This window comes from Mucilaginibacter sp. P4_C11, assembly GCF_056402115.1.
Window position 1 is genome coordinate 1 of record NZ_JBFUIA010000023.1, and the last position, 57671, is coordinate 57671.

Consider the following 57671-nt stretch of genomic DNA (forward strand, 5'->3'; position numbering starts at 1 on the left):
AATAGGTAGGTTTTCTTAGCCATATTTGAACTCTACCATGAATAAAAAAAGCCGGACTTTCGTCCGGCCATGGTATCGTTCGCAAATATTATTGCTGGCAGGTTGCACCTCTGCAGAGCCTGGGTACTCTTATATCTGCATTTGCTATATACTGCTTTTTTTAACTAATTCCACCAACTATTTTTGGCATCATTACCGATATTACTATCCCTGCGTTTTATTTTACCTAACCGAATAGCATTTTAGATAGACTACTACCCCCTCAGCTTATCCAGCAAGTCGCTTAACTGCGCGGCTTCGTCTGGCGTAAGGTTATCTTCAAGAATTTTGCGCGTTTTAAACTCTTCATCCATTTTGGCAAGGGTTTGAAGGCCAAGGTCGCTTATGCGGATGTCAACAGCCCGGCGGTCTTTATTGTTGGTGCAACGCGAAACCAATTCTTTTTGGATAAGGCGATCAACAATACGGCTGGCGTCAGACATTTTATCAATCATCCTTTCTTTCAATAAATTAATAGTGGCGGGCTTAGGGTACTGCCCCCTTAGTATCCGCAGGATATTAAATTGCTGCTGGGTAAGGTTATACTTATCAAAATGGCAACGGAAAGCATTGTTTAACCAGCCAGAAGTGTAGGCAATGTTGATGACTACCTTGTGGTAATTGTCCTCGAATTTGTTGCTTTGTATCTCGTCGTCTATCCGCATAATAGTTTATAATAACCAAAGTACAAATATGTTTATTTATTTTTAAATTGAGGTAAACTAATCGGGTATTGCCTTTTGCCCCGGCTCGTCCTCAGGGTTAACGTCGTTGCTATTTGTTTGGGTTTTACCATAATCCCATGGGCAGTGCAGGCATTTATTTTTGCAGCAATAACCGCGCGTTAAATGATACTGCTTCGTGAAAACAAAGTTGCCGTCCTGGTTAATGTAATAATCTGTCCCTTCCTGCAACATCAGTTGAGTATTTTTACAAATATCTCATCTTTAAAATAATTCTTCAAATGCCGGCCATCGCCGTGCAGTGTCCATACCTGTTTGGGCTGGGTACGGGTAATGGTTTCCAGGATATCCTTCCAATCCACATGGTCGGATATAAAAAGGGTATCCTGGGTATTTACCTGCAGGTTTTTCCATCCCGATGCAAATAATCGCTTTACGCCTGTGGCCCTTATGTAGCTATCAAACGTAAACGGCGGTACAATGTATACAAATTCATCCTGTACTTTCATTAGCTTGCGGCCATAAACCTGGTATTTGCCAGGGCGGTAACCCATGTTTTCGTAAATAGCATTAATGGGCATGATTTTATGATGCACCAAAATTTTTTTGCGCGGGGCGTGCTCGGTTATCAGGTTAATAAGCCGCTGGCTTTTGCCCAGGCCGTAAGCGCCCAATAAAATATTGATTTTGATATCGTTAATCTTTTTAATCTCCTCAACCGGATCGGGATGTATAACGGCAGGGTCGGCAAAGGTACTTTCAGTTATAAGAACATCGGTTTTAACCCATTCTATGGGTTCGCAGGTGGCATCTGGTTGTAGTTTATAGTCGCCGGTATACAGGTAACAGGTACCCTCGTGCTCCATAAGTATTTGTGCCGAACCGAGCATATGACCTGCTGGTATAAAAGTAATTTGCACCTTGCCTATAGTAAAAGGCTGGTTAAATGGTACAATATGAAAAACTTTGGCGGCAGTGCGTTCATACCTTAACTGCATTACGGTTGCCGTGGCGCGGGTACAATACACATCAGTATTGCCGCTGATGGCATGATCGGCGTGGGCGTGTGTGATAACGGCGTTTTTAGCAGGTAGTTTAGGGTCGAGGTAAAAATCGCCATACTTGCAGTAAAGGCCTTTATCATCTATAAGTACAAAATCGTCGAGTATCATTTTCAGGAGCTAAAAGCTTAAGGCGCAAAGCTAAAAGCTAATGTTTAATTCATTATAAGTTATGGGCCAGGGCCAAATATTTTTGGTGCAGGGCAAGCACCTGCGGAATTACCAGTTGGCTGTCATCGTTTATGATCACGTCATCGGCCAGTTTTTTCTTTTCATCTTCTGGCATTTGGCGGCCTTCGCGTTTTTTAACTTCATCAATGTTAATGCAATCGCGTAGTACAACGCGGGCTATGCGTTTATCCAATGGGGCGGTTACAATGATGGAACGGTCGCAGGTTTTGTATGAGCCGCTTTCGAATAATATAGCCGCCTCGCGAATGATGTAGGGGGCGTCCTTTGCTTTTGCCTCAAGTGCTTCAAAAGCCCTGAAAACGGCGGGATGTACCAATGCGTTAAGTTTCGCCAACTCCGCCGGATTATTAAAAACAATAGCGGCAATATACTTGCGGTTTAATGAACCATCCGCGAAATAAGACTCGGCGCCAAAGGTTTGCTTAATGGCATCAATCAGTATAACGTCGGTAACCATAACTTTTTTGGCTTCGTCATCTGCATAAAAAACCGGTACACCCAATAGCTCAAATACTTTAGCTACAGTGGTTTTACCGCTGCCTATATTGCCTGTTAAACCAATTTTAAGCATGGTGTTTTCACGTTGTTATGGCTCTTAAAACAATCAGGTCGAAATACATTAACCGCGTTTTCAACTGTTGATCTTGCGCTATTTTCAAATATTCTTTTTCCTGATCTTCTGTACTGAAGATTGTTTCGAATCCGTTTTTTGTGTAATAATGTAATGGGATAGGCTCGTTATATGAATCGACAACAATGTATCTGCATCCTGTTTTATTTTCCGGATCTATAAACCAGGATTTAATAAACTGCATCAACTCACGACTTACCGTTGTTCCCTTGTAATTAACATTAACGCCAAGTCGACCTATTAAAACAGCCGGATAATTTCTAAGCGCTTTTTCTCGTGGTACTAATTTCGTTACTTTTTTTCTCCTTGAGCCGGGCAAGTCACTTGCTTTTACACTATCATTGGAGATAGTAAAGGCACATACTATTATTGTGGGATCGCTATCTAAAGTGAAACAATGGGTTTTTCCCAATAGTTCTTCATGGAATTTAAAAGCGTCATCTTTAAAAAACGAATTTAAATCTTTATGCCCGCAATTAAACGGGCTACAGCCTTCTAAAAGAGATGGAGTATATTCTTTAAAAGAACACTTTTCAAAAAGGAAGTTTTCTTCGAAGTTGAGCAATTTATTTCTTCGCTTTACTTAGAATTTTATGCGCGATCAAAACCTCCTTAGAGAAATCGACAGTTGATTTTTTATCTAAGTTAGCATCCGCTTTGTTTATAAAAGCTTTAGCAACATCCCCTTTGAGGACAGGAACCGATTTGATTGCTATTGCCATATTTTTATTGTTTTGTAATATACAAAGATAACACTTTTATAAAAAGATCGGGGTTGAAATTTATCAACCAGTCTGTCAATCTTATTTTTTGATAATAAAATCAATATTTGCGGGGCTTACCTTCACTATTTTACAAAAAGGAGGGAAGCGTGTTAGCTGGACTGGCAGGGTAGAGTAGCCATGATCACGCCACAGGTCAAGATCGGCGGTGGCCTCAAAAAGGTCATCGCTCATATCCTTATAACGGCTTAACGACGTGGTGAATGTCACCTTTACCTTTTGCGGAAACACCTTAACGTTATCGTAATTATGGTTGTTGATGAGCTTAACCGGGATATCCAGCGTTTTCTCGGTAAACTCATCCACAGGGATATTCACCAGTACGCTTTTTGGGTAAACGGTTAAATTACCTTCGGTTACCGGTTGCAAATTTATCCGCGTGGCAATGCTTTCATTTACACTGGTTGCTTTTATCGAATCGGTTTTCCATTCGTCTATCTTTTGCAACCTGTCGGCAGGACCGCTTACGGTTACATAGGCGGGCTTGATTGATACGTTGCCCGATATGGCAAACTGTTTTTGATAATCAATACCCAATAAGGCCCTTACAGGTACTTTTTTGGTAAGCCGGTTGGTGAAATCAAAATATAGGGTATCGGGGTCAATAGCAGTGATTTGCTGGTTGGCATCTCGTTTGGCATTAATAAGCTTAAGCTGCGAGCTAAGCACTACGTAATTGCGGCTTTCCAGGGGGGTTAAATCAACCGTGATGGGCTTACTATCGGGCTTCATTTTCGAAAAAAGCATTTGCCAGCCAGTACCTTGTATAGTAATTTTTATGGTATCTGCCTGCAGCGGGTGGAAAGCCTTTTTTTGCGGTGAGTTTTTGTATACCAGCGCCTCGTTAATAATAAAGGGCAGTGGGCTCGATAGCGTAGTAAAAATCCAGGCAACAACGGCAAGGCCAAGACAGGTAAAAAATACCGATAGCCGCCGCCGTTCTGTTGTGGATAGTTTTACTATTGCCATATTATTGAGGTTGTTATTGAGGTTAAAGGGTAAAGGCGAAAGGTTAAAGGTAAATGTTCACAGGTTGAACTGCTAACTACCGATCTCCTCTCGCCTTATTATTTAGATTAAGGACAAGACACCTTTATCCTTTCGCCTTTTACCTTTATCCTTTTACCTTTATCCTTTTACCTTTATCCTTTCACCTACTTAACTACAGCCGGTGTATTCAATGCTTTTGATGCATCTAATGATATAGCCGATTTATCGAAACGGATTTTTCCGTTTTCAACTTCAACTAAAAAAGTAGCGTCGTTAAGGTCGATAATGCGGCCATGTATGCCTGCGGTAGTTACCACTTTGTCGCCTTTTTTAAGTTCATCTACGTATTTCTTTTGGTCTTTTTGTTTTTTAACCTGTGGGCGTATCATAAAAAAGTAAAACACTACAATAATTAATACCATGGGTATTAACGTACCGTAGCCACCAAAAGCACCGCCTGCAGCGGCCTGTAAAAAAATTGTTGCTATCATTGTTTAAATTAATTGAAATTATTTGGTTAAAACCTCGCCAATAAGGTGTACCATAGTTTGGGCCGGTACAGTATTGGCGGTTACGGTAATTTGTTTATCCTGTAAACCGTTTTTGCCCGCGCTGTTAAAGGTAACTTTTATAACGCCGCTTTCGCCCGGTTTAACAGGAGCCTTAGGCCACTCCGGAATAGTACAGCCGCAGGTAGCATGTGCCTCGCTGATGATGAGGGGCGATTTGCCGGTATTGGTGAATTTAAAATCGTAGTTAACTTTATCGCCGGTTTTTATCTTGCCAAAATCATGGCTTTCTTTTTCAAACTTCATTACCGGCGCGTTAGCCGCGTTGGCAGTTGTTGTAGCCGTACTATCGGTTGTAGCCGCAGTACTGCCGGTTTTTGATTGGTTACAGGCCGATAATAGTAAGCCTGCTGCTACAAAGCTTAAAAACAGTTTCTTCATTTTATATAGTCGGTTTTTATTTTAAATCTATTTTAAATGGATTGTTAAATTTTGCAACTTAAAACTCAATATTTATAACTCAAAACTATTCAATCAATCCTCTGCCAATTTTTTTGATCTTGCTTTCGGCCTTAAGGTCTATCAAAATCTTGTCTAAGATACCGTTTATAAATGAATTACTCTTAGGTGTGCTAAACTCCTTTGAAATTTCAAGGTACTCGTTAATAGTAACTTTTACCGGGATCGAGGTAAAGTTTACAAACTCCGTAATGGCCATTTTCATCAGCAGGGTATCCATCATCGCAATGCGGTCGGGCTCCCAGTTGGTGGTTTTGGCGGCTATCAATTCCTGGTAAGGTTTATCAAAACGGATGCTTTTTGCAAAAAGGTCAACTACAAATTCACGGTCTTCGGCCCAGTTACCGGTTATCTCGGCAAGCTGATTTTGTTTAAAATCTTCGCTGCTGAAGTTTTTGAATGTTTTGGCAATCAAAGCTTGCAAAACATCCCTGTCTACCGGCCAAAAAATGAATTTATCCTCAAAAACCTGCTCGGCCAATGATGATTTTAAAATCACTTTTTTGAAAATAAATTTAATGATGTCTTTATCCGTTTGGATGGTGTCGTCGGTTTTGGCCAGGTATTCGGCATACTCGGGCGATTTTTTTAGGGTTGTAAACAGGGTTTTAGCCAGTTCGGGTTCAAAACCCCAGTCAACCTTGTATTTTTTTGAGGCGATAAGATAATCACGGTTATCATTCAGGGAGAGGATAAACCTGTTGGTGACTATTTTAATATTAGCATTAAGGTCTTCGGCGGTGGGTAAATGCTTGTTGGCGCGCTCCTCTTTATCATTAGCGGCATAGTTTGCCACCTCTGAAATGAGTGATAACATCCAAATATACATTTCAAAAACTTCATCTATACTTCCCAGCATGTTTTTTTCATACTGTTTAATGTCGGTGGTGTCCGATTGGTGGAACGCATATAATGCCTGTAGTACTTTTACCCGTAGGTGCCTTCTGTTTAACATGTGTAAGAACGATTTGGCCGGCCAGCTGGCCAGCGGTTTAAACTATAATTAATATGACGATTTTACTTTTTTAATATCCGTAATTCTTTTCTCTGCTATTTTATTTGCCGCTACAACGGTAGAAATGTTTTCCAGTTTCGATAGCTTTAAAATATTGCGTGTTACCTCGTAAATATTCTCGGTAAGCTGCAAAGTGCGTTTTTTACTGAATCCCATTAACTCCGAATAGCAATTAATAATGCCGCCGGCATTAATAACGTAGTCGGGCGCAAATAGTATATTTTTGTTCAACAACATTTCGCCATGAACAGCCTCATCCAACAACTGGTTATTGGCCGATCCGGCTATGATGCTGCATTTTAACTTGTTTATGGTTTGGGTGTTTACTGTACCACCCAGCGCGCAAGGTGCATAAATATCGGCGTCGATATCAAAAATGCTGTTGTTTGATACAGCTTCGGCACCATATTTTTTGGCAATTTGCCCAACCCGCTCTTCCTGGATATCGCTGATGTATACTTTTACTTTTTCATCGCGCAGCAGGCGTACCAGGTGCTCRCCAACGTGGCCCACACCCTGTACAATTACAGCTTTGCCGGCCAGGGTATCGGTGCCAAACTGTTCTTTAACACAAGCTTTTATCCCCATAAAAACACCTTGTGCCGCCACAGGCGAAGGATCGCCGCTGCCGCCAAGCGTTTCGGGAATACCGGTAACATGCTGGGTTTCCATGCGGATGTATTCCATATCGCGTGGATTGGTGCCTACATCTTCGGAGGTGATGAACTCGCCATTAAGATTTTTAATAAAGCGGCCAAATTTGCGCATCATCGCCTCGGTTTTATCCCGGCGCGAATCGCCAATGATTACCGAATAACCGCCGCCCATATTAAGCCCCGCGATGGCGCATTTATAGGTCATGCTTTTGGCCAGGCGTAACACATCATTTAACGCATCGCCTTCGGTTTTATAACTCCACATGCGGGTGCTGCCAAAAGCAGGCCCAAGGGTGGTGTCATGAATAGCGATGATAGCTTTCAGATTGGTATCCGGATCGCTGCAAAACACCACTTTTTTATGCCCGAAAATTTCGAGTTGGCTGAAAATGGATTGTTGTGATTGTTGATCGGGCATTAGTTATACTACGGTAAATGTTTTAAGGCGGCACAAAAGTAGATGTTTTTTTGGTTACAGCAAAGTTTATTAAAGGCTAATGTAGTTAGTTCATAGGCATAAGTTAAATAAAGGCAGGTAGTTTGCTTGAGACGAAATATTATTTTGCCAAAATTAGGCATGTAGGTACAGGGGTGAGCTGAATTTCTTAGGCCAATGGCAAGAGATTCCCTGTTGCCGCGCATTACCAGCATGTCGCAAAGCATGTCGCAATTGCACCCCGAAATTGTCTGCAACAACCCATCTTAAAAAGGATATTTAGTTATAGGTTTGTATAACGATGATAATTGCTTTACGTTATCGCTGTGGGCCATTGGGTGATTGGGATGTCTTAAAAACCTGGATTGATATGTTACTTCAAAACAAAAATGCCATTATATACGGCGCGGGCGGTTCGCTGGGCGGCGCGGTTGCAAAAGCACTGGCTGCGGCTGGGGCAAAAGTATTTTTAACAGGCCGCACGCTGCCCCCCTTGCAAGTAGTTGCCGGGGAAATTATTGCCCTTGGCGGACTTGCTGAAGTTGCCCAGGTTGATGCATTTGACACTAACGCCATCAACAAACAAATAGCTACAGTTTTGCAAAGCGCGGGCTCGCTGGATATTTCTTTTAACGCCGTTGGTGTTGATGTTAAACAGGGCGTTCCGCTGGTTGATTTATCAGCAGATGATTTTGTGGAGCCGGTATCGGCCACGCTGCGAACCCGGTTTTTAACCGCTACAGCGGCGGGTAGGGTGATGGCCGAACAGGGTTCGGGCGTTATCCTGTTCCTTACTGCAACGCCCGGTGGTATCGGTTATCCCTATACCGGTGGCTTTGCCGCCGCCTGCTGCGCGGTTGAAAGTTTTAGCAGTAACCTGGCATCCGAAATTGGTCTATATGGCGTGCGCGTGATAAATATCCGTTCGGGCGGTTCGCCAGACTCCAGGGTATTTGCGGATGCCATTAAAGATCGCCCCGAAGTAATGGCCACGGTATTGAAACAGATGACGGCTGATACGATGCTGAAAAAACTACCCCTCATAGCTGATATTGCCAATACCGCCGTGTTCCTGGCGTCAGATTTGGCAGCCAACATAACAGGCGTAACAATTGATGTAACGGGTGGCACTACCGCAGCCCTAAACTACCGGTCAAATCCTGAAGTCCGAAAGGTAGCACGTCCTAAATTCGACAAAGACTGATAATCCAAAAGTTCGCCAATTGATTATATAAAAAGTATTCAAAAAATGAAAGTAGTACGCGTACAATACACCACCCGGCCAGAGTTTGCAGCCATAAACCAGGCCAATATAGCAGGCGTTGTTGCCGAACTGAAGCAGTTAAACCATCCGGGAATCAAATACACCTGCTGGCTGCTGCCTGATGGCAAAACCTTTATGCATTTTGATCAGCTGGAAAACGAAGAAGCTCACCAGGTACTGCAATCATTGGCCTCATTCAAGAAATTTGCCGATGAACTTTGGGCAAGTGGGCTTGAGGCAGAGCCGCTATTGGAGTTGTTGAACCTGGTGGCATCAACGGAGACTTATTTTGAGTGATCGATGCTAATTGCCTTCAGTCTCCCGGTAATATCTTTGGGCTACAACGTGCCAGGTATCTTTTGATTTCTTTAAAAAGTAATCATTGGTATACATGCAATGGCCGCAATAAGTTGTCACACATATAAACGCTGTTTTGCCATCTTTTGAATATAAGGGCATGGTAAATTTATATTCCATATTAATGTCGTCTTCAAAGCCCGTTGCAGGTGTTGTTTAGGGAGGTTCAATTGCTTTTGAAATGTATTTGATATAGAGACGGACTTTTGCCCATTATTTTGATTGAATAAATAAGCGCTGTCTGACTTTTTGAAGTATTTATCCTCCGTTAGATGCGAAAAAAATACAAAGCTTGGATATCTGTCATTTGGATTATGATTGCTGACATATATTCTATTTAACGAGCCAATGATAATAGTACCAGGGGCGTGTTTTTCGTCGCCTTTTTTTACAGGAAGCCCTCTATCTGTAATAACAGCATTAACTATTTTATCAATCTCGGTAAAGCCTGCATACTTATCTACGGGCTTATGCGCATGATTACATGCTGATGAAAACACAAATAAGGTGAATACGACAACAGTTGTAATAGGTTTAGTTAAGTTCATTGGCGAAGCTTATCAAATAATGCAGATGTTTATTTTTATTAATGCGCCGAAAAAACCTGTGTCCAATACTTCCCGCTGGTGGCTACACCCATTTGGGTAAAATCGCCATTCATAATGTTTTGGCAGTGGCCGGGGCTTTTAATCCAGCCAACCATTACATCAGTTTCGTTGGCATAACCTTCGGCAATATTTTCGCCGTAGGTAACGTAAATATAATTTAGGCTCATCAGCCTGTCGCCGGTGTTGGTGCCATCGCTGCCGGTATGGCTAAAGAATTGTTTCTCGTCCATATCATTACTGTGCCTTTGAGCGGCTACCTGTAGGGTATCGTTCCAAACAACGGGATTAACCGGTGGATAATAAACAGTACCACAAGTACAGCCCGTTGACCGGTAATTGTTCACCAAATCCAATAATTTACCTTTCGACGGACTATCGGGTGCCAGCACAGCCTTTCGGCAGGCGGTTCCCTGTATAATCACGCATACAAGGGGGAGTATCAGTTTCTTAACAATATTCAGCATGCCTGGTTTTACCGGTAATAAGCCCCCAATTTAATTTAAAATATGTTAATAACAACGGTTCCGGGAGTTATTGCGTCAGTATCTCCCGGCCCTTTCTCCTTTTAAAATAAACGAAGCGGGTACGACCCAAAACCATTGGCATGAAATTTAGACTATTATTAAATATAACCAATGCCATGAGCAAGAATATACTAATTGTCGACGATGACTCCGAAATGGTTGAACTCATTTGCCTTATACTGATAGAAGAAGGCTACAATGTTTGGACGCTTACCAGCGGCGAAATGATTGAAAAAACGATGGATACCTTTAAACCCGACCTGATCCTGATGGATGTAATGCTGGCCGGCCTGGATGGGCGCGAACTGTGCAAAAGCCTAAAGGAAAGTGCCGAAACCAATCATATCCCGATAATCCTGATCTCAGGCTCGCACGAATTGCGTTTGGATGGCTATGATAATGGTGCCCCTGATGATTTTATCCCGAAACCTTTTGATATCGATTCGTTGCTGCAAAAAGTAAGTAATCAATTGGCCGCCTAAGGCGTTTAGTTTTTACCCTACTGGCAAATATACCCGGCCTGAATGTTAAATTTGTGGACTAAAAAATGGTCAGCAAAATTGGTTTTGGCGGAAGTTGCCACTGGTGCACCGAAGCTATTTTTTTATCCTTGAAAGGAGTGGCAGCTGTTCAGCAAGGATGGATAGCTTCTGATGGCCAAAATTCCACTTTTAGCGAAGCCGTTATTGTTGAATTTGACGCGAAAGCGATATCATTGCATACGCTTATTGCCGTGCATTTATATACCCACAGCTGTACAGTAAGCCATAGCATGCGGGATAAATACCGGTCGGCTATTTATACTTTTAATGACAGGCAGGCAACTGCTGCTCAAAACGCCATTGACGCCCTGCAACCGGAGTTTGAAAGTGTTATCATCACCAAAGTTATCCCATTTAAACTATTCCGGCTCAATAGCGATAATTACCTGAATTACTACTACAGTAACCCCGAGAAGCCTTTTTGCCAAAATATAGTGAACCCTAAATTGAGGGTATTACTGGCACGTTTTGCGAATGTGGTAGATGCCGGCAAACTAATTCACCTTTAAAGCTAATCTGACAACTAAGTATATTCAGATTTCAGTCTTGATACCTGATACTCGCCACTTGATACTCCTCCCCAAAATTGGCACATTTGTTAAAATTGAATTGTCATGAGTTTTAGTCTCGAATCGCCGCGCCTTATCATCCGGCCTTTTATTGCTGCCGACGAAGCACCTTACATTAACATACATATGGATCCGGTGGTGAACGTGTATTTACCCGTGCGCACGGCCGAACAATATAGCGAGCTGTTACAGCAAAGCATGGCACAGCCCAATGCCGCCCTTAACCGCTGGGCCATCGTTGAGCGGGAGACCGGTAATTTTATGGGTAGCTGCCTGCTGCGCGAATTTAACGCAGGCGATAATACCGTGATTGAACTGGGCTACACCCTGGCTACGCAGTATTGGGGCAAAGGCTATGCTACCGAAATGGCAAAACTGGTTGTTGATTATGCTTTTACTATCCCCCAAACCCAAAAAGTAGTGGCCGTTACCGACCAGGAAAATAAAGGTTCGCAAATGGTGCTGCTCAAAAGCGGCTTTAGCGACCAGGGGCTGGTTGACAGGTATGAAGGATTGATCCTGTCGTACTTCGAATATCCGAAGAGGTAGCTTTTTGCCGAAAGTCTTAAGTGCCAAGTCAAAGAGGGGAAATTTAAACTTTTGACTTAAGGCTTAGTACTATCGACTTAACTCAACTGTTCCAGCGGTAACTCGGTTACCGTTGTAGCCCGGTCATAAAATCCTTTAAGCAACTTTGTTACCTGTCTTTTCAGCTGGACGGCCTGTTTTTTCAGCGATGCCACTGTGGTTTCACCATGCGTGGCTTCGGCGGCAAAAAGTTCGACAGTAACGTTGTTATCGTGCCAGTTGCCAACCGCGTTTTGTACCTGTTCCAGGTAATCCTCATTAAACGGCCTGTCAAGATTAGGTTTTACAAGGTTATAGTTATAGATCAGCATTTTAATTTGCTTGCGGCAGGTATGTAAGTCTTCGGCGAAACCATGTGTTAGCAAACCGGCAGCAATGTTTTCCAGTTGTTGCTGATAATATAAACCGATGTGCAGGTTTTTTAATTTAGGGATACGCTTTTTTACCCTACGCCGTACCTTGCGCAAAGTAGCCAGGTAATGTGGTCCTTGTGCTTTAAACTGCACTGTTAAAGTGTCCATCAACTGTTCCTGGGCATGTATAAAATCCATCTGCATGGTTTGTTGGCTATTGCCTAACTGAATATTAATGTAAGCGTTGCGTAACTCACCGGCCTGTTTAAAAATTTGGCGTACGGGTTTAATTAATTTGGTTGTGGTGTGGCCCTGTTTAATACTTTCGGTCAACGTAAAAAACGCCCTTAGTTTTTTTACACCAGTGCGAAAATGATGCAGGTTTTCCTGGTTGCCGGTTTTTATAAAGTCTTTTAAATGATGAGTCATGGAGCGCCATTCCCGCTCCATATATTTCTTTTCGTCCTTTTTCTTCATGTGGTAAAACCAGTTTAAAACAATGTTCAATAACAGGATAACCTTATATAACGCAGGGATGTTTCAACAACCCGGATTTGATTGCAATATGAAAAGCTTTTTTTCAAACCTTTTAAGCCCCAAACTGTCTTTTAAATACAACTACTATTAAAATGAAAGCTTTTGAAATACGCGTTGGACAGGGTCAGCGGCTACTGAAATTCGAACCACAGGATAAAGTTAATCAATTTAATATTTACGCGGCCGATAAGGCCGAAGATTGGATAGATTATGAGCAATCGCGATCGGTAGATGTGCCGCAGGATGGACAGCTCGGTACTATTACGGTATATAACGATCATCATTTTGATTTTGATGGCCCCGGCGCTTTTACTGGCCAGGATTTGTTAAGCATTGCTGCGCAAATTGTAAAGCATCCGCAGTTTAAAACAACATAACCGAGTTAAAATACACAGAATGATCAATTGTCCTTTAATTAAATAACCAACCATGAGCAAGAAAAGAACAATGCCCAACGAGCCAGACGAAATGCCGGTTACACCCGAAAGGCCCGAGATAAGGCAGCCAACTGATCCCGGTGAACCTGATGTGCCCGAAGAAGGCCCTGAAAACATCCCAAATGAACTGCCGCCGGATGAAACTGAACAGCCGGAGTTAAACCCGGATGAGTTTGAGAAATAGTTGGTCTTAAGTTGAAAGTCTTAAGTTCTGAGTCTTAACTCAAAACTCAGAACTTAAGACTACTTCTGCCGTCATTTGCCGTACCCAATGGCTCTGCTTGCTCCAATCAAAAACACAAAATAACATAACTTAAAACCCGAATTCTATAAAAAAGTACCGGGGCATATAGGTTAAATTTGTATCGGAATAAAATTAAAGCAATTTCTTATTATTCAAGCTGCTGCCGGCCATTGGCTTGGGTGGCCTTTATATTAAACTATCAAAATCATGAAAAAAACATTGTTATTGATCGCTTTTATCGCGACTGCCCTTACCCAACAACTTTTTGCCCAGGACGGCAAGGCTACGGCACTTACTCCATTGCTATCATCTTATTACGGCGTTAAAGATGCCTTAGTAAAATCAAACAGTGCAGATGCTGCTGCCAGCGCCGGCGAATTTTTAAAAACTATTAACGGGGTTGATGTAAGGTCGCTGCCCGCTACGGATGCTGCCGCGTTTAAGCCTTTGCAGGAAAAGCTGGCTTTTGATGCCCGGCACATATCCGAAAGTAAGGACATAGCTCATCAAAGGGAGCATTTTGCTAATTTTTCGGCAAATTTCTTTAAGCTGGCCAAGGCGGTAAAACTAACCGATAAGCCGGTTTACTATGCCTATTGCCCCATGAAAAAAAGCTACTGGTTATCGGCCGATGCCGCCATTAAAAACCCTTATTATGGCAATATGATGCTTACCTGCGGCAAGGTTAGCGAAACCATTAGTCCTGCAACCAAATAATACATAAAATGCTTCCGGGTAACTCCGGAAGCTTATTTTATCATGAAAATATCCACCGTTCTTTTATTGAGTTTCTTTTTGTCTTTTTCGGCCTATGCACAGCATATGGCTATGAAAATGGACGAAAAGGAACCGCGCAAACCCTTTTACACCAAAGTGGGCAATCGTGAAATTTATCATTTATACATTGCCGATACTACAGTAAACTACACTGGCAAAACAAGGCCGGCTATGGTCATTAACGGAAGCATACCTGCCCCTGCATTGGAGTTCATCGAAGGCGATACCGCCGAAATATATGTGCATAACCAAATGATGATGGAGACATCGATCCACTGGCATGGGTTGATATTACCCAACCGCTACGATGGTGTTTCTTACCTTACCACCGCCCCAATTGAGGCAGGGCAAACGCATTTTTACAAGTTCCCGCTGGTACAGCACGGCACTTACTGGTACCACTCGCATACCATGACACAGCAGCAAAGCGGTATGTATGGCGCCTTTATTATCCACCCCAAACAGCCAGCCGGGCAAAAGGAGTACACCTTACTGCTGAGCGATTGGACCAATGAAAACCCCGAACAGGTAGAACGATCATTACATAACCAAACCGATTGGTACGGTATCCGTAAAGGCAGTACTCAAAACTATGCAGAAGCTGTAGCCGAAGGCCATTTTAAAACCAAGCTAACCAACGAATGGAAGAGAATGGTAGCCATGGACGTGAGCGATGTGTATTACGACCGTTTTTTTAGCAATGGGAAAGCAATAAACAACGCCCCGCAGTTTAAAAAGGGCGACCAGGTGAAACTGCACATTATTAACGGCAGTTCATCAACCTATTTTTGGCTAAAGTATGCCGGAGGCAAAATTACCGTTGCAGCTAATGATGGCGAGGATGTGCAACCGGTAGCTGTTGACCGGCTGATTATAGCCGTAGCCGAAACATACGATGTGATAGTTACCATCCCTAACGACGGCAGTTTTGAATTTTTGGCAACATCCGAAGACCGCACCCGGTCAACCTCATTATGGCTGGGTAGTGGCGCGCAGCTTAAAGCCAAGCCATTGCCCAGGCTCAAATATTTTGAAGGCATGAAGATGATGAACGACATGATGGGGGTGGATGGCAACATGAAAAAAATGGATGGCATGGTGATGACCAACCAGGTGATGGACATGAATACCGTAATGTATCCTGAAATTACCGGGGATGGGACAGCCGCAAAAGATACGGGTGCGACCGCTAAAAAAATGAATGATATGCCCGGTATGGATATGGCGGGCAGCACCGATATGGTTACCCTTAATTATGGGATGTTAAAGGCCATTAAACCCACTAATTTACCCGCCGGCCCGCTAAAGGTTTTACATTTTAACCTTACCGGTAACATGAACCGCTATGTTTGGACGATAAATAATAAAACGGTTTCCGAATCAGATAAGATACTGATCAAAAAAGGCGAAAATGTGCGTATCATCCTGTACAATAATACCATGATGCGCCACCCTATGCATTTGCACGGGCATTACTTTAGGGTACTAAACGGGCAGGGCGATTATTCGCCGCTAAAAAATACGCTGGATATTATGCCGATGGAAACTGATACCATTGAGTTTGCGGCTACGGCAAGCGGCGATTGGTTTTTTCATTGCCATATCCTTTACCATATGATGAGCGGGATGGGCCGCATATTCAGCTATGAAAATTCGCCGCCAAACCCCGAACTGCCCAACCCGGCCAGTGCCCTGAAAAAAATATACGCCGATGACAGCCGCTTTTTCCCGGCTGCAAAAATTGGCCTGGAAAGCAATGGCAGCGACGGTACAGTTAGCATAGCCAATACCCGGTGGAAATTATCAACCCTATGGCACCTGGGTGTAAACAGCAAAAAAGGGTATGAAAGCGAAACTATGGCAGGCCGTTATTTTGGGCAAATGCAATGGCTGTACGCGTATGGAGGGTTTGATTACCATTACAAAAAATCAACCGACCAGGAAAAAAACCTGTTTGGCCAGCAAAGCAATAAAAACAACCGCCATACCGTAGTTGCAGGGGTATCGTATATATTACCCATGCTGTTTGTGGCCGACGCCCGTGTGGATGGGAATGGCAAATTCAGGTTTCAATTGGGGAGGGAAGATATACCTTTAACCAGCCGGTTAAGGTTTACGCTGATGGGGAATACTGATAAAGAATACGCTGTTGGTATGCGGTTTATTTTTACCAAATATTTCTCTTTATCATCACATTACGATAGCGATATGGGCCTGGGTGGCGGCTTAACCTTAACTTATTAGGTGATGGTTGTTAGTTGTTTATGTGACGGCGGTCATTCCCTGGTTGGTTTGTAATTAGCAGCTTTGTTTGTTGTTCAGTTGAACGGTAAAACTTTAAAGCTAAAGATGATGTATTACGGAGTTTTTGGAGAACTGCACCTGTTATGAAGATGAACAAAATGCATGAAGGTATGGACCATCAACAAATGCATCATAGTCATGATCAGCACATGGGAATGTCAGAACATGACCACCATGCTATGATGATTGCCGATTTTAAAAAACGGTTTTACGTGGTATTGGCGCTTACGATCCCTATCATGTTGTTATCAACCATGATCCAGCATTTTATGGGGGTTAGTTGGCAGTTCAAGGGTTCGTCGTACATTTTGTTTGCTTTATCATCGGTGGTGTTTGTATATGGGGGCTGGCCTTTTTTAACCGGTTTGGTAAGCGAGGCAAAAGCCAGAAATCCGGGGATGATGTTCCTGATAGGTTTTGCTATTACAGTGGCTTATAGTTATAGCGTGGCCATTGTTTTCGGTCTCAACGGGATGGATTTCTTTTGGGAGTTGGCTACCCTTATCCTCATTATGCTTTTAGGGCATTGGATAGAAATGCGATCGGTAATGGGCGCATCAAATGAGCTGGAGTTGCTGGTTAAGCTCATGCCGGCAGATGCGCACATGGTAATGCCCGGCATGGTGCACGATGTAAAAACAGGTACGTTAAAAGCCAATGATATTATCCTGGTAAAACCCGGAGAGAAAGTTGCGGCAGATGGTATTATACTGGAGGGCGATAGCTACCTCAATGAATCGATGCTCACAGGCGAATCGCGGCCGGTGCAAAAAGTAAAAGGCGATAAGGTAATAGCCGGCTCCATCAATGGCAACGGTTCGTTTAAAGTAACAGTTTCACACGCCGCCAAAGATTCCTATTTATCGCAGGTAGTTAAGCTGGTTGACGATGCACAAAAGTCAAAATCGCAAACGCAGTTACTGGCCGATACCGCTGCAAAATGGTTGACAATTATAGCCTTGGTTACAGGTATCGGTACGTTTATGTATTGGTTTTTAACCGGGCAAACCATCGCTTTTGCCATGGAACGGATGGTAACCGTTATTGTTATTTGTTGCCCGCACGCTTTGGGGCTGGCTGTTCCGCTGGTGGTAGCCAAATCAACGGCATTATCGGCCAAACATGGGCTGCTCATTAAAAATCGCACCGCTTTTGAAAATGCCCGTAAAATTACCACCGTGGTATTTGACAAAACAGGCACGCTTACGGTGGGCAAATTTGAAGTATCCAAAGTTGTTTCGTTTAATAAGGAAATCAAACAGGACGACCTTATTCGCCTGGCCTCTGCCTTGGAACAAAACTCAGAGCACCCCATAGCCACCGGCGTCCTGCAAAAAGTGAAAGACTTAAAAATTACCATTCCGCAGGCGCAAAACTTTAAGGCCATAACCGGCCAGGGTGTCGGGGCAACAGTAGATGGTAAAAAGATATTGGTGGTTAGCCCGGGTCATCTAAAAGAAAATAAGCTGGCCGTTCCCGGTGGATATAATGCCAACGATACCGAAACGGTAGTATTTGTAATAATTGACGAGCAATTGGCCGGGTACATCGCCCTTTCGGACGAGATCCGCCCCGAATCGGCAGATGCAATTAAAACGTTGAGGCAGGAAAACATCAGGTCTATTTTGCTAACCGGCGATAACAATAAAGTGGCGGCAAGTGTAAGCAAAACTTTAGGGATGGATAGTTTTATTGCCGAAGTATTGCCTCATCAAAAATTGGGTAAGATTAAAGACCTGCAAAGCAAGGGCGAATTTGTGGCCATGACCGGCGACGGTGTTAATGATGCCCCCGCGCTGGCCCAGGCAGATATTGGCATTGCAGTAGGCTCGGGTAGCGACATAGCGGCCGAAACTGCCGGTATTGTACTGGTGAACAGCAACCCGAAAGATATTGTAAGCCTGATACTGTTTGGCAAGGCAACCTATCGTAAAATGATCCAGAATTTGATTTGGGCAACCGGGTATAACATTGTGGCGTTGCCCCTGGCTGCGGGCGTGTTATATAACCAGGGCATTCTTTTAAGCCCGGCATTAGGTGCGGTTTTAATGACTGTAAGTACCGTGGTTGTGGCTATAAATGCAGGTATGCTGAAAGTAAAAGAATAACGCACCCTGAACCGGGCTCCATCAAAAAGCAAAATATTAACCAATATAAACCACCAGGAAAATGAAAAGAATGATGATTGCCCTTATGGCTGTTACCTTAAGTTGTAGCGCTATGGCACAAACCAAAACAACCGACACTACCATGCACAAGGTGTCGCATAAAATGTCGCACAAATCAATGCATAAGATGTCGCATATGTCGATGGATAAAATGCACGATTGTGTAATGATGAAAGACGGTAAAATGATGGCTATGATGAATGGCAAAACCATGCCCATGACCCAAGCTAAAACCATGACAAACGGTACCGTTGTTGAGGCCGACGGAACCTGTAAAATGAAAGGCGGCAAAACAATGAAATTAAAAGAAGGCCAATGTGTAATGATGAACGGCGAGATGCCAAAAATGTCGATGAAAAAAGATACTGCAGGGCACAAAATGTAGGTGAATTTTTTTAAAAAAAAGGCTTATCGTCATTGGTAAGCCGTTTTTTTTTGTGCGATGTGTATTGCCTCAAACTTGATCCGGGCGTTCCCCACGCTGGTGTAAATAGCCGTAAGGCTTTTGTTCCCTTTGGTCATCACTAACCGTTACGTAACAGCAAGTTGGCGGCCTGATAAACAGATGCTATCTGTACCAAAAGCACCGCCGCCCTAAAATATTAATCGGTGTGGTTACTACCGACTTAAAAACGGATAGAGGCGGATATAAGTTGGATAACTATATAGTCGAAATGTTTTTATAGCTATGCCACACGTTTATTTAATTTATCAATTGCTGCCCTAAAAAATTTCGCCCTATATTTATGCCAAATAAATCATGAGAAATATTATGAACAGACCTTTTCAATTTAAAGCAGCATTTGTTTTTGCATTTGCCTTATTTTTAAGCAGCCTGGCCTTTGCACAGGAAAAACCGGCCAGTCCGCACGATAGTACAAGCGCTACAGTTGCAGGCTCATTGATTAAAATCAAATACGGAAGTCCGTATGTAAAAGGCCGCAAAATATTAGGCGAATTGGTGCCGTTTGATAAAGTATGGCGTGCAGGTGCCGATTCGGCAACCAGTTTTACAACCAGCAAAGCAATAAAGGTTGAAGGTAAAGCACTTCCGGCCGGTAGGTACGCCTTTTTTGTAATTCCATCTGCAAGTGGCACATGGACTATTATTTTTGATAAAAACCCTAAGCAATGGGGAGCTTACACTTATAAACCAGAAAACGACCAGCTGCGTGTAACAGTTAAAGGCAAAACCGCGCCAAAAGTCGAAAGCCTTACCTATACCATTACACCAAAAGGTTTCAACCTGAAATGGGATACCTTTGTTGTGCCGGTGGCCATTAAATAAGTATTTATTTAATCCGTATAAAAGAAGAGCTCCTGTAAAGGAGCTTTTTTTATATACGGCAATCAGAAAAAAAGCTTCTTAAAGGTAAAGCTTTGTTATATTGCCTTGGTTAACATCTATAGTATACAATGCGTACCTACCTCAGCAAAAATCCATTCCTTAAAAGAATAATAGCCATATTGTTGTTAGCCATGGCCATTTTTTTGTTGATGCTGTTTGCCGGTTATCCCGCACTGGTCGAGCGTTATTATTCGCAAGGGTTTTATAAACTTATTTGCTGGGTTTTTCACCCGGTTTTTAATTTATTCCCCTTTAGCGCAGGTGATTTGCTTTACGCAGCAATTATTTTGGCTATAGTTTTAGCTATCATCAGAATGGTAAAGCTGCTGGTTAAAAAGCAGTTCAAAAAAATTGGAATGCAATTGTTGAGCTGGGTAATAAGCATCCAGATAGTGGTTGTAGCTTTTTATTTGTTTTGGGGGATGAATTATTTCAGGCCATCTGCCGCTCTACGCCTTAATTTAAGAGATACTACATTCACTACTGCCGATTTAAAGGCCGTAACCAAATTACTGATAGATAGCGCCAACGCCTGCCGAGCCAGGGTAACCGCTGCCGACCTGGCCCAAAGCAACAGTGCTATTTACCAAACGGCTGCAAACGCGGTAAAAGCGCTCTCGGCCGACTCAGCCAATTTTCGCGCTTTTCAGCCTGGCGTAAAGCCCTCTATGATTACATTCTTATTGAATTATATAGGAACGTCGGGTTACTATAATCCATTTACGTCCGAAGCGCAGATTAATTATGCCATGCCCGTGTTTAACAGGCCATTTGTAGCTTGCCATGAAATGTCGCACCAGATAGGTTACGGGGCCGAGGACGAGGCTGATTTTGCCGGGTTTATTATCGCCATAAAATCAAAGGACCGCTTGCTGCGTTACTCGGGCTATCACCTGGCGGTTGACGAGTTTATGCATACCCTGCGCCGGCGCGATACCGTGGCCCATAAGGAATTAAAGGCGATGATATCGAAACAAGTACACCACGATTTTGTAGCCGAACGCGCCTATTGGATGGCCTATGAAAACCAGCTTAGCTGGATAAGCAGTATCTTTTATGATAATTTCCTGAAAGCCAACAACCAACCCCGTGGCCTGGCAACATACAACCGCATGGTGTTACTGGTAATGGACAAGTATAATGTTCATTAGCGATTGGTCATTTACGCTGCGCTTGTCATTGGTCATTTCGCTTCGCTGTCATTGGTAGATTTATCAAAAAAATTAAAACAGTTGTTAGCCAATCAAACTAATGACTAAAATAAAAAATGCGTTCCGTATCTCACCCCGGAACGCACGGCAATATCATTTCTCACGTGATATTGTATCAACTAAACCTCAGATCTCATGCAAGATGATTATCTAAGCTCTTATATATTTACCGATGTAATAACCGATAAACAATTTTTTTATTATATTGTGTCAGCAGCTTTTAAACAGCTTTATATTTAACCTTGCGCCAATAAATTGCGAATAATTTAAAGCAAACGAAGATACAATATAAATATTGCGTTTAAACGTTCAAATTTACCGCATATTATTAATAAATGTCTATCTAACGTTAGTTTATTTACTTAGATGCCCAGGTAAAATATTTGTTACCATGAAATTGAATTTAATCTTTATTTTATTATTTTCTTCGTTGTTTGTATCTGCTCAAAAAATTAACCTGAGAGAAATTAAACGGGCTGAAAATTTGGCTAAAACCGTAACTATCATCCGCGATAATTACGGGGTACCACATATTTACGGAAAAACCGATGCCAGCGTAGTTTTTGGGTTGATGTACGCGCAGTGCGAAGATAATTTTAAGGGGATTGAACGCAATTACCTTTACCAGTTTGGCAAACAAACCGAAGTGGATGGTGAAAATAGCCTGGCTACCGATATTCAGTTACAATTAATTGCCGATAGCGCAGATGCTATCAATGATTATAAAACAAGCGCCCCGGCTTTCAGGAAACTATTGGATGCTTTTGCCGATGGTATAAATTATTACCTGTACAAACATCCCGAAGTAAAACCCAAAGTATTTAAGCATTTTGAGCCCTGGTACGCGCTGATGTTTACCGATGGAAGCGTAGCCGCCACCGAAACAGGGGGCATTAAGCTGGATGAAACAAAAGAGTTTTATATAAATGGCGGCGACAAACTGGGTTACGTTCCAAATAGCCCGGCCAAAGTTTATGAATTTGTGAATGAACGCGAAACCGGGTCGAACGGGTTTGCTATCTCTCCTTCGCGGTCGGCTTCGGGGCATGCTTTGTTGTATATTAATCCGCATGTGCCCTTTTATTTCCGCAGCGAGGTGGAACTGGTTAGCGAAGAAGGTTTGCACGCATACGGCGCGGTAACCTGGGGCCAGTTTTTTATATACCAGGGTTTTAACAAACACTGCGGCTGGATGCACACCAGCAGCTACGCCGACGTAGCCGACCTGTATGCCGAAAAAATGGAAAAAAAAAATGGCAGGTGGTTTTACGAATACCACGGTGCCCTTAAACCCGTTGCCGAACGTAAATTGGTTATCAATATCAAAAAAGGCGATAAGCTTGAGCAAAAAACAATAACCGGCTACTATACCCATCATGGCCCGGTAGTAGGCAGTCGCGACGGCAAATGGCTGGCGCTAAGGGCCAATAATCGCTCATATAACGCGCTGGTTGAATCATGGCAGATAACGAAGGCCAACAACCTGGCCGAGTACAAGAAAGCCATGGACCTGGTATCCAACGCCACCAACGCCACTGTTTATGCCGATGATAAGGGTAACACCATTTTTTGGTATGGCAATTATATCCCCAAACGCGACCCCAAATATGACTGGAGTTTACCCGTTGATGGCAGCACGCCGGCTACCGAATGGCAAGGTGTCCATCGCTTGAACGAAATTGTAACCACCACAAACCCCGCTACCGGCTGGATTCAAAATTGCAATTCCACCCCTTATACTGATGCGGGCGCAAGCAGTCCGGATAAAAGTAAATACCCGGCTTATATGGCGCCCGACGGCGAAAACTACCGCGCGGTTACCGCCATCAACATATTAAAGAACGCCAAGAGCCTTACACTGGATGGCCTTATAGCAAAAGGATATGACCACTACCTGGCTGCCTTTGACGATTTACTGCCCGCGCTATTCAAGGCTTATGATGAAGCTCCTGATTCATTAAAGCATTCAATATCAGATGCTATGTTAATATTGAAGCAGTGGGATAGGCGCACGGCGGCCAATTCGGTAGCAAGCTCACTGGCTATTGAATGGGGTACGGCCATGCTTAAATTACTCCCTCCGCCTAAAACCGACCAGGAAAGTACTTTTATAACCCGGCGCATTAAAACACTGGCCGATGCCACCCCGGGCAAGCAGCAACTGGAGCTTTTAAGCGCTGTTATGAAAAACCTGCAAAGCCGTTTTGGCACCTGGCAGGTGCAATGGGGCGATATGAACCGCTACCAGCGGCCCGCAGATGGCATAACCTTTGATGATAAGCTGCCGAGTATCCCGGTTGGTTTAACCGGCTCGGGGTTTGGGCAATTGCCGTCGTTCCAGAGCCGTACGGTAAATACTTTGAAAAGGTATGGTTACTCGGGCAATAGTTTTGTAGCCGCAGTTGAATTTGGGCCGAAGATAAAGGCTAAAAGTATCATGACCGGCGGGCAGTCATTTGATGCCGCATCAAAAAACTTTACCGACCAGGCGCGGGGTATTATTGAGGGTAAGTTTAAAGATGTGTTATTTTACCGCGAAGATGTGCTGAAACACGTAAATAAAAGCTATCATCCGGGCAGTTAATTTAGTTGCAGAAAAAAGTATATTTGGATACAATAACAAAAATGAAAAAGTTCCTGTTTGTGGCTTTATTATGTTTTTGCGGTGCCAACGTGTTTGGACAAAGCATAACAGTTAATGACCTTACCAATTTAACCAACCTAACAAACGCCGATGCGCACAAATACCTGGTTTTAGCAAAAGGTTTTAAAAAGGCCTATACCCAGGAACTTGATGGCAATACCATTGAGCATTTGAGTAAAACAGATGCCGAAAAAAAACAAGAATCGGTAGATATTGGGGTAGCTTTGAAATTAAGCAGCGGAGCCATATTACGTACCGTAACCTATAAAACATCTCGCACTGAACAAATCTTCCATTTGATTTCACAGGCAAAAAGCCAGGGCCTGCCCATGAAATTCCAGGGGGCCGATACGATAAACAACATTTACCAGTTTGATAACGATTTTTTTCATATCGTGATGTATGTCAGCCGCGATAATACCGCCGGCTACGTAGAGGTTAAACAAAAAGAGTATGTAGGCTTTGATTGATAAAGGCATTTCGATTTAAGCTATCTGAAAATTCCATCCGGCTTTTGGTATATTGCAATACCAATTTATAAAGCTTATGGAAAATATCAGCCGCAAAAAGTTTATAGCTGCAGCTACAATGGCAACCGCCGGTATGGCATTAGGTTTAAACGCCAAAGGACTATCGCTACCCGGAAGCTTAAATAGTGGCGATCTCGCTCAATCTTCCCCCGGAAAAATTAAAGTAAGCATTTTCTCCAAGCATTTGCATTGGCTCAAATACACGGATATGGCCTCATTGGCGGCTGATATGGGCTTTGATGGAGTAGACCTGACGGTAAGGCCCGACGGGCACGTATCGCCGGAGCATGTGGCTACTGATCTGCCAAAAGCTGTTGCAGCGGTTGAGCGCGCGGGTTTAAAAGTTTATACCATTGTAACCAACATCAAATCGCCCGATGAAAAATACACCCATGATATTTTAAAGGCTGCATCGGCATTGGGAATTAAGTACTACCGGATGGCCTGGTTGGATTATGATAAAAGCATCAGCATTCCCGATAACCTAAAGGCGATAAACAAGCAGTTTAAGGCGCTTGAGGCCCTTAACAGGCAATATAACATGCATGGTGCTTATCAAAACCATTCGGGCGAGTTATTTGGCGCTTCGGTTTGGGATCTTTGGCTGGGGATGGAGGGAACCAATCCTGATTTTATTGGCTGCCAGTACGACGTAAGGCATGCCACTACCGAAGGAGCCGACACCTGGCCAACATCTATCCAAACACTTATACCGCGCATTAAAACCACCAATGTAAAAGATTTTTACTGGGACAAAAAAGATTGCAAATGGCAGGTGAAAAGTGTGCCTTTGGGCGAGGGTATGGTGGATTTTCCAAAATATTTTCGTATATTAAAGGAACAAAAAATAAACAGCCCCATGAGCCTGCACTGCGAATACGAGCTTGGCGGCGCGCAGGATGGCGCCAAACAATTAACGATAAGCAGGGAAGCGTTTACAACTGCTGTGAAAAAAGACCTGGCCACCCTAAGAGGATGGCTAAAGGAATATGATCTGTAAAAGATCAAAATAAGAATATACAATACATTAATGAATACCAATTTAACAAAAAACAATCCACTACACATCACTACCGAATTATACCAGGATAGTATCCAAAGATTACCCAAAACCGGCCAGCATTTGTTAGGCCACCAAACCGAAGATCTTATTGTTGTTTACCAGGCTTATAATCATAACATTGCCGATTTTGCCGTAGAAAATCAATTCCTCGGCGGCAACCATTATAGTTATAGCCGGATGTCGTGGATAAAGCCTAACTTTTTATGGATGATGTACCGCTGCGGCTGGGCCGAAAAAAAAAGCCAGGAAAGGGTACTTGCGCTGTGGATTCAAAAGACAGATTTAGAGAAAATCCTGGGTGAAGCAGCCATATCTTCATTTAGTCCTAAATATTACGAAAGCCACGCACAATGGAGGGCCGACCTGGATCAAAAGGAAGTGCGCCTGCAATGGGACCCCGATCATGACCCTTACGGGAATAAGCTGCAACGCCGCGCTATTCAATTGGGTTTAAAAGGGAAAATGCTGGAAGATTTTGGCAAACATCAAATCCGGAAAATTGAAGATGTAACCGATTTTGTAAAGCAGCAAAAACAATTGTTAGATGCTGGCCGCCTGGATGAACTATTGGTGCCATTTGAAACTACATTTCAAACCAGCGATGCAGCTTTGAGTGACAGGGTAGGTATAGAATGATAGATTTTGTTGGAATAATAAACGTAAACCGGCATAAGCCTAACCGGTAAATTAAAGCGAAACACATAGTGGCAAATAAAATAACATTGAGTTTATGGACAAAAAAAAGCAAATTTCACAAAGTAGCGGTGGGTATGATTGCTTGTACAGGCACGTTGATTGTAGTTGGTGTCCTAAATCTGCCCATCCCATCACTGTTGATGCCGGTATGCGATACGCTATTACTTATAGGTGGCATTTTTTCTGCGACATACTTAGGATTATTGGGAGGTGGTGCGATTGGCTCCTATTCGAAAGACGGTGAATTGGTTTTGGCCGAGAATTATTTAATTATTGACGCCGTTAAAATTCCACTGACCGAAATAAAATACATCAATCTTAAAATGTCGCCTCGCCCAAGAAAATCGTTGTTGCTTCAAAATAATCTCATCACTATCAGCGATTTAAATGGCAATCAGTATAAACGGCTGTTCGTTGTTAAAACTGGCAGTGAGAATGACGATATGGAAGCCTTTTTAACGATGTGGCGCACGCAAGGTGTGGGAATATATGCTTACTACAACGGTATTAAATAGTAGTTACATTATCTAAAAACCTCACGTTAACATATGTGAGCCGTTGTACAAATTGATGGAGCTATATTCTAATCAGGGCAAACGTAGTTAAATATTTATGGACGCTAAGGCGTTATTAATATTTCCAACGGAGTAAGCGTATGATGCCAGCAAGATATAACCATCAAATGATAGCTTGTGTTTATTGCCTGATCCTGGTTTAAAAGATGCAAAGCGGTTCGGTACCTGTTTTAACCAACAGCAGGCACCAAAATTTAGATGCGTTTACATTACGTAAAATATCATTTTTAGTGTTAACCATGAATAAAATATAAAATGTTGATTATTAATATTTTATAACATTTAAAACCTGAAATGTGTTAAGTTATGTTAACCCAATCTCTTTGCGTTTGCCTTGAATTCCGAATAAAAACAATTTGCAATTACCACAAGTTTGTTACTATATTTATATAGCGTAACCAAGTCGCATTATTCTCCCTGCAAGCCACCTGGTTACTAAAACCAATTATACCTTTAAAAATAAGGAGGCTGTCATGAACGTAGTTCATAAAATTGAACATTGGGGCGATACACATCACCCTAAATTCCTTGATCTTGTACGTATTGCGCTTGGGGTATTTTTATTGCTGAAAGGCGTAGCCTTTATGGAAAATACAGCCTACCTGCGCGATCTGATCGAAAGCCAGGATGTTGTTGATCTTTCGCCCGGCGTATTGATGGTTTTGGTTTATTACGTAACCTTTGCCCACATGATTGGCGGCATCCTGATAACACTTGGGATATTTACCCGGCTTGCATCTATTTTCCAGATTCCTATTGTATTGGGTGCAGTGTTTTTAACAGGCATTTTCAAGGAGCCCATAAACACACTGGAATGGCCATCTGTAACCGCATTAATCCTCCTGGTAATGTTCACCATTTTAGGCTCCGGCCCAATTTCGTTGGATAGGTACCTGGAAGGATAGTTTTTAGATGTGCAGATATGCAGATTTCAGATGTGCAGATGAAGGAATTGATATGCACATAAGCAAATTTCAAATGTGCAAATCAAAATCATCTGAAATTTGCACATCTGAAATCTGCACATCTAATAACCCGTCACTGCTTCATCCACATAGCACCATAGCCATCTTTCGCCGGGCTCGGCCGATATTACTACCGGGTGGCCGGTGGCTTCAAAATGTTTGGTCATATGGGTATTGGGCGAGCTATCGCAGCATAGCGTAACACCGCAGGTTTGGCAGGTGCGCAGGTGCATCCATGATGAATGTGTTTTAATGCACTCTTCGCACAGGTAATCCTGCGGTTGTTTAATATCGGTAATTGCCGCCAGGTGCTGGCATATTTCGTCGTCGTTTTGCATATGGTGTTATTAAACTTCAGCTAAATATTTGTGAACAAAACTAATGGCCATTGAGCCTTCGCCCACGGCAGATGCCACCCTGTTCATGGCCCCGGCGCGCACATCGCCGGCGGCAAAAATGCCCGAGCAGCTGGTTTCCAGTAAAAACGGATCGCGCTTAAGTTTCCAAACTTTATTAAAGCTTTCGTAGCTGCGCAACTCGCGCCCGGTTTCTATAAAATCCTTGTTGTTTTTTATAATGTCAAGCTTAATCCAGTCGGTATAGGGTTTGGCGCCAATAAAAATGTACAAGGCAGCGGCCTTATTGGTAAAAGTTTCTTGCGTTATGCAGTTTTTTAAGGTTAATTTTTCCAGGCAGTTACCGCCGTGTGCTTCTACAATCTCGGTATTGCCCAGCACTTCAATGTTTGGCGTTTCGCTAATTTGTGTAATCAAATAGGCCGACATGGTTGCCACCAAATCCTCGCGCCTGATCACGATATGCACTTTGGTGGCATATTTTGAAAGATGCATGGCCGCCTGCCCGGCAGAGTTGCCACCACCAATTACGTAAACATCTTTGCCTGTACAAGCCGATGCCTCTGTAGTGGCTGCGCCATAGTAAATGCCCGCGCCGGTAAAGTTTTCAACGCCTTTAACTTCCAGTTTACGGTAATCAACGCCGGTAGTTATCACTACAGTACGGCTTATAATTTCGGGGCCGTCATCTAAAATAATGGTTTTGTAGCCATCTTTTTGTTTGATATCACTAACCGATTGCGGCGATAAAAATTCGGCACCCAAACGCATGGCCTGCGTAATGGCGCGGCGGGTAAGGTCGGCGCCGCTTAAGCCGGCCGGGAAACCCAGGTAGTTTTCAATCCTTGAGCTGGTGCCTGCCTGTCCGCCCGGGGCTTTACGCTCAATTAACAAGGTTTTTAAACCTTCGGATGCGCCATAAACTGCGGCTGCAAGGCCGGCGGGGCCAGCGCCAATGATTACCACGTCATAAACATCGGTTAATGTTTGGGTGTTTTTTTCAAGCTTGGCGGCTATGCCTTGTATCGATGGTTTTTGTAGATAACTGCCGTCCTCGAAAAATACCATAGGCAGGCAATCGGTAGATAGGTTGTTTAAAGCCAGCAACGTTCCTGCATCCACATTTTTTTCAATATCAAGCCAGCGATAGGGGATAAGGTTGCCGGCCAGGTAATCTTTTATCACGTGTGACTGCGGCGAAAACTGGTATCCAACCAGTTTAATGCCTACAAATTCAGGAATATAACTGTTATGCCAGTCTGCAAGCAAATCATTTATTACCGGGTAAAGTTTTTCTTCCGGCGGATCCCATGGTTTCATAAGGTAATAATCCAGCTGTACGTCGTTAATGGCTTTAATAGCCGCCTCGGTATCGCTATATGCCGTAAGTAATACCCGTTTGGCATCAGGAAATACTTTTTTTGCTTTTTCTAAAAATTTAACGCCTTCCATTTCGGGCATGCGCTGGTCACAAAGAAACAAGGCTACCACATCCGAACCATTTTTGAGTTCGGTAAGCGTTTCCAATGCTTCCTGGGCCGATGTTGTACTTAATATTTTGTACTCTTTGCTGTACTGAGATCGCAGGTCGCGGCTAATAGACCGTAGTACCTGCTGATCATCATCAATTGAAAATATAATAGGTCGATTCATAGGGTTCGCTACAGGTAATAATTAAAAAGAATCAAGACGTTAGATTCAAGAATCAAGAGAGAATGCAATGATAACCTAATCTAAACTTTTTTTCAATAAAGAAACGGCCGGCAGAATATTAACTCTTATGTTTTCGCTTATCTTGACTCTTATATCTTGACTTGATGTTTAATGCTTTAAATAAAAAAATGCTTTACTACCCGTCAATCAGGAAGCAAACACTAAATACGGTACAACCGGGTGTAGATTTTACTTTGATCGATCCTCGGTGTTGTTTTACAATCCGTTGTACTACTTCCAGTCCCATCCCGGTGCCTTTGCCCATCTCTTTGGTTGTAAAAAACGGATCGAAGATCTGACTTTGGATATCTTCCGGAATACCGGGGCCATCGTCGATAATAAAAACTTCCACAAACTCGCGGTCGCGCCGGGTTTTAATGGTCAGGATGCCTTTTTCTGCCGGTTGCATGGCATCAAGGGCATTATCAATAAGGTTGGTCCAAACCTGGTTAAGTTCGCCAATCAGTGCTTTTACTTCGGGCAAAGTTCGGTCAAAATCTTCAACAACGGTAATATTTCCTTTACGAATTTTATACCCCAGCATGGTAAGTGTATTGGTAATACCAATATGGATATCGGCATATTGCTTATCCTGCCCACGGTCCATATGTGTAAAAGTTTTAACAGAACTTACCAGTTCGGCTATCCGTTTGGATGATTCCTGTATATCCTGGATCATTTTTTCGGCCACCAGCTTATTGCTCATCCAGTTAAAAATTGTGGATAAAAATTGCTTCGGGATATAGCTTTTTAAGGCGTCGAGGTTTTCAACCTTGAAGTTGAAGTCAACAAAACTTTCGGCAATTTCGTAGCTGTTTTCTATTTCGTTCTCATCCAGCCATTCGCCAATTTCATCTTCCCGGTGGGTGCGTTGCTTCAGGCTCAGACGGCCTTCATCTTTGGCAGTAAGCACTTTAAACATTTCATTGGTTACGCCATCAACCTGGTCCGAGTCCATTTTTATGGCAAACATACCTTTTATGGCCTCAGGAACCAGTTGCAGGTGTTTGCTTAGAGAAGTAGAATCGCGCACTATGGCCGATGCAGGGTTATTCAACTCGTGAGCCAGTCCGGCTGATAGTTTGCCCAGCGCCATCATTTTTTCGTTTTGCTGCTGCAAGGCTGTAAAATCGCGAACGCGGTTGGTCATGATATGTACCAGTGCCTGGGTAAGCTCAAAATGATTTTTTATCATTTCGGTGATCCGTTCGGTGGGGAAACTCAATACCCGCAATTCGCCAATAGCTTCGGCAAAGCCCTTAGAAACCAGTCCGCGTGAAAACGGAAGATACCCTGTTATATTTCCCGGCCCTACGGCAACAAAATCGCGTCGGCCGCGGCTTTGCAGCATATAAAAACGCATGCTGCCTTCAACAATAATATGTGGGCCGGTCATTGGCTTGCCTGGCTCATTGAGCATGGTGCCATCTTCAAATGTATTGTATTCGCTATTATCTATCAGCCACTGTAGCTGATCATCCGGGACATGCTCTAAAGCTTCGAGCGATTTAAGCCAGGATACGGTTACCTCTTGCATAAAATAAAATTAGGGATTATTATTTAATGCGCGGGAATAGGAGAGAAAAAATTGCAAAGCGATGTTATCTGAACCGGAATTAAACGAATTGAAGAATTTATCGAATTTCAATAAATCAATAATTCAATAATTCAATAAATTCGTTTAATTCCGGTTCAGACAATGACATCTACACCCACTTACTCAAAAACACCCCAAAAGCATCTTTGTACTGATCGCCAACGGTGATGTTTATTTTGCCAATTTGCAGGGCGTTGCGGGTAATGGAGTTTATTTTATCTAACGATACAATGAACGAGCGGTGCACCCGCATAAAACGTTTTGATGGCAGTTTTTCTTCCAGCGACTTTAAACTGGTGAGCGATAGCAGGGCTTTCTCGGTGCCTTGCAGGTATATTTTAACGTAATCTTTCAGGCCCTCTATGTACAGGATATCTTTAAGCGCTATACGTACCAGTTGGTACTCTATCTTTAAAAACAGGTAATCGTCCTCAATGCGGTGCTCTTCGGGAACAGCTGTTGCTGCGGGAGCAGGGTTGGCTGAGCGTTGTAACAGCTCGGCATAGCTTAATGCTTTGTTGGCAGCATGCAAAAACTCTTCATAATTAAAAGGCTTCAGCAGGTAATCCAGTGCGTCAACCTTATAGCCTTCCAACGCAAACTGGTTGTAAGCCGTGGTGAAAATAATGCGTGGCTTGTTTGAGCCCCGGCTATCCAGCACACGGGCCAGTTCGATGCCGTTAAGGTTAGGCATCTGTATATCCAAAAAAATAAGGTCAACTTTTTGGTCCTGTAAACCTACCAGCGCTTCAACCGCGCTGCTGTAGCGGCCTGTAAGTTTTAAAAATGGTGTTTGCTCAATAAATGCGCAAACCAGGCCAAGGGCCAGGGGTTCATCATCAACGGCAATACAGTTTAATATCATGACAGGTTGAGTGTTAAGTGAACTTTATAAGTATTGGCACCAGGATCTTCGTTTATATCCAATGTGTATTTTTGGGCATACAACAAATCTAAACGGCGCAAGGTATTGGTAAGGCCAATGCCTTTGTTTTCTTCCAGGTTGGGGTTGGCGTCTTTATAAATCGAATTTTCTACCCGCAATTCCAGTAGCTCTGCATTTTGTTCAACACTAATCAGGATGTCGCTGGGCAGCGTCGCGCTTATGCCATGTTTAAAAGCATTCTCCACAAAAGGTAAAAATATCATGGGGGCAACGGTCATATCGTTAACCGTGGCGGGCGAATTAAATGTAACCTTCACCTTATCGGTAAGCCGCAGTTCCATCAGGCTGATGTAGTCTTTTATAAAGGCTATTTCCTGGCTTAACAATGCTGTGCCGTGTTGGGTATCATACAACACGTACCGCATCATTCGCGAAAGCTGGTGAATGGCTTTGCGCGATGTTTCGGCATTGATATGTGTAAGCGCGTAAATGTTATTCAAGGTATTGAAAAAGAAATGCGGGTTGATCTGCGCTTTCAGGAAGGATAACTCCGAACTGATTTTGTCCTGCTCTAAAGTTTCGCGCAGCCTGATATCGGCCTGCCACTTTTGGATGGCGGTGATGCTGGTGCTGATGCCTAAAACCAATGCCATAATAAAGATTACCGCATAATCGAAGATACGGTTCCGTTCGCCGTGTCTTGGCGGGCCATGTTTATGGATAGCATTATCCATTAACAGGTGCATGTTCAATGAACGGTCAATGAAAATGTTTAATATATATATAACTGCTACCAGGGTAATTATAAATATGAAGTACATGCCTGTCCGGTTTTTTAACAGGTACACAGGCACAAACACAATAGCGTTGATGTAAAATGCAGTTACCAGCATAATGATAAACAATGCCTGTTTTATCCAGAACTGGTAAGGCAATACAATATCCCACGTAAGGGGTTGATATAAAAATAACGCGAAGCCCAGCACTACCCATGTTAACACATGAATAAGGATAGTAATGGTACTGCTTTTTGATTTAAGGCTCATTTTTGATTTGAATCAGGAGTCAAGATACGAGAATCAGGACTATTAATGTTTTTTATTTTTTCGACAGAAAATCTTGACCTGAGATTTTCGATTACGGTTTAATAATCGTTCAATATTACTAAACCATTTGGTTATCAGGCAACCATAATCGCCTAACAGGCACAACTTGCCGACAAATGGCTAAAATTAACCGTTGAATACTGTAATTGGAGTTTAATACTCCAAATACATGATTCTATAGGCAAAAAACATGCCTTCGTCTACATTTACTATGCCTCTGTCTATTGCGTTTTTTGGGGTGGTGCTGATGTTATTGCTTTGTGTTGCAAATAAGCCACAACACAATGAAACTTAAATTTACATACCTGATAATTGCAGCATTGCTGTTTAGCCTTACAACCTTTGCTCAAACGGGCAGGCGGGTTAAGGGCACCGTAACAGACTCAACAGGGGTAACCTTGCCGGGCACAACTGTTAAACTGTTAACCGGCACCGATAGTACCAAGGTAATTACCGATAGTAAAGGAGCTTTTACTTTTGATGATGTAAAAGTTAACCAGTTTAGCCTGGTTTTAAACTCAATAGGTTACCAGGGACTGCGCCGCCGTTTTGTATTGGATAATGCCAATACCCCTGTATTTTTAAAGCCCATCATTCTTAAAAACGACACCTATATGCTTAACACCGTAACCATATCGGATGTTAACCCGGTGAAACTTAAGGAAGATACAATTGAATTTAACGCCGCAGCTTACCCGGTACGTGATAATGCGCCTGTAGAGGATGTCATCAAAAAACTACCCGGCGTTGATGTTGATAAAGATGGCAATATTACCGCCCAGGGTAAAAGCGTAACCAAGGTAAGGGTAAACGGGAAAGAGTTTTTTGGCGGCGATTTAAAATCGGCTACCAAAAACCTGCCGGCCGATATTGTGCAAAATATCCAAATTATAGATGATTATGGCGATCAGGCAAATCTTACAGGCGTAAAAAGCGGCGAGCCCGAGAAAATTCTGAACATTACCATAAAGCAAAGTAAAAACTACGGCTACTTTGGCCAGGCCAGTCTGGGCGGGGGCAGGGATGCCATACCCGGTATAGCAAACAGCCAGGAAAGTAACCGGTATGTAGCATCGGCAAATTTTTTCAAATTCAACGGCGATCAGCAACTGGCTTTTTTAGGTAACCTGAATAATACCAATACCAACTTGTTTACGTTTAACGGCGGCGGTCCAAGGGGCGGTGGTCCGGGCGGCCCGCCGGGGGGCAACAGTAGCAATACCAATGGTATTACCACAGCCCGCTCATTTGGGCTTAACTACCGCGATAGCTGGGGCAAAAAAGTTACTGCGTATGGCAGCTATAGCTTTGCCGATAATTCGGTATATACGCTTAACAAAACTATTCAAAATAACTTATCTACATCAAACCCAAGCACCAATACCAATAACAATACCCAAAACGACGAGAAGCTTAACCATCGTTTCAACTTCAATATCGAAATTAAACCGGATACAGTTAACTATATTAAAATTACACCATCGTTTGCTTATGCACGGGTAACTACCACTCAAATTGGCAGCAGCTTGCTGGTTGATAAGGCCCAAACTTTATCTAACTATAATTTTGATACCTACAGTAATCAAACCGAACCAAATTATGGTGCCAATGTGTTATTTAACCACCGTTTTGCCCGTAAAGGCCGCAATTTTAGCCTGAATGTGGGGGCCGGGTCATACAAGATCAATAAATACCAAAACCCGGTTTACACTTACCTGGATGGGGCTGCAAACGCGCCGCTAAACCAATTTATTAATACCGACAGCCGCACCGATAGTGTGGGCACAAGCGTATCGTTTTTAGAGCCGGTAAGTAAAAAAGGCTATCTTGAACTAACCTACGCCTATCATTACGCCTATACCACAGCCGATAAACTAACAGATACGCTAAATATTGATGGCGTAACCAAAGATTATTATGGCTTGCTGAGCAACAATTATAACTCCACGTTTATTACCAACCGTTTTGGCCTAAACTATCGTTTTATCGATAAAAAGTATAACTACACGTTGGGTTTAGTAGCACAGCCAACCATATTGCGTGGGCAATCATTAACCAATGGTGCTTCGCCAACAGATAGCCATACGTTTAACTTAGCGCCTAACGCCAGGTTTATTTATAACTTCTCGCGCAATCAGTCGTTGAGCTTAAACTATAACGGTGCCAGCAATCAGCCAACTTATACCGAACTACAGCCTGTTACCGATTTTAGCAATGCATCGTACCCCGTACAAGGTAACCCCGATTTAAAGCCGGAGTTTAATAACAACCTGTCCATCCGGTACAACAAGTTTAATTTCGAGAGTGGTAACGTGTTTTTTAGTAATTTATCTTTCACCACAACCGATAATAAGATAGTAGCTAACACCATCAATTATCCTAAAACGTACACGCCGAACAGTAAATTGGCCGGGAGCATTTTAACGCAGTATTTAAATGCCGATGGGTTTTACTCGGCACAAGGTTTTTATGTATTTGCCAAACCATGGGATAAAAGAAAATATAATTTATTCTTTATAGGCAACGTTGCATACAATAATAACATCTCTTATATAACTAATGTCGATTCGACAAGTTATGCCATGACAACCGAGAAAAATATAGCTAAAAACCTGGTGCTATCGCAAGGCGTAAAATTCAGGCTGAGTATTACTGATGTTGTAGATGCCGAGGCCAGCACAACCTATGCGGTTAATAAATCGAATAATTCGATCACCACGGCCAATATCAATAATAATTTCAGCTCGCTTAACCTGGGTATCAACGGTAAAAATTATTTGTGGAAGGACTGGACCCTGAGTTATGATTACTCCAAGATGTTTTACTATGGTTACAAAGGTGCAACCAACCCCAATATATTAAATACCTATGTTGAGCGCAGATTTTTAAAAGGAAACGCGGGTACCATCCGCCTATCAGCAATGGATGTGTTTAACCAAAACACGGGTTACACCAGCACACAAAGCGGCAGCTATGTAACCCAAACCAGCAGCAACAGGCTGGGCAGGTATTATTTGTTAAGCTTTACCCTTAAGTTACAGAAATTTGCAGGTAAAAAACCAACAATGGGTCCCGGTGGTCCCGGCGGACCTGGCCCTGGAGGCCCGCCTCCGGGTGGCGGCCCTGGCGGTGGCCCGTTTTAATGAGGGATAAAGCCTGAAAAGATATTTAAAATCTGGCCATCCCTGAGAAAGATGGCAAGCAATGATCATACGCGAGGTTGATCTGGATTTAGTTGATGTTATTGGTTTAAGCAATAACAGAGCGTCCCGGGGGTGAGATACCGGGACGCTTTTTTATGTTAAAACTCGTAATTGATGCCTGCTTTTATGCTGTTTGCATTTATGGTATAGTCCCTGCTATTGGTAATTGCCGCAGGGGTAGAGTAGGAAACGTATATGTCAACCTTTTTAGCCACAGTTATGCCCAGTTTAATAGGGAAGCTTATTAAGCCCGATGAAAGGGACAGGTAATTAGGGATAGTTGTTTGAAGATGGCTATTGTATATGTAGTTGCCCGTGGTTTTTACAAAGGCGTATGATATACCCGCATCAATAAAAAACTTAAAAGCGTTGGTGTTATAAATGTTGTAAATGACCTGCGGATTAAGAATAACCAAAAATTCCTTCACATTAAAATCAGATCTTGGTATATCGGGTTGGTTAAAGTAAAGCTCAACAGAGTTTTTATAAGCCGCGCCCGTTACCATTACTTCGCCACGTACAATAAGTTTACCAACGCTGGGGTTGGGATATAAGTTTACACCTGCCGATAGCGCCGGGTATACCGATGTTGTGTTTTTTGCATCATAAAACCTGTTGCCCTGGCCGGCAGCCAGGCTGGTTGTAAACAGTGTAGCATTAACTCCCACGCCCGCAAAGAATTTCCACGCCGATTTACTACCGTAGTTTTTTTTATCAACCGTAATGTTATTAAGCTTTTGCGAAATGCTTTTCAAATCGGGGAAACTGTAGGTGGCGTTTTCTATTTCGCTTTTTAATTTCTCAGATGTTGGGTTGTATTTAATGGCCAGGTCATACAGTTGTGGGATATAAATATTTTCTATTCGGGTTTGTACGCCATGCTCTGGCAAATAATAAATCCGGTAAACAAGTTCCTTAACCTGTCCGGTCTTGTTATCGCCAATAAAAAACCTCGTCTTTTTGGCATCAATGTATGAATACAAGGTTACATTAGGGCCATTTTGCTCCACCCTTAAAAATACCACATCCTGCTTTTGGGTCGAATCAACTCCTGTTTGTAATTTTGAAGTGTTGGTTTCATCCATGCTGATCTCCCCGGAGTATCTTTGATAAATAGACGAATTAATTAATTCAAAATAGCTTATATCATCTACCGTATAGGTTTTAACTCCTGTCGTGCTTTTAAATTCTACGCTTTTGGGATTGCCAAACCATTCTTTCTGGTTTATTTCGCCACGTAAGGTGTCACCTTTAAGGGTAACAACATAGCCTGGCTTATAATTGCTTTGCGCCATGGCTGCGGCAGGAAGCATAAACGCCGCCAAAATGAGTTTGTGTAGGTGTTTCATGAGATAAGGATTAGTTGAAATATTGTTTAGTTAAAAGTATAATTTAGTACTATTTGAACAGCACTTACCTGTATATAGTAGGCATCGGTGTTGGTAAAAGTTGCATTAGGGATATAAGCTACAGATACATCAAACTTTTTATTGATTATCGCGCCGACATGAAATGGGAATGAAGTCCATTTGGATAGTAATCCGTAGGGGTTGGCATTTTGCGTAATTGTACCGCTACTGTTATAAACTATTTTGCTTTTATAGCTCGATATATTTAATGATGCACCTACAGCGCCGTAAAATTTAAGATCGTCGGTATTATAAAAGTTGTACAGAATCTGAGGGATTAAGGAAAACGTATTTTGATTAAGCGAGTAGTTTTCAGATGAACCGCTGTTTACGGCGCTCCCCGTATATTTATTTGAGGTATAAGCTATTTCGGCCCTGAAAACAAGCTTCCCTGTATTCGGATTGGCCAATACGTTTACCCCGGCAGCAATCCTTGGGAAAAAGGAGGTCGGCTTTGCGCTTTTTCCTGTCGTCCCGGCGGTGCTTACAGATGGATCAAAATCAGCAAAAGCTTTATCAGATGATATTTTACTGATATTAACCCCTGCTGATGCAAAAAAGAAGGTTCCTTTCTTTTTACCTGTAACAACTTCATCATCTTTAGCGGTACTATGATTGATCATTCTTGATACTTCTACCAGGTCGTTATAATTATAATCTGCTTTTTCTATCCTTATTTTGAGGTTTTGGCTACCGTTAAATTTCTCGGATAACAGATATAGCTGCTGCATATAGCCATTTTCGTTTACGGTTTTGCCATCGTTGTTATAAATCCGGTAAACCAGTTCTACAGGTTGGTTGTCTTTGGTTTCGGTAACAAAAAAATGATCTTTTTTGCTGTCGGCGTATTCAAACAAGGTGATTTTAGCGCCCTTTTGAATGATTTTCAGGAACACAGTATCGGTAATGGTGCTTGCATCGCGGCCGGTAGGCAGATTTGAGATATTTGTTGGGTCGTTGTTCAGCAATCCGGCATAACGCTGATAGGCCTCCAGGTTAGTTGCAGAGAAAAATGTAATGTCGTTTACACCAAGTTCGCGGCTGTTTTTATTATCCGCTGTTGTCTTAAAACTGATCTTTTTGGGGTTAACAGCCCATTCTTTAATGTTGATGAAGCCACGTAAAGTATCGCCTTTAAGGGTAACAACATAACCTGGTTTGTAATTACTTTGCGCTACAGAAAATAAAGGCAATAATAATGCCGGAAGCAGGAGTTTGTAATAAGGTTTCATTAGGGAATAATTGGATTTAATCTGGCAGCAAGATATAAAAATATATCACTTAAAAGAAAATGTGACGTGTCGTTTTTTTAGTGGCGTAAAAAAAATGCGACAATCAGCTATTTTTACAATTATTGGCTATATTTATCGCATCAATTGTAAAATAAGCTGAATGAAACCGCAGTTACTAAAAGTTTCTTCGGGCCCTGCACACTCATTTAGTGTGCGGCACGATGTATTGCCCGATATCAACAACCGCTGGCATTGCCACCCCGAATTGGAACTCATTTACCTGAAAAAGGGAAGCGGTACCCAGTTTATTGGCGATAGTATAAAGCAATTCAAATCGGGCGATATGGTACTGGTTGGCCCCAACCTGCCGCATTACTGGCGTTTTGACGATTTGTATTTTAATTCCGGTGAAAATAACGGAGTGGAGGTTTTTGTAGTACACTTTTGTGAAAACTTTTGGGGCGATCAATTTTTACAACTGCCCGAAAATAAATTAATAAAAGTGCTGCTCGAGAAATCAAAACGCGGGTTGCAGGTTACCGGTGGCACAAAAGAAAAAGTGGCCGTACAGATGGCCGCGATGTTAAGTACAGACGGTGCCGAGCGCATTATTATGCTGCTGAAGGCATTAAACGCTATTGCCACCAGTGCCCCCTCAAGTTACATGGCCTCCATTGGTTTTAAATATGATCATAACGATTCGGAAAATGACAGGTTGAACGGCATTTATGAATACTCGATGCAAAATTTCAGGAAAAAGATTTACCTGGATGAGATTGCCGAGATAGCGGGCGTAAGTTCCAACTCGTTTTGCCGGTACTTTAAATCAAAAACCCGCAAAACCTTCTCGCAGTTTATTATCGAAATAAAAGTTGGCCACGCCTGTAAATTACTGATAGAAGATAAGCTGAACATTAAACAGCTATGTTACGATAGCGGGTTTAATAACTTTTCAACGTTTCATAAACATTTTAAGCTGGTAACCGGCAAAAGCCCGCTGATGTACCAGAAGGAGTTTATTAAAAATTCGTAAGCTGTTGCTAAGCCCCTCTAAATAGCTTGGCTTTCAGGAGCGCCAAAATCGGTCAAACCGCGAATAATCTCCTGCGGTTGACGATACTTTCATTAGCTATTTTTTTATTTCTCCCTGCCGGAGAAATATGGAAAGGGGGCACTTTCTTATGCCAAAAAAGCTGAATGTTTTAACCATTTTATGCCAACTATTTACCTGTAAACTTTATTTCTTTGTATAACCGATATACTACTTTTTAAATCTATTTATGGCCCACCGATATTGTTTAACGCTTGATTTGGTTGACGATGCCAAGCTGATTGCCGAATACGAAAAATACCACCAGGCTATCTGGCCCGAGATTCACAAAAGTATTACCGAGTATGGTATCACCAACATGGAAATTTATCGTTTTGATGTGCGCCTGTTTATGATCATAGAAACCGATGATACTTTCAGTTTCGAAAAAAAGTCGGCCGCCGATGTCGCCAATCCAAAAGTGCAGGAATGGGAAAACCTGATGTGGAAGTATCAGCAGGCTGTTAAAGGGGCCCAAAAAGGCGAGAAATGGGTTTTAATGGATAAAATATTTCAGCTATAAATAACCTGTCAACTAAATTATAAACCTCATGTTCAAAAAACTTCAATTATCTATGCTGGTGATGCTGGTAGCCGTTTTATCGGCATCGGCACAACAAAAAACAATTGGCGCCGAAACCGATGCCCAAAAAGAAAAACGTATGGAATGGTGGAAAGACAGCCGCTTTGGTATGTTTATTCACTGGGGATTATACTCAGGTGCGGCAAGGCACGAGTGGGTAAAGCATAACGAGAAAATTGACAACGCCGGCTACCAGAAATATTTCGAACAGTTTAACCCCGATTATTTTGATCCGCAGAAGTGGGCCAAACAGGCGAAGGCTGCCGGTATGAAGTACGCGGTACTCACCACTAAACACCATGAAGGTTTTTGCCTCTTTGATTCAAAATATACCGATTATAAAGCGCCTAACACCCAGGCCAAACGCGATTTGGTACGCGAGTATGTAAACGCTTTCCGTGGGCAGGGGCTTAAAGTAGGTTTTTACTATTCATTGTTAGACTGGCACCACCCTGATTACACGATTGATGAAATTCATCCGCAATCGCCAAAAGATAAAAGCGACGCCAGCTATGCCAGGCTGAATAAAAACCGCGATATGGCCAAATACCGTCAGTACATGCGCAACCAGATAACCGAGTTGCTAACTAACTATGGTAAAATTGATATCCTTTGGCTCGATTTTTCTTTTCCCCGCGGCGATGGACATGGCAAGGGTAAAGACGAGTGGGGATCTGTTGAGCTGTTAAAACTAATCAGGAAATTACAGCCGGGTATCATTGTAGATAACCGCCTTAACCTGGAAGAATATAAAGATGGTGCCGACTTTGAAACGCCGGAACAGGTAGGCACAGCCGAACTGGCCAAATACCGTGGTAAAACCTGGGAAACCTGCCAAACATTTTCGGGTTCATGGGGATATTATCGCGATGAAAATACATGGAAAACCCACCGCCAGTTACTGGATTTGCTGATAACATCGGTAAGCAATGGTGGTAACCTTATCCTTAACGTAGGCCCAACCGCCCGTGGCGAATTTGATTATCGCGCCACAAACGCGCTGGATAGTTTGGCACACTGGATGCATGCTAACGATAAATCAATTTACAACTGTACCTATGCCCCCGATACTTATAAGATACCCGAGGGAGCAAAGCTTACATACAATAAGGCTACAAAAAAACTATATGTGCAATTGTTTGATTACCCCAAGGGTAAGCTGGTACTGCCTGGTTACGCCGGAAAGATTAAATACGCGCAGTTTTTAAACGATCACTCGGAGTTGTTATACAAAACATCAGGATCTGATGACCTGGAGGTTACCATGCCGGCCAAACCGCCGTATGAGATACCGGTTATTGAGTTATCGCTTAATTAGCATTGGTTAGTCCATGGTCCATAGACCATCGTCTGATCTTATAAAAATACAAATACGATATAATGTCGCAAAAAGAAATATTTTTAAGAATACACCTGCATGATAATGTGCTGGTTGCGCTGCAAAACCTGGAGTTGGGTACCCTAATTAATTTTGAGGGCGAGAGCTTCCCGTTGGTTGACCGTGTGGCGGCCAAACACAAATTTGCGATTAATGAATTGGTGCAGGGCGCCGAAATTTATATGTATGGCGTATTGGTAGGTAAGGCTACGGTAACTATACCAAAAGGTGGCTTGCTTACTACGGCCAATGTGCACCACGCATCGGAGGGCTTTCACTTAGGCGAGCGCAAGCTGAGCTGGCACCAGCCCGATACCTCAAATTTTGCAGGCAAAACATTTAACGGTTATCACCGTGCCGATGGATCGGTAGGTACTGCAAATTACTGGATAGTAGTACCACTGGTATTTTGCGAAAACCGGAATATCCAGGTTTTAAAGGAGGCTTTGGTTGATAAGCTTGGCTATAAAAAAGCCAAAAGCTACGAGGGCGATGTGGAGCAACTCATGGAACTTTACCAGGCAGGTAAATCTGTTGAAGAGATTTTGAATGCTGATATTCAGTTAAGCGCCGATAAACCAAATTCAAAACGTTTGTTTAAAAATATTGATGGTATCAAGTTCCTGAACCACAGTATGGGCTGCGGTGGTACCAAAGATGATTCGGACGCTTTGTGCGGATTGATTGCCGGCTATATTACCCATCCAAACGTTGCCGGTGCCACGGTGTTGAGCCTGGGCTGCCAGCATGCACAGGTAAGTATTTTGCAGGCCGAGATTGTCAAACGCGATCCGGCTTTTAATAAACCAATGGTGGTATTAGAGCAGCAAAAAGTGGGCACCGAAAGCGAATTGCTGAAACAAGCCCTAAAACAAACTTTTGCCGGCCTGGTACAGGCTAACCAAACTCAACGCCAGCCCGCACCGCTATCAAAGCTGTGCATTGGTATGGAGTGTGGTGGCTCTGATGGTTTCTCGGGCATTTCGGCAAACCCGGCTTTGGGTTATGTATCAGATTTGCTGGTTACCATGGGCGGCTCGGTAATCCTGGCCGAATTTCCCGAGCTTTGCGGGGTAGAACAGGAACTGAGTGACCGTTGTGCCGACGTGGAAACTGCCAACCGCTTTATGCAGTTAATGACCACCTACAATGCCCGTGCCGAGGCCGATGGGTCGGGCTTTTACGCCAATCCATCGCCAGGCAATATTCGCGACGGTTTAATCACTGATGCCATTAAATCGGCCGGAGCAGCCAAAAAAGGCGGTACATCGCCGGTAACAGCCGTGTTGGATTATCCCGAAAAGGTAACCAGGCCAGGCTTAAACCTGTTGTGTACTCCCGGCAGCGATGTGGAAAGTACTACGGCCGAAGTAGGATCGGGCGCAAATATTGTATTGTTTACAACGGGTTTGGGTACACCTACAGGTAACCCCATTACCCCGGTGATTAAACTATCAACCAATACGGTAATGTTTGAGCGTATGCCTGATATTATCGATATTAACTGCGGCACCATCATCGAGGGCGACGAAACTATCCGGCAGGCCGGCGAACGGATCCTGAACTATGTGATACAGGTTGCCAATGGCGAAGTTGAACCAAAATCGGTAAAGCTTGGCCAGGACGATTTTATACCGTGGAAAAGAGGAGTGTCGCTGTAAAAAGCCCAAAGCCCCCTCTAAATCTCCCCCTGAAGGGGGAGACTTTAAAAAGAATACTTTAAAGGAGAGAAGGATAGGCTAATAGTTTCAATTTTGGTAAACAATAATTAAAAATAAGATAAAACAAAAAGTCTCCCCCTTCAGGGGGAGATTTAGAGGGGGCAATATGTTCAAATTAACCAATAAATCAGCAGTAATAACCGGCGGTGGCAGCGGGATAGGCAGGGCAATGTCGATACTTTTTGCGCAGCAAGGCGCTGCTGTGCACATCATCGAATTAAATGATATAGCGGCGGCCGATACCGTTGCCGAAATAGAAGCGGCCGGCGGCAAAGCCAAAGGCTATGCCTGCGATGTAAGTAACCAGCAACAAGTAGTGGATACTTTTACAAGTATTGGTGTTATTGATATTTTGATAAATAACGCAGGCATTGCCCACATTGGCCGCGCTGATACCACCAGCACTGCCGATTTTGAAAAAGTATTTAACGTAAATGTAAAAGGTGCTTATAATTGCCTGTACGCCGTTATACCTATGCTAAAGGCAAACGGGGGCGGGGTTATCCTCAATACAGCTTCGATAGCGGCCAGCGTTGGTATTACCGATAGGTTTGCTTACTCCATGAGCAAAGGTGCTATACACGCCATGACACTGTCTGTAGCGCGCGATTATCTTCACGATAACATCCGCTGTAACTGCATTTCGCCGGCACGCATCCATACACCCTTTGTGGATGGCTTTATCGCCAAAAATTATGCGGGGCAGGAAGCCGAGATTTTTGAAAAGCTCTCCAAAAGCCAGCCGATTGGCCGGATGGGCAAATCAGAAGAAGTGGCAGCATTGGCGCTCTATTTATGTTCAGACGAGGCCGGGTTTATCACAGGTACCGATTACCCTATCGATGGCGGCTTTATCACCCTTAATAATTAAACAAAACCATAACAACAAGATACAATGAAGCTTATTAGATTTGGCGAACCCGGCAAAGAAAAAACAGGTATTATCCTTAACAATAAAAAATACGATACTTCAGCTTTTGGCGAAGATTATACCGAGCAGTTTTTTGAAACCGACGGCCTTGCACGTTTAGCCGCCTTTGTAAAAGATGCTGTATTGCCCCAGGTTGCCGATGATGTACGTTTGGGCAGCCCCTTTGCGCGCCCGTCAAAAATCATCTGCATCGGCCTAAATTATGCCGACCATGCGCATGAAACCAATGCACCGCTGCCGCCCGAGCCGGTAATTTTTATGAAAGCTACATCGGCTATTGTAGGCCCAAATGATAATGTTGTGGTGCCTAAAAATTCGGTAAAAACCGATTGGGAGGTTGAGCTTGCCGTAGTTATCGGCAAAAAAGCATCCTATGTTGATGAGGCCGACGCGATGGATTATGTTGCCGGTTATGTTTTGCACAATGACGTATCTGAACGGGAGTTTCAGCTGGAGCGTAACGGCACCTGGGATAAGGGTAAAGGCTGTGATACCTTTGCGCCGCTTGGTCCGTTTTTGGCAACTGCCGATGAGATTGAAGATCCGCACAACCTGCACCTTTGGTTAAAAGTGAATGGCGAAATTATGCAGTACGGTACCACATCAAACTTTATATTTACCCTGCCGCAGGTTATATCTTATACCAGCCAGTTCATGACCTTGTTACCGGGCGATATTATATCAACAGGTACCCCGGCGGGTGTTGGCCTGGGTATGAAACCGCCTGTTTACCTTAAACCCGGCGATGTTATTGAATTGGGTATTGATGGCCTTGGCGAACAAAAACAAAACGTGGTAGCATATGCTTAAAATAGATTCGCACCAGCATTTCTGGATCTTCGACCCTGTGAGGGATAGTTGGATTAGCGACCAAATGCTGGCTATAAAACGTGATTTCTCGCCGGTTGATTTGTTGCCCGTTTTACAACAACACGGCATAGATGGTTGTGTATCTGTACAGGCAAGTCAAACCGATGATGAAACCATGTTTTTGCTGGATCATGCTGCTGCAAACCCGTTTGTTAAGGGGGTAGTAGGCTGGGTAAACCTGCAAGCTGATGACCTTGAAAGCCGATTGCTGCAATATAAAAGCTACGATAAGCTAAAAGGTTTCCGGCATGTTTTGCAATCAGAGCCTGATGATGAATACATGCTGCAACCTGCATTTCAAAAAGGTATAGCCACGCTCGGGAAGTATGGCTATACCTATGATATCCTGATATTTCCTCAGCATCTGCATTTTGCTAATCAACTGGTTGGCAATTTTCCCAATCAGCAATTTGTGGTTGATCATTTGGCCAAGCCACACATCAGGGATAAAAAAATAAGCGGCTGGCAAAAAGATATTGAGGTGCTGGCCAAACATGAAAATGTATCCTGTAAAATTTCGGGAATGCTAACCGAAGCTGATTGGGGCAACTGGAAGGTTGATGATTTTACCCCATACCTCGATATAATATTCAACGCATTTGGGCCGGCCCGTGTCATGTTTGGATCGGATTGGCCGGTTTGCCTGCTGGCAGGCGGTTACGAGGGTACCATGCAGGTAACGCAAAACTATGTTGCTAAGTTATCTGCCACCGAGCAGGAACAATTTTGGGGAGGCAACGCTATTTCGTTTTATAGCTTGTAAGGGTGATATCAATATCCAGACTGATTTTTTCAGTGAAAACTCAACTAAATTGGGTTAACATAACTTAACATATTTTGAGAAAAAATATTATAAATATTTGATTATTAATATGTTGTAAATAATCATGGTTAACGCCGAACACATGCTTGTGCAATTTAAGCGCATCCCAATATTTGCGCCTGTTGTTAGCAAAATCAGTTGCCTAAGCGCCCTGGATCTTTTTACAAGGTTGTGAAGTAAACACAAGGTATCGTTTGATGCCTATAAGCTTTGTTCCGCCAGTTATTATTAAATGACAGATCATAGCCGCTAAATGTTAGATGCATTTGCCCTGCCGATTTTTCGCCCCCTTCTTAATAAACTTACGAAGTTTCCAAAACTTTGTAAGTTCCTGTGCACAGGCGTAAAACGCCTTTTTTTGTCCTCATATTGTAACATTCCCTTAGGTATAAGCGTTCATAAATTATTGGCACATATTTAGCTATATACCGGTAACGATTACAGCTAAAATTAATACTGCTTAAGTTTTTATCACAGTTTTAGATGTGCGTATTAAACAATTTATTTTCAACGTTATGCCTTTTATATTTTTCCAAATCGCTGCACTGCTTGCTGTAATCTGTTTCACAGTTGTTATGTTCATTTTGCGCTCTAAAACACGCAAAAAATCAAATTCTGTTACAAAATATAAAATTGACACCGATACAACCTATGCCCGGTACGCAATTAACGAGAATGGTTTCCTCGAAGAAATAAACGAAGGGAAATTATCAAAGTATAGAAATTAGTATCCACACAGCAAGACATGTAAAAGACGATTGTCCTAAATAAAGAACAATCGTCTTTTAGTATCAAGTAGTTAGTATCAAGTATCAAGATTTTTTGACTTTCAGACTAACCAATTTTTGCAGCTGTCTTGATACTTGATACTCGCTACTTGATACCAGACCGCAGCAGTCTTGATACTTGATACTAACTACTTGATACCAGACTACAGCAGTCTTGATACTAACTACTTGATACTAAATTCTACTTCGCGTTGATATTCTCCGCTCAGTTCATCAGCGCTGGGGCCGTAGCTGCCGGGTATCGGGATGTTTAGCAGGCGCAGGTAAACACCTAACTGGGCGCGATGATGTACAAGCTGGCAAAAGGCAACCCTGATTACTTCGGCCTTGTTATAGTTCTGTAATATAACATCGCCATTGCTTAGTGTCCAGGGTTTCAGCAGGTCTTCTTCGCTGATGTGTTGCAGGGCTTCTTTGCCCTTGGCAACTGATTGTTCCAGCAACTCTAATAAGCCTTGGGCGCTTTCGGCTGTTGGGGGATTATAAGGTTCGGTGGCAAAATTTAATCCATCGGTGTACACGGCCAGCGCAAGCCAGTTTGGCAAATCAACGATGTGTACGGTAAGGTCTTCAATGGTCATGCTTTTTGGGTGCGGCTGCCATTTAAATTTGTCGGTTGGTACAATCTCGAGCATTTTGCGGGTGGTTTGGGCTTCCTGTTCCAACTCCTTTAAAAACATTGGGATAATATTCATAGCGTTTTTGTTTTTGATTTATAATTCAAAGTAACAACCCGCTTGTGACAGCCCTATGTCAACAGCATTTAATAAAGTTTAATTTATTTTATTCGTTTGCCATCGCCAAAAAATCCGGCGTTAGTCTATATTAGTACAGGTTTTAAACCTGCGTTTATGAAAAAAATAACCTTACTCTTATTGCTTCTTAATTTTACCGCGTTCGCCCAGTCGCATAAAAAAGCGATTATCGTGCTTACCTATGATGATGCATTGCCATCGCAACTGGATATAGCGCTGCCGCAACTGGATTCTTTGGGATTTAAGGGAACCTTTTTCCTTACGGGGTATATAACCCATGTAACTATTCCGCGTTGGCGACAGGTTGCTTTAAAGGGACACGAATTAGCTAACCACTCGCTTTATCATCCCTGTTTAACCACTTCGGTAAAAGCCAATCCTGCAAATAATTCGGCCAACTATTCGGTATTTATGATCAAGCGTGAAGTTGCCGAAATGAATAACCTGCTGTATGCCGTCGACGGAAAAACCGGCACACGTACTTACGCTTACCCTTGCACCGAGATAGCTGTTGGTGGTGTAAAATACGCCGATTCGCTGAGCGCAGCCGGCATTATCAAGTACGCGCGCATTGGCGGCGGCCCCGATGCGGTTATAACCGATTTTAAAAAGATTGACCCCATGCAGGTTCCGGCCTGGGGTGTACACGGCGGCGTTACCGGCGATGAATTGATTGCTTTTGTAAAAAAGACACAGCAAAGCGGCGGGTTGGGTGTGTTTATGTTTCATGGTATAGGAGGCGATTATATAACTACACCTGCAGCCGCGCACAAACAATTATTGCTTTACCTAAAGCAACACCCCGACGAAATAGAAGTGCTTACGTTTCAGGACGCGCTTGATGCTGTTAAGCGGATAAATTAACAGGCGTGTTTGGGTGGTATGGTTTATAGGCAAAAGACAGATAGGGTTGCCGCTGTAGCCAGCAATCAATAACATTGGTATCCAATCGTAAACCATGAAACATATTTTACTTTTTTTATTTGCTGTTTTGCCGGCAATTTGCATGGCGCAAAAACCAGTTGCCGAAAGCCTGACGGCCGAATACTTAACCAACCCGGTTGGTATTGATATTAGCCATCCCCGCCTGAGCTGGAAAATTAGTACCACGCAAAGGAATACTTTACAGCAAGCCTATACTATTGTTGTTACTACTGATGCTTCCTTTTCGTCCTCCAAAACCGTTTGGAATACGGGAAAGGTAGCGTCCGATTCATCAGTGTTTGTTACTTATAATGGCGTTGCGCTAAAATCGGCAACACGCTACTATTGGCGGGTAAAACTATGGGATAACCACGGCAATACATCTGCCTGGAGCAAACCAGCTTATTTTGAAACAGGTTTGTTTAACACCACCGACTGGACGGCCAGCTGGGTACAGCCCAAACAAGACAGCTCTCGCACAAAGCCTGCAGTAATGTTACGCAAACAATTTTCGGCAACTAAAAAAGTGGTATCGGCCCGGGTTTATGCTACCGCCCATGGCGTGTATGAGCTATACCTCAACGGCGGCAAAATAGGTAACCAGGTGCTTACTCCCGGTTGGACGGAGTATAAAAAACGCCTGCAATACCAGGTTTATGATGTTACCGCTATGCTACAACCCGGCGATAACGTAATTGGCGCCATGATTGGCGACGGCTGGTTTAAAGGCACGCTGGCTTATATGAACAACTGGGGTTTCTGGGGTAAAAACCTTGCCCTGTTATGCCAGCTACAAATAACTTATGCCGATGGCACTATCGAAAACGTAAACTCAGATGGCTCATGGAAAGGTACCCAAAACGGTCCGGTAACGCTTAACGGCATTTACGATGGCGAAAATTATGATGCCCGTAAAGAAATAACCGGCTGGAATAAGAAAGGGTTTGATGATGTTGCCTGGTTGCCGGTTGATGTAGCCAACAACATCACAAAAAACACATTGGTTGGGGTACAAAGTGTGCAGGTACACCAAATTGCCGAACTGAAGCCCATCGCGATTTTTAAAAGCCCCAAAGGAACCCAAATTATTGATTTTGGACAGGATATGACGGGCTGGATAAGAATGAAAGTGAGTGGGCCGGCCGGAAAAACCGTTACCATAAGGCATGCCGAAGTGTTGGATAAATTTGGTGAGTTTTACACAGCCAACCTGCGCAATGCCGCCGCAACCATTAATTATACCCTGAAGGGCGATGGCGTGGAAACATTTGAGCCGCACTTTACTTTTATGGGTTTCAGGTATATTGCTGTAGAGGGTTTTCCGGGCGAGATTAAGCCTGAGAATTTTACGGCTGTTGTAATACACTCGGATATGGCGGTTACCGGGCAGTTTACCTGTTCAGATACCATGATTAACAAGCTACAACACAATATTCAGTGGGGGCAAAAAGGTAATTTTTTAGATATTCCTACAGATTGCCCGCAGCGCGATGAACGATTGGGCTGGACAGGCGACGCGCAGGTTTTTTCGCGCACGGCGGCATTTAACATGAACGTAGGTCCGTTTTTTGCCAAATGGATGAAGGATGTAGCAGCCGATCAGTTTCCGGATGGCGGGGTGCCTTTTGTGGTGCCCGATGTTTTACAAACCAACCGCGCCACATCGGCGGGCTGGGGCGATGTGGCTGTTATTGTTCCATGGACGATGTACCAGGTTTATGCCGATAAGCGCATTTTACAAACCCAATATCCCAGCATGAAAGCTTACGTTGATAAAATCATCAACAAGGCAGGGGATAGCTACATTTGGCGCGGGGGCAGTGTTTTTGGCGATTGGTTGTTTTACCGTCCGGGCATCTATGACTTTTCGGAGCCGAATGGTTATACCAATCCCGATATGATTGCTACCGCTTTTTATGCATATTCGGCAAAACTGCTTAGCCAGGCCGCGGGCGCTATAGGCAACACCGCCGACGAGAAGAAATACAATGACGTGTTTGAGGGGGTAAAAAAGGCATTCATTCATAATTATATGACCCCTACAGGTCGGATTTTCGCAGACTCGCAAACAGGCTATGTACTGGCATTGAAATTTAACCTGGTACCCGATAGTTTAAAAAGCAGGGCAGCGGCTTACCTTGTTGAGGATGTGCGCAGCCGGAACAACCACCTTTCAACCGGGTTTTTAGGTACGCCTTACCTGTGCCAGGTGTTATCGCAAAATGGGTATACCAATGTGGCTTATGACCTGTTATTGCAAAAGACGTATCCATCATGGCTATACCCTGTAAAAATGGGCGCTACCACCATTTGGGAGCGTTGGGACGGTATTAAAACCGACAGTACTTTCCAGGATAAAGGCATGAACTCCTTTAACCACTACTCGTACGGTGCCGTGGGCGATTGGATGTACCAACATGTTGCCGGCCTGCAAATTGGTAAACCGGGCTATAAAAATATAGTATTGAAACCCGAGCCCGGCCGCCAGTTTACCTTTGCCAAAGCAACTTTTGAAACCATGTATGGCCAGCTGCTTTCTGAGTGGGAGGTTAAAGATGGCACTATGCGCATACATGTTAAAATCCCGGCCAATACCACAGCAGGACTAACACTGCCACAGGCACATGCCGAAGATGTAAAACAGGATGGTAAACCGCTAACGGGTGCCAGTGGCGATGTAAACGGTACAACAGTACAATTAGGATCAGGCGATTATACTTTTAACTATCCCTGGGTTGTGGTGAAAGATAAGGTTGCGGCTAAATAATTTTAACGTGCGCAGAGGGCAATGTTTTGCTCTCTGCGTTATGATTATTATTACCCAACTAACTGGATAAATAACCGCCTTAAAGTCAATTCTGCATCTTTGCACAAACCCGGATGCACCTTTGATGATTGCACCACGGTACTACGTGTAGCAGTAAGCCATCTAAAGCGCGAAGCTATATCCAGTTTGGCTATGGGGCCGGCATCGGGAGCGCCATGGGCTATTTTTTCAAACGATTTAACGTTGTCTTTAAGGCAATCTATATCCAGGCCGGGTGCAAAAGCCGCTATCCTGGCTTCATCTATCGATACAATTGCTTTTAAAAACTTCTGTTTCGGGCAATAAAGTATCACGCCAATATTTACAAACTCCTCGCGCTCTACCCTGGGTACAACGCGTACTACGGCGTACTCAAACAGCTGATCGGGCATTTTTAGCTTCGGTTACAAATATTGCCGATGATGCAATACGGGTTAATAAAAATTGCGCGTAAACTTCCCTGCGCTCTGCCGGTGTTCCGTTTCCTGATTCATCGGTAAGCCAATCATCCGGGATTAAATTCACAATGTTATAAATGTGTTCGGAGGTTAAAATGGATTTAAATTCGGCATCCACCTCATCCAATTCAGATGCTTGCGGAAGCAGTACATGGTCTTTTACCTGCACAAAGGGCCGTTTTGCCGATTCCTGCCAGTTATGCCACGAGTGGTGAAAATACAGGGCTGCGCCATGGTCAATGAGCCACAGCTCTTTGTGCCACATCAGCATGTTGGTGTTGCGGGGGGTACGGTCAACGTTGGTTAGCAGGCAATCAAGCCAAACTATTTTGGATGCCAGTTTAGCATCCAAAGTATTAACAACCGGGTCGTACGTTATTGCACCCGACAAATAATGCAATGCAAGATTAAGCCCGACGCTGAATTTGAGCAGGTCCTGTATCTCCTCGTCGGCCTCAGAACGGCCGAAGGCTTCATCAAGATTAGCAAACACCAGTTCGGGCACTTTAAGGCCCAGCAGGCGGGCTAATTCGCCGCCAATAAGCTCGGCTATCAGCGCCTTTAAGCCCTGGCCGGCCCCGCGGAACTTAAGTACATATAAAAACTCGTCGTCGCCTTCGGCAATAGCCGGCAGCGATCCGCCTTCGCGCAATGGCGTAACATAGCGGATCACCTTAATGGTGCGGAGTTGTGGTGGATTGTAATTCATTTTTCGGTAGAAAATTAGGGCAAATTTATGAGAAATATGGTAGCCTGCATTTTATTTCCGCCATCCCAAAGATAAATCCTATTTTGGCTGATACATGATGCAGGAATATATATTAGGTATTGATATTGGTACCGGCAGCACAAAGGCTGTAGCTGTTGGTTTAACCGGCGAGGCTTTGGGTGTAACCCAGCAGCATTACGGTATTGATATTCCCCAACCCGGTTATAGCGAACAGAACCCGTTAATTATTTGGGATGCTTTTGTAAAATGCGTGCAGGAAATAATTGTAAAGATAGGCTATGCGCCGCAGGCACTTAGCTTTAGCAGTGCTATGCACAGTATTATCCCTGTTGATAAAACAGGTACGCCATTAGCGCCCATGATTACCTGGGCCGATGCCCGTGCCGAAAATATCGCCCAGGATTTAAGGAATTCGCCAAAAGGGGAGGAGATATACCGAATAACAGGAACACCGATCCATGCGATGTCGCCTTTATGCAAGCTCATTTGGCTAAAAGCAAATAAGCCCGGCCTGTTTGCGCAGGCAGATATGTTTATATCGATAAAAGAGTTTATGTGGTTTAAACTGTTTAATATTTTCCAAATTGATTATTCTATCGCCTCGGCCACAGGGCTTTTTGATATTTTAAAATTGCAATGGAGCAATGATGCCTGCCAGCTTGCCGGTATAACTGCCGATAGATTATCAGAACCTGTAAATACCACTTATTATAGGGATAGCCTTCACGCTGCTACGGCAAACCTGCTGGGCATAGCCTCTGATGCCAAATTTATTATAGGTGCAAGCGATGGCTGCTGTGCAAACCTGGGCAGCCATACTACAGGGCCAGGTGTTGCCGCGCTTACTATTGGTACAAGCGGGGCGGTACGTATTACCAGCCCTGTACCGGTTTATAATTACCAGGGTATGACCTTTAACTACCTGCTTAACCAAAATACTTATGTATGCGGTGGAGCTGTAAATAACGGCGGGATTGCCATAAACTGGCTGCTGAAAAATTTTTTACAAAAGGAGAATCTTACAGGTGCCGATTATGACGCTTTATTCAACACCATTGAAACGGTACCGGCGGGCAGCGACGGCCTTTTATTTTTACCCTATTTATACGGCGAGCGTGCGCCGCTTTGGGATACCAAAACCAGCGGTGCTTATTTCAATATTAAACCGACCCATACCCAGGCCCATTTTTTAAGGGCTGCGCTTGAAGGGGTTTGTTTTGCTTTGTATAATGTGCTAAAAACGGTAGAGGATGCCTCGGTTGCTATTACACAGGTTAATATAAGTGGTGGTTTTGTAAGTTCCGGCACCTGGACGCAGATACTGGCCGATATTACCGGCAAAAAACTGGTAGTGCTGCAACCCGAAGACGCATCTGCTGTGGGTGCTGTTTATCTTGCCATGCAGGTAATGCATCCCGCAAGCTATGAGGAGCTAACCCATGTGAACGGGGAAACCGTTATTGCTCCTAACCAGCAAAATCATGAATTGTATAACAAATCCTTCGTTATTTTTAAAAAGCTTTACCTCGATTTAAAGGATACCATGCACCTGTTTAATAACCTGGGAATCTGAAAAATTAAACGTAAAGCATTAAAGTTGCAATAGTGTTTTCTGATAAAATGAAATTGAAATGATCACACTGTTATTTAAAACCCAATGCTTTTGTAAAACGATGGCAGCAATAAACAATAACCGGAGCTGCCAGTACATCCATAGTGTAGTGGATATGCTGAATGAGCAGCAGGAACATTAAAATGATAGTGGAGGCGAGGGCAATGCGTTTATCGTTTTTACGTTCGAGGTTTAAGTAAATTAAAAAGAGGGTTGATGTGTGGCCCGAAAAGAAAAGGTCTTTAGTGATTGAAGCATGCCCGTAAAAGTACCCGGTAAGCGGGTCAATCAACGGTACAAGCCCGGCCGGTGGATCAAGTTTTACCAACGTTAGTGTTATAAAGCGGGCTATACATACAAAAATGATAGTCCAAAGGTAGGTTATGCCCAAATCCGGCTTGTAAAGTGTCCTGATTATCATGAGGATACCCATCCCCCATATTATTGCAAAAATTGGTATTGATACGTCAACCGCCGGCAAATTTGCCAGTACCCAATCATGCAGTACTACCCCATGCCTTTGTTCAATAGCTTTAAAAAAAGAAGGCATTGTATTAATTATCGCCACAATAAGCATGGTGCCAATAATGAGCCTTACCCGTTTTAAGCTTGTATTAAACGCGGTTTGCCAGTTAAGTTTTATTCTATATAGGGTAATCTGGGTCAAAATTTTATCAGGGAAATGATTTGCAAAGGTAATTATTGACGCCGTTATTAATAATATGTTACACCAATGTTAAAGTTATTGCCAAATATAATATAAATTTAAATGCAATATAGTTGCGTTAATTTTATATTTGCAACATGGGTCATCATAAAACTACGGCACGGATAGATAGGATTGGTATTACAGCATCTACGTTATGCGCCGTTCATTGCGCGGTGGTACCGCTTATATTTACAAGCCTGCCGCTTATTGGCCTGGGCTTTTTAGCGTTACCACTGGTGGAGTGGGGGATGATTGTTTTTGCGCTGATGATAGGCTTATACTCGATAGGTTTATCCTACCTGCGCGTTCACAGGCGGCTAATGCCGGTAATTTTATTGGTAACAGGCTTTGCAATCATTATACTCGGGCATGTTTTTTTAAGCGGACGAATGGAAGGCATTATTGTGCCTGCCGGGGGGTTATTGATAGCGACAGCTCATTTTATTAATTACAGGCGCATCGGGCCACATCCTGTAATATCCAAAGGGACACCTTGTTGATTGGTAATATCTCGAATTTTTTTTGCTGCCTGTGCTTGGCAAAGGGAAGTGAAACTTAAAATGCTAATTCTCCATGCTCGATAACTGCCGAATCGCAAACGTAGGTGGGAACAATACCTGTTGCGTTTATACGGTTTTCGGCATCAACTGCCTGGGTGTTGCCGGATAATACCAGTACAGTATCAAGGCCAAACTTATTGCCGCCCAAAATGTCGGTTTGCAGGGTATCACCGACCATTACAATATCTTTTTTGCTGATTGGTCCCTGATCGCGCAGCAAATCATAAGCAAACATAAACATCTGCGAATCGGGCTTGCCAAAGCGGATAAACTCCTTGCCCACAATTTTTTCAATCATGTGGGCAATCCCGCCAATGGCTATTGATACATCGTGTTTGCTAAGTGGATAAGCATGATCTGTATTGGCAACAATTGCAGGGATGGTGCGTTTGCGCAGTATATTTACGGCTTTATTCAAATCCTCAAACCAATCAAAACCTTCATCATCCAAAAACACCAGGGCATTTACTTTATCAATATTCGAGGCATCTATCTGGCTTACCGGCAGGGTGTGCAGCCCCGAACTATCGATATAATGCGCAGAATCTGGCGTACCCAGGTAAGCCACAATACCATCATTCACTTTCAGGTCAAGGTACTCTTTGGTAAGCATGCCCGATGAAATGATCTTATCCGGTGTTATGGCAAGCAGGCCTTTGTTATTATATGATTCCGCCAGTTGTGCCGGGCTGCGCGATGCATCGTTGGTAACAATATAGTAATCCTTTTTTTGCTGATCCAGGTAGGCAAACGTGTTTTCGATGCCCGGCAGCAGCCCTTTATAATTTTTCAGAACCCCAAAAGCGTCAAAAAAAACAACTTTGTACCTGTCTATTATAGATTTAAAGTTGTCTATCCTGTTCATGCCTGCGTTTGCTTTAATTAAGCTGCAATATGCTCAAATATTAACTCAAAGCCTATTTTAATTTAAGTGCCTCTATGATTTTTTCGGCATCAAAATCCCTGTCTACCGATGGTAAATAAACATTGAATGCCTCGGTTTGCAATTTTTGCGCATATTGTTCGCTAAAAAAGTACTTACCATCCTTAATTACATAGTTCAGGATAAAAAAGCGGTATGCTTCTTTCATAAACCTTATTTCGTCGGCGGTAAGCGGGTTAACTTTATGATATTCTTTCAGGAATAAGATAAATCTATCCTCCATCATGGTGTTAATCACATAGCTAAATACCGTACGGTCGCCAATGTCCGATACCACGCGGCTGAAAAAGTAAAAATCAAGCACGCGATAACTCATCCTGAACCAATCATAATCCCAGCGGGAATATAATTCAAGGCTTGGCGTTACCGAAAAGTTGCCGATGTTCCAATCGATAAAAACCGGGATGATCTCGAAAGAGCTCATGTTGTATTTCGACCGGTTTTTCATAAAGGTTTCGCAATGGTATTTCAAAAAATCGGCCTGCATAGCGGTGCCGAACTGTTTTTCGTTAGTTTCCAGCTGGTGCATCAACGACGAAATATCGGTACGCAATGTTTTTGACGATTTTGGGAGTACATTTTTAACCCTTGAACATGCTTTATGAAACTTACCCACTTGCTGGCCAAGTTTTTTAATATGGCTGTCTTCCAGGCGACGGGGCAGGCGGTTT

General features: G+C 43.2%; 58 protein-coding genes (1 of these 58 running past the window's edge). 31 read left to right on the plus strand and 27 right to left on the minus strand.

What is annotated here, in order from left to right:
• Positions 1-254: 254 nt before the first annotated feature.
• The 11 genes from AC1DU2_RS20165 to AC1DU2_RS20215 form a co-directional block, all read right to left on the minus strand.
• Positions 255-704 (minus strand): MarR family winged helix-turn-helix transcriptional regulator, encoded by a 450-nt coding sequence (locus AC1DU2_RS20165; protein ID WP_147057762.1) that lies wholly within the window; start codon positions 702-704, stop codon positions 255-257.
• Between the two features lie 57 nt (positions 705-761).
• Positions 762-956, minus strand: coding sequence for a DUF5522 domain-containing protein (locus tag AC1DU2_RS20170; RefSeq protein WP_477362263.1), 195 nt, complete (start codon positions 954-956; stop codon positions 762-764).
• A complete protein-coding gene (locus tag AC1DU2_RS20175) occupies positions 956-1894 on the minus strand; it encodes an MBL fold metallo-hydrolase (RefSeq protein WP_477386362.1) in 939 nt (312 codons plus the stop codon). The genes AC1DU2_RS20170 and AC1DU2_RS20175 overlap by 1 nt, the downstream gene beginning before the upstream one ends.
• A 52-nt stretch (positions 1895-1946) precedes the next feature.
• On the minus strand, positions 1947-2546 hold the full coding sequence (coaE, locus tag AC1DU2_RS20180) for a dephospho-CoA kinase (RefSeq protein ID WP_477386364.1): 600 nt from the start codon (positions 2544-2546) through the stop codon (positions 1947-1949).
• A 7-nt stretch (positions 2547-2553) separates the two neighbouring features.
• Positions 2554-3171 (minus strand): hypothetical protein, encoded by a 618-nt coding sequence (locus AC1DU2_RS20185; RefSeq protein ID WP_477362257.1) that lies wholly within the window; start codon positions 3169-3171, stop codon positions 2554-2556.
• A gap of 1 nt (position 3172) precedes the next feature.
• Positions 3173-3328 carry a hypothetical protein gene (locus tag AC1DU2_RS20190; protein WP_177183755.1) on the minus strand — a complete coding sequence of 52 codons (156 nt, stop codon included), beginning with the start codon at positions 3326-3328 and terminating at the stop codon, positions 3173-3175.
• An 81-nt stretch (positions 3329-3409) separates the two neighbouring features.
• Entirely contained in the window at positions 3410-4357 is a 948-nt protein-coding gene (locus tag AC1DU2_RS20195; RefSeq protein WP_477386366.1) for a CdaR family protein, read from the minus strand.
• Positions 4358-4542: 185 nt separating this feature from the next.
• Positions 4543-4869 (minus strand): preprotein translocase subunit YajC, encoded by a 327-nt coding sequence (gene yajC / locus AC1DU2_RS20200; RefSeq protein WP_477386368.1) that lies wholly within the window; start codon positions 4867-4869, stop codon positions 4543-4545.
• 18 nt (positions 4870-4887) lie between these two features.
• Complete coding sequence (locus AC1DU2_RS20205; RefSeq protein ID WP_477386370.1) at positions 4888-5328, minus strand: DUF1573 domain-containing protein; 441 nt, start codon at positions 5326-5328, stop codon at positions 4888-4890.
• Positions 5329-5413: 85 nt separating this feature from the next.
• A complete protein-coding gene (locus AC1DU2_RS20210; RefSeq protein WP_477362249.1) occupies positions 5414-6361 on the minus strand; it encodes a transcription antitermination protein NusB in 948 nt (315 codons plus the stop codon).
• A gap of 48 nt (positions 6362-6409) precedes the next feature.
• Positions 6410-7495, minus strand: coding sequence for a Glu/Leu/Phe/Val family dehydrogenase (locus AC1DU2_RS20215; RefSeq protein WP_477362247.1), 1086 nt, complete (start codon positions 7493-7495; stop codon positions 6410-6412).
• Positions 7496-7883: 388 nt separating this feature from the next.
• On the opposite strand from AC1DU2_RS20215, the gene AC1DU2_RS20220 reads away from it, so the two are divergent.
• Together AC1DU2_RS20220 and AC1DU2_RS20225 are read left to right on the plus strand one after the other, a co-directional pair.
• Positions 7884-8717: an SDR family NAD(P)-dependent oxidoreductase gene (locus AC1DU2_RS20220; RefSeq protein ID WP_477386372.1), complete on the plus strand. Its 834-nt coding sequence runs from the start codon at positions 7884-7886 to the stop codon at positions 8715-8717.
• Between the two features lie 45 nt (positions 8718-8762).
• Positions 8763-9074: a hypothetical protein gene (locus AC1DU2_RS20225; RefSeq protein WP_477386374.1), complete on the plus strand. Its 312-nt coding sequence runs from the start codon at positions 8763-8765 to the stop codon at positions 9072-9074.
• A gap of 116 nt (positions 9075-9190) precedes the next feature.
• On the opposite strand, the gene AC1DU2_RS20230 is transcribed toward AC1DU2_RS20225, so the two are convergent.
• Positions 9191-9682 (minus strand): hypothetical protein, encoded by a 492-nt coding sequence (locus tag AC1DU2_RS20230; protein ID WP_477386376.1) that lies wholly within the window; start codon positions 9680-9682, stop codon positions 9191-9193.
• 38 nt (positions 9683-9720) lie between these two features.
• Positions 9721-10206: a CAP domain-containing protein gene (locus AC1DU2_RS20235; protein WP_477386378.1), complete on the minus strand. Its 486-nt coding sequence runs from the start codon at positions 10204-10206 to the stop codon at positions 9721-9723.
• A 140-nt stretch (positions 10207-10346) separates the two neighbouring features.
• Here AC1DU2_RS20235 and AC1DU2_RS20240 point away from each other — a divergent pair, with 140 nt between their 5' ends.
• The 3 genes from AC1DU2_RS20240 (at position 10347) to AC1DU2_RS20250 (ending at position 11926) form a co-directional block, all read left to right on the plus strand.
• Entirely contained in the window at positions 10347-10748 is a 402-nt protein-coding gene (locus AC1DU2_RS20240) for a response regulator (protein WP_477362237.1), read from the plus strand.
• A 65-nt stretch (positions 10749-10813) separates the two neighbouring features.
• Positions 10814-11317, plus strand: coding sequence for a peptide-methionine (S)-S-oxide reductase (locus tag AC1DU2_RS20245; RefSeq protein WP_477386380.1), 504 nt, complete (start codon positions 10814-10816; stop codon positions 11315-11317).
• Positions 11318-11422: 105 nt separating this feature from the next.
• Positions 11423-11926 carry a GNAT family N-acetyltransferase gene (locus AC1DU2_RS20250; RefSeq protein ID WP_477386382.1) on the plus strand — a complete coding sequence of 168 codons (504 nt, stop codon included), beginning with the start codon at positions 11423-11425 and terminating at the stop codon, positions 11924-11926.
• A 77-nt stretch (positions 11927-12003) separates the two neighbouring features.
• On the opposite strand, the gene AC1DU2_RS20255 is transcribed toward AC1DU2_RS20250, so the two are convergent.
• Positions 12004-12795, minus strand: a complete 792-nt coding sequence (locus tag AC1DU2_RS20255; RefSeq protein WP_477386384.1) for a CHAD domain-containing protein — start codon at positions 12793-12795, stop codon at positions 12004-12006.
• A 152-nt stretch (positions 12796-12947) separates the two neighbouring features.
• Here AC1DU2_RS20255 and AC1DU2_RS20260 point away from each other — a divergent pair, with 152 nt between their 5' ends.
• From AC1DU2_RS20260 to AC1DU2_RS20325, 14 genes are all read left to right on the plus strand, one after another.
• A complete protein-coding gene (locus AC1DU2_RS20260; RefSeq protein ID WP_477386386.1) occupies positions 12948-13232 on the plus strand; it encodes a hypothetical protein in 285 nt (94 codons plus the stop codon).
• A gap of 52 nt (positions 13233-13284) precedes the next feature.
• The gene (locus tag AC1DU2_RS20265) at positions 13285-13476 is read left to right on the plus strand and encodes a hypothetical protein (RefSeq protein WP_477368526.1); all 192 of its coding nucleotides are present in this window, start codon (positions 13285-13287) and stop codon (positions 13474-13476) included.
• A 267-nt stretch (positions 13477-13743) separates the two neighbouring features.
• Positions 13744-14253, plus strand: a complete 510-nt coding sequence (locus AC1DU2_RS20270; RefSeq protein WP_477386388.1) for a DUF3347 domain-containing protein — start codon at positions 13744-13746, stop codon at positions 14251-14253.
• Positions 14254-14295: 42 nt separating this feature from the next.
• A complete protein-coding gene (locus tag AC1DU2_RS20275) occupies positions 14296-16557 on the plus strand; it encodes a multicopper oxidase domain-containing protein (RefSeq protein WP_477386390.1) in 2262 nt (753 codons plus the stop codon).
• Positions 16558-16700: 143 nt separating this feature from the next.
• A complete protein-coding gene (locus tag AC1DU2_RS20280; RefSeq protein WP_477386392.1) occupies positions 16701-18725 on the plus strand; it encodes a copper-translocating P-type ATPase in 2025 nt (674 codons plus the stop codon).
• 61 nt (positions 18726-18786) lie between these two features.
• The gene (locus tag AC1DU2_RS20285; protein WP_477386394.1) at positions 18787-19170 is read left to right on the plus strand and encodes a DUF6799 domain-containing protein; all 384 of its coding nucleotides are present in this window, start codon (positions 18787-18789) and stop codon (positions 19168-19170) included.
• Between the two features lie 387 nt (positions 19171-19557).
• Entirely contained in the window at positions 19558-20073 is a 516-nt protein-coding gene (locus tag AC1DU2_RS20290) for a DUF2911 domain-containing protein (RefSeq protein ID WP_477386396.1), read from the plus strand.
• A gap of 128 nt (positions 20074-20201) precedes the next feature.
• Positions 20202-21284 carry a DUF3810 domain-containing protein gene (locus tag AC1DU2_RS20295; RefSeq protein WP_477386398.1) on the plus strand — a complete coding sequence of 361 codons (1083 nt, stop codon included), beginning with the start codon at positions 20202-20204 and terminating at the stop codon, positions 21282-21284.
• Between the two features lie 451 nt (positions 21285-21735).
• Positions 21736-23928, plus strand: a complete 2193-nt coding sequence (locus AC1DU2_RS20300) for a penicillin acylase family protein (RefSeq protein WP_477386400.1) — start codon at positions 21736-21738, stop codon at positions 23926-23928.
• 41 nt (positions 23929-23969) lie between these two features.
• Positions 23970-24458, plus strand: a complete 489-nt coding sequence (locus AC1DU2_RS20305) for a hypothetical protein (RefSeq protein WP_477386402.1) — start codon at positions 23970-23972, stop codon at positions 24456-24458.
• 76 nt (positions 24459-24534) lie between these two features.
• Positions 24535-25518 carry a sugar phosphate isomerase/epimerase family protein gene (locus AC1DU2_RS20310; protein ID WP_477386404.1) on the plus strand — a complete coding sequence of 328 codons (984 nt, stop codon included), beginning with the start codon at positions 24535-24537 and terminating at the stop codon, positions 25516-25518.
• Positions 25519-25548: 30 nt separating this feature from the next.
• On the plus strand, positions 25549-26217 hold the full coding sequence (locus AC1DU2_RS20315; protein ID WP_477386406.1) for a DUF4291 domain-containing protein: 669 nt from the start codon (positions 25549-25551) through the stop codon (positions 26215-26217).
• A gap of 68 nt (positions 26218-26285) precedes the next feature.
• Positions 26286-26792 (plus strand): hypothetical protein, encoded by a 507-nt coding sequence (locus tag AC1DU2_RS20320; protein ID WP_477386408.1) that lies wholly within the window; start codon positions 26286-26288, stop codon positions 26790-26792.
• Positions 26793-27325: 533 nt separating this feature from the next.
• On the plus strand, positions 27326-27757 hold the full coding sequence (locus AC1DU2_RS20325; protein ID WP_147058958.1) for a DoxX family protein: 432 nt from the start codon (positions 27326-27328) through the stop codon (positions 27755-27757).
• A gap of 122 nt (positions 27758-27879) precedes the next feature.
• On the opposite strand, the gene AC1DU2_RS20330 is transcribed toward AC1DU2_RS20325, so the two are convergent.
• The 5 genes from AC1DU2_RS20330 to AC1DU2_RS20350 all read right to left on the minus strand — a co-directional run bounded on the left by AC1DU2_RS20330 (position 27880) and on the right by AC1DU2_RS20350 (position 33415).
• Complete coding sequence (locus AC1DU2_RS20330) at positions 27880-28155, minus strand: UBP-type zinc finger domain-containing protein (RefSeq protein ID WP_477386410.1); 276 nt, start codon at positions 28153-28155, stop codon at positions 27880-27882.
• Between the two features lie 9 nt (positions 28156-28164).
• Complete coding sequence (locus AC1DU2_RS20335) at positions 28165-29826, minus strand: response regulator (protein ID WP_147058964.1); 1662 nt, start codon at positions 29824-29826, stop codon at positions 28165-28167.
• A gap of 196 nt (positions 29827-30022) precedes the next feature.
• Positions 30023-31423, minus strand: coding sequence for a sensor histidine kinase (locus AC1DU2_RS20340; RefSeq protein WP_477363716.1), 1401 nt, complete (start codon positions 31421-31423; stop codon positions 30023-30025).
• Positions 31424-31592: 169 nt separating this feature from the next.
• Positions 31593-32348, minus strand: coding sequence for a LytR/AlgR family response regulator transcription factor (locus AC1DU2_RS20345; protein WP_477386412.1), 756 nt, complete (start codon positions 32346-32348; stop codon positions 31593-31595).
• Positions 32345-33415 carry a sensor histidine kinase gene (locus tag AC1DU2_RS20350; RefSeq protein ID WP_477386414.1) on the minus strand — a complete coding sequence of 357 codons (1071 nt, stop codon included), beginning with the start codon at positions 33413-33415 and terminating at the stop codon, positions 32345-32347. Before AC1DU2_RS20350 ends, AC1DU2_RS20345 begins: the two co-directional genes overlap by 4 nt.
• 344 nt (positions 33416-33759) lie before the next feature.
• On the opposite strand from AC1DU2_RS20350, the gene AC1DU2_RS20355 reads away from it, so the two are divergent.
• On the plus strand, positions 33760-36618 hold the full coding sequence (locus AC1DU2_RS20355) for an outer membrane beta-barrel protein (RefSeq protein WP_477386416.1): 2859 nt from the start codon (positions 33760-33762) through the stop codon (positions 36616-36618).
• 158 nt (positions 36619-36776) lie between these two features.
• Here AC1DU2_RS20355 and AC1DU2_RS20360 read toward each other — a convergent pair whose 3' ends face one another.
• Positions 36777-38027 (minus strand): hypothetical protein, encoded by a 1251-nt coding sequence (locus AC1DU2_RS20360; RefSeq protein ID WP_477386418.1) that lies wholly within the window; start codon positions 38025-38027, stop codon positions 36777-36779.
• Positions 38028-38053: 26 nt separating this feature from the next.
• Positions 38054-39319, minus strand: coding sequence for a hypothetical protein (locus AC1DU2_RS20365; protein ID WP_477386420.1), 1266 nt, complete (start codon positions 39317-39319; stop codon positions 38054-38056).
• Between the two features lie 160 nt (positions 39320-39479).
• Here AC1DU2_RS20365 and AC1DU2_RS20370 point away from each other — a divergent pair, with 160 nt between their 5' ends.
• From AC1DU2_RS20370 to AC1DU2_RS20400, 7 genes are all read left to right on the plus strand, one after another.
• Complete coding sequence (locus AC1DU2_RS20370) at positions 39480-40352, plus strand: AraC family transcriptional regulator (protein WP_477386422.1); 873 nt, start codon at positions 39480-39482, stop codon at positions 40350-40352.
• 247 nt (positions 40353-40599) lie between these two features.
• Positions 40600-40932: an L-rhamnose mutarotase gene (locus tag AC1DU2_RS20375; protein ID WP_477363695.1), complete on the plus strand. Its 333-nt coding sequence runs from the start codon at positions 40600-40602 to the stop codon at positions 40930-40932.
• Between the two features lie 28 nt (positions 40933-40960).
• Positions 40961-42310 carry an alpha-L-fucosidase gene (locus tag AC1DU2_RS20380; RefSeq protein WP_477386424.1) on the plus strand — a complete coding sequence of 450 codons (1350 nt, stop codon included), beginning with the start codon at positions 40961-40963 and terminating at the stop codon, positions 42308-42310.
• 62 nt (positions 42311-42372) lie between these two features.
• Positions 42373-44031: a UxaA family hydrolase gene (locus tag AC1DU2_RS20385; protein WP_477386426.1), complete on the plus strand. Its 1659-nt coding sequence runs from the start codon at positions 42373-42375 to the stop codon at positions 44029-44031.
• A 166-nt stretch (positions 44032-44197) separates the two neighbouring features.
• Positions 44198-44962 carry an SDR family NAD(P)-dependent oxidoreductase gene (locus AC1DU2_RS20390; protein ID WP_477386428.1) on the plus strand — a complete coding sequence of 255 codons (765 nt, stop codon included), beginning with the start codon at positions 44198-44200 and terminating at the stop codon, positions 44960-44962.
• Between the two features lie 24 nt (positions 44963-44986).
• Complete coding sequence (locus AC1DU2_RS20395; protein WP_477386430.1) at positions 44987-45832, plus strand: fumarylacetoacetate hydrolase family protein; 846 nt, start codon at positions 44987-44989, stop codon at positions 45830-45832.
• Entirely contained in the window at positions 45825-46655 is an 831-nt protein-coding gene (locus AC1DU2_RS20400) for an amidohydrolase family protein (RefSeq protein WP_477386432.1), read from the plus strand. The genes AC1DU2_RS20395 and AC1DU2_RS20400 overlap by 8 nt, the downstream gene beginning before the upstream one ends.
• 1012 nt (positions 46656-47667) lie before the next feature.
• Here the strand turns inward: AC1DU2_RS20400 and AC1DU2_RS20405 are convergent.
• Positions 47668-48198 carry a DinB family protein gene (locus AC1DU2_RS20405; RefSeq protein ID WP_477386434.1) on the minus strand — a complete coding sequence of 177 codons (531 nt, stop codon included), beginning with the start codon at positions 48196-48198 and terminating at the stop codon, positions 47668-47670.
• Between the two features lie 156 nt (positions 48199-48354).
• Between AC1DU2_RS20405 and AC1DU2_RS20410 the strand changes: the two genes are divergently transcribed.
• A complete protein-coding gene (locus AC1DU2_RS20410; RefSeq protein ID WP_477386436.1) occupies positions 48355-49122 on the plus strand; it encodes a polysaccharide deacetylase family protein in 768 nt (255 codons plus the stop codon).
• A gap of 94 nt (positions 49123-49216) precedes the next feature.
• Complete coding sequence (locus AC1DU2_RS20415; RefSeq protein ID WP_477386438.1) at positions 49217-51949, plus strand: glycoside hydrolase family 78 protein; 2733 nt, start codon at positions 49217-49219, stop codon at positions 51947-51949.
• A 50-nt stretch (positions 51950-51999) separates the two neighbouring features.
• Here the strand turns inward: AC1DU2_RS20415 and AC1DU2_RS20420 are convergent, their stop codons facing one another.
• Positions 52000-52380: a DUF3037 domain-containing protein gene (locus AC1DU2_RS20420; protein WP_147058997.1), complete on the minus strand. Its 381-nt coding sequence runs from the start codon at positions 52378-52380 to the stop codon at positions 52000-52002.
• Positions 52361-53155, minus strand: coding sequence for a HipA family kinase (locus AC1DU2_RS20425; RefSeq protein ID WP_477386440.1), 795 nt, complete (start codon positions 53153-53155; stop codon positions 52361-52363). Before AC1DU2_RS20425 ends, AC1DU2_RS20420 begins: the two co-directional genes overlap by 20 nt.
• 94 nt (positions 53156-53249) lie before the next feature.
• On the opposite strand from AC1DU2_RS20425, the gene AC1DU2_RS20430 reads away from it, so the two are divergent.
• The gene (locus tag AC1DU2_RS20430) at positions 53250-54749 is read left to right on the plus strand and encodes a gluconokinase (RefSeq protein ID WP_477386442.1); all 1500 of its coding nucleotides are present in this window, start codon (positions 53250-53252) and stop codon (positions 54747-54749) included.
• Positions 54750-54819: 70 nt separating this feature from the next.
• Here AC1DU2_RS20430 and AC1DU2_RS20435 read toward each other — a convergent pair whose 3' ends face one another.
• Positions 54820-55455 (minus strand): phosphatase PAP2-related protein, encoded by a 636-nt coding sequence (locus AC1DU2_RS20435; protein ID WP_477386444.1) that lies wholly within the window; start codon positions 55453-55455, stop codon positions 54820-54822.
• Positions 55456-55592: 137 nt separating this feature from the next.
• Here AC1DU2_RS20435 and AC1DU2_RS20440 point away from each other — a divergent pair, with 137 nt between their 5' ends.
• Complete coding sequence (locus AC1DU2_RS20440) at positions 55593-55997, plus strand: MerC domain-containing protein (protein WP_477386446.1); 405 nt, start codon at positions 55593-55595, stop codon at positions 55995-55997.
• Between the two features lie 55 nt (positions 55998-56052).
• Here AC1DU2_RS20440 and AC1DU2_RS20445 read toward each other — a convergent pair whose 3' ends face one another.
• Together AC1DU2_RS20445 and AC1DU2_RS20450 are read right to left on the minus strand one after the other, a co-directional pair.
• Positions 56053-56922 (minus strand): HAD-IIA family hydrolase, encoded by an 870-nt coding sequence (locus AC1DU2_RS20445; protein WP_477363654.1) that lies wholly within the window; start codon positions 56920-56922, stop codon positions 56053-56055.
• A gap of 52 nt (positions 56923-56974) precedes the next feature.
• Positions 56975-57671 carry the 3' portion of a hypothetical protein gene (locus tag AC1DU2_RS20450; RefSeq protein WP_477363651.1) on the minus strand. 341 nt of this gene lie beyond the right edge of the window, so only the last 697 of its 1038 coding nucleotides appear in the window; the start codon falls outside the window, past its right edge; it ends in the stop codon at positions 56975-56977.

What these genes read in the sequence shown, in the direction of transcription:
- AC1DU2_RS20165 (WP_147057762.1), bottom strand. Translation starts at nt 704, where the DNA reads ATGCGGATAGACGACGAGATACAAAGCAACAAATTCGAGGACAATTAC.
- AC1DU2_RS20170 (WP_477362263.1), bottom strand. Translation starts at nt 956, where the DNA reads ATGTTGCAGGAAGGGACAGATTATTACATTAACCAGGACGGCAACTTT.
- AC1DU2_RS20175 (WP_477386362.1), bottom strand. Translation starts at nt 1,894, where the DNA reads ATGATACTCGACGATTTTGTACTTATAGATGATAAAGGCCTTTACTGC.
- coaE (WP_477386364.1), bottom strand. Translation starts at nt 2,546, where the DNA reads ATGCTTAAAATTGGTTTAACAGGCAATATAGGCAGCGGTAAAACCACT.
- AC1DU2_RS20190 (WP_177183755.1), bottom strand. Translation starts at nt 3,328, where the DNA reads ATGGCAATAGCAATCAAATCGGTTCCTGTCCTCAAAGGGGATGTTGCT.
- AC1DU2_RS20195 (WP_477386366.1), bottom strand. Translation starts at nt 4,357, where the DNA reads ATGGCAATAGTAAAACTATCCACAACAGAACGGCGGCGGCTATCGGTA.
- yajC (WP_477386368.1), bottom strand. Translation starts at nt 4,869, where the DNA reads ATGATAGCAACAATTTTTTTACAGGCCGCTGCAGGCGGTGCTTTTGGT.
- AC1DU2_RS20205 (WP_477386370.1), bottom strand. Translation starts at nt 5,328, where the DNA reads ATGAAGAAACTGTTTTTAAGCTTTGTAGCAGCAGGCTTACTATTATCG.
- AC1DU2_RS20210 (WP_477362249.1), bottom strand. Translation starts at nt 6,361, where the DNA reads ATGTTAAACAGAAGGCACCTACGGGTAAAAGTACTACAGGCATTATAT.
- AC1DU2_RS20220 (WP_477386372.1), top strand. Translation starts at nt 7,884, where the DNA reads ATGTTACTTCAAAACAAAAATGCCATTATATACGGCGCGGGCGGTTCG.
- AC1DU2_RS20225 (WP_477386374.1), top strand. Translation starts at nt 8,763, where the DNA reads ATGAAAGTAGTACGCGTACAATACACCACCCGGCCAGAGTTTGCAGCC.
- AC1DU2_RS20230 (WP_477386376.1), bottom strand. Translation starts at nt 9,682, where the DNA reads ATGAACTTAACTAAACCTATTACAACTGTTGTCGTATTCACCTTATTT.
- AC1DU2_RS20235 (WP_477386378.1), bottom strand. Translation starts at nt 10,206, where the DNA reads ATGCTGAATATTGTTAAGAAACTGATACTCCCCCTTGTATGCGTGATT.
- AC1DU2_RS20240 (WP_477362237.1), top strand. Translation starts at nt 10,347, where the DNA reads ATGAAATTTAGACTATTATTAAATATAACCAATGCCATGAGCAAGAAT.
- AC1DU2_RS20245 (WP_477386380.1), top strand. Translation starts at nt 10,814, where the DNA reads ATGGTCAGCAAAATTGGTTTTGGCGGAAGTTGCCACTGGTGCACCGAA.
- AC1DU2_RS20250 (WP_477386382.1), top strand. Translation starts at nt 11,423, where the DNA reads ATGAGTTTTAGTCTCGAATCGCCGCGCCTTATCATCCGGCCTTTTATT.
- AC1DU2_RS20255 (WP_477386384.1), bottom strand. Translation starts at nt 12,795, where the DNA reads ATGAAGAAAAAGGACGAAAAGAAATATATGGAGCGGGAATGGCGCTCC.
- AC1DU2_RS20260 (WP_477386386.1), top strand. Translation starts at nt 12,948, where the DNA reads ATGAAAGCTTTTGAAATACGCGTTGGACAGGGTCAGCGGCTACTGAAA.
- AC1DU2_RS20265 (WP_477368526.1), top strand. Translation starts at nt 13,285, where the DNA reads ATGAGCAAGAAAAGAACAATGCCCAACGAGCCAGACGAAATGCCGGTT.
- AC1DU2_RS20270 (WP_477386388.1), top strand. Translation starts at nt 13,744, where the DNA reads ATGAAAAAAACATTGTTATTGATCGCTTTTATCGCGACTGCCCTTACC.
- AC1DU2_RS20275 (WP_477386390.1), top strand. Translation starts at nt 14,296, where the DNA reads ATGAAAATATCCACCGTTCTTTTATTGAGTTTCTTTTTGTCTTTTTCG.
- AC1DU2_RS20280 (WP_477386392.1), top strand. Translation starts at nt 16,701, where the DNA reads ATGAAGATGAACAAAATGCATGAAGGTATGGACCATCAACAAATGCAT.
- AC1DU2_RS20285 (WP_477386394.1), top strand. Translation starts at nt 18,787, where the DNA reads ATGAAAAGAATGATGATTGCCCTTATGGCTGTTACCTTAAGTTGTAGC.
- AC1DU2_RS20290 (WP_477386396.1), top strand. Translation starts at nt 19,558, where the DNA reads ATGAACAGACCTTTTCAATTTAAAGCAGCATTTGTTTTTGCATTTGCC.
- AC1DU2_RS20295 (WP_477386398.1), top strand. Translation starts at nt 20,202, where the DNA reads ATGCGTACCTACCTCAGCAAAAATCCATTCCTTAAAAGAATAATAGCC.
- AC1DU2_RS20300 (WP_477386400.1), top strand. Translation starts at nt 21,736, where the DNA reads ATGAAATTGAATTTAATCTTTATTTTATTATTTTCTTCGTTGTTTGTA.
- AC1DU2_RS20305 (WP_477386402.1), top strand. Translation starts at nt 23,970, where the DNA reads ATGAAAAAGTTCCTGTTTGTGGCTTTATTATGTTTTTGCGGTGCCAAC.
- AC1DU2_RS20310 (WP_477386404.1), top strand. Translation starts at nt 24,535, where the DNA reads ATGGAAAATATCAGCCGCAAAAAGTTTATAGCTGCAGCTACAATGGCA.
- AC1DU2_RS20315 (WP_477386406.1), top strand. Translation starts at nt 25,549, where the DNA reads ATGAATACCAATTTAACAAAAAACAATCCACTACACATCACTACCGAA.
- AC1DU2_RS20325 (WP_147058958.1), top strand. Translation starts at nt 27,326, where the DNA reads ATGAACGTAGTTCATAAAATTGAACATTGGGGCGATACACATCACCCT.
- AC1DU2_RS20330 (WP_477386410.1), bottom strand. Translation starts at nt 28,155, where the DNA reads ATGCAAAACGACGACGAAATATGCCAGCACCTGGCGGCAATTACCGAT.
- AC1DU2_RS20335 (WP_147058964.1), bottom strand. Translation starts at nt 29,826, where the DNA reads ATGAATCGACCTATTATATTTTCAATTGATGATGATCAGCAGGTACTA.
- AC1DU2_RS20340 (WP_477363716.1), bottom strand. Translation starts at nt 31,423, where the DNA reads ATGCAAGAGGTAACCGTATCCTGGCTTAAATCGCTCGAAGCTTTAGAG.
- AC1DU2_RS20345 (WP_477386412.1), bottom strand. Translation starts at nt 32,348, where the DNA reads ATGATATTAAACTGTATTGCCGTTGATGATGAACCCCTGGCCCTTGGC.
- AC1DU2_RS20350 (WP_477386414.1), bottom strand. Translation starts at nt 33,415, where the DNA reads ATGAGCCTTAAATCAAAAAGCAGTACCATTACTATCCTTATTCATGTG.
- AC1DU2_RS20355 (WP_477386416.1), top strand. Translation starts at nt 33,760, where the DNA reads ATGAAACTTAAATTTACATACCTGATAATTGCAGCATTGCTGTTTAGC.
- AC1DU2_RS20360 (WP_477386418.1), bottom strand. Translation starts at nt 38,027, where the DNA reads ATGAAACACCTACACAAACTCATTTTGGCGGCGTTTATGCTTCCTGCC.
- AC1DU2_RS20365 (WP_477386420.1), bottom strand. Translation starts at nt 39,319, where the DNA reads ATGAAACCTTATTACAAACTCCTGCTTCCGGCATTATTATTGCCTTTA.
- AC1DU2_RS20370 (WP_477386422.1), top strand. Translation starts at nt 39,480, where the DNA reads ATGAAACCGCAGTTACTAAAAGTTTCTTCGGGCCCTGCACACTCATTT.
- AC1DU2_RS20375 (WP_477363695.1), top strand. Translation starts at nt 40,600, where the DNA reads ATGGCCCACCGATATTGTTTAACGCTTGATTTGGTTGACGATGCCAAG.
- AC1DU2_RS20380 (WP_477386424.1), top strand. Translation starts at nt 40,961, where the DNA reads ATGTTCAAAAAACTTCAATTATCTATGCTGGTGATGCTGGTAGCCGTT.
- AC1DU2_RS20385 (WP_477386426.1), top strand. Translation starts at nt 42,373, where the DNA reads ATGTCGCAAAAAGAAATATTTTTAAGAATACACCTGCATGATAATGTG.
- AC1DU2_RS20390 (WP_477386428.1), top strand. Translation starts at nt 44,198, where the DNA reads ATGTTCAAATTAACCAATAAATCAGCAGTAATAACCGGCGGTGGCAGC.
- AC1DU2_RS20395 (WP_477386430.1), top strand. Translation starts at nt 44,987, where the DNA reads ATGAAGCTTATTAGATTTGGCGAACCCGGCAAAGAAAAAACAGGTATT.
- AC1DU2_RS20400 (WP_477386432.1), top strand. Translation starts at nt 45,825, where the DNA reads ATGCTTAAAATAGATTCGCACCAGCATTTCTGGATCTTCGACCCTGTG.
- AC1DU2_RS20405 (WP_477386434.1), bottom strand. Translation starts at nt 48,198, where the DNA reads ATGAATATTATCCCAATGTTTTTAAAGGAGTTGGAACAGGAAGCCCAA.
- AC1DU2_RS20410 (WP_477386436.1), top strand. Translation starts at nt 48,355, where the DNA reads ATGAAAAAAATAACCTTACTCTTATTGCTTCTTAATTTTACCGCGTTC.
- AC1DU2_RS20415 (WP_477386438.1), top strand. Translation starts at nt 49,217, where the DNA reads ATGAAACATATTTTACTTTTTTTATTTGCTGTTTTGCCGGCAATTTGC.
- AC1DU2_RS20420 (WP_147058997.1), bottom strand. Translation starts at nt 52,380, where the DNA reads ATGCCCGATCAGCTGTTTGAGTACGCCGTAGTACGCGTTGTACCCAGG.
- AC1DU2_RS20425 (WP_477386440.1), bottom strand. Translation starts at nt 53,155, where the DNA reads ATGAATTACAATCCACCACAACTCCGCACCATTAAGGTGATCCGCTAT.
- AC1DU2_RS20430 (WP_477386442.1), top strand. Translation starts at nt 53,250, where the DNA reads ATGATGCAGGAATATATATTAGGTATTGATATTGGTACCGGCAGCACA.
- AC1DU2_RS20440 (WP_477386446.1), top strand. Translation starts at nt 55,593, where the DNA reads ATGGGTCATCATAAAACTACGGCACGGATAGATAGGATTGGTATTACA.
- AC1DU2_RS20445 (WP_477363654.1), bottom strand. Translation starts at nt 56,922, where the DNA reads ATGAACAGGATAGACAACTTTAAATCTATAATAGACAGGTACAAAGTT.